This window comes from Rodentibacter mrazii, from assembly GCF_001998825.1.
Lineage (GTDB): Bacteria > Pseudomonadota > Gammaproteobacteria > Enterobacterales > Pasteurellaceae > Rodentibacter > Rodentibacter mrazii.
The window spans coordinates 1-53237 of sequence record NZ_MLHG01000035.1 but is presented as its reverse complement, the minus strand read 5'-3'; the positions used below and the strand labels follow the sequence as shown (position 1 = coordinate 53237).

General features: G+C 39.2%; 48 protein-coding genes. 39 read left to right on the top strand and 9 right to left on the bottom strand.

Translation table 11 applies throughout. The annotated features are described in order from the left end of the window. Positions 1-214: 214 nt before the first annotated feature. Positions 215-799, bottom strand: a complete 585-nt coding sequence (gene grpE / locus BKK47_RS06275; protein ID WP_077494041.1) for a nucleotide exchange factor GrpE — start codon at positions 797-799, stop codon at positions 215-217. 118 nt (positions 800-917) lie between these two features. On the opposite strand from grpE, the gene BKK47_RS06270 reads away from it, so the two are divergent. The 9 genes from BKK47_RS06270 to miaB all read left to right on the top strand — a co-directional run bounded on the left by BKK47_RS06270 (position 918) and on the right by miaB (position 12010). After that, entirely contained in the window at positions 918-1808 is an 891-nt protein-coding gene (locus BKK47_RS06270) for an NAD(+) kinase (protein WP_077494040.1), read from the top strand. A gap of 79 nt (positions 1809-1887) precedes the next feature. Next, positions 1888-3564 (top strand): DNA repair protein RecN, encoded by a 1677-nt coding sequence (recN, locus tag BKK47_RS06265; RefSeq protein WP_077494039.1) that lies wholly within the window; start codon positions 1888-1890, stop codon positions 3562-3564. Between the two features lie 81 nt (positions 3565-3645). Continuing rightward, positions 3646-4095, top strand: a complete 450-nt coding sequence (locus BKK47_RS06260) for a DUF441 domain-containing protein (RefSeq protein WP_077494038.1) — start codon at positions 3646-3648, stop codon at positions 4093-4095. Between the two features lie 3 nt (positions 4096-4098). Then, the gene (locus BKK47_RS06255; RefSeq protein ID WP_077494037.1) at positions 4099-4473 is read left to right on the top strand and encodes a DUF423 domain-containing protein; all 375 of its coding nucleotides are present in this window, start codon (positions 4099-4101) and stop codon (positions 4471-4473) included. Beyond that, positions 4470-8381, top strand: coding sequence for an ATP-dependent RNA helicase HrpA (gene hrpA, locus BKK47_RS06250; protein WP_077494036.1), 3912 nt, complete (start codon positions 4470-4472; stop codon positions 8379-8381). The genes BKK47_RS06255 and hrpA overlap by 4 nt, the downstream gene beginning before the upstream one ends. Before the next feature lie 32 nt (positions 8382-8413). Continuing rightward, entirely contained in the window at positions 8414-8815 is a 402-nt protein-coding gene (locus BKK47_RS06245) for a lysozyme inhibitor LprI family protein (RefSeq protein ID WP_077494035.1), read from the top strand. Positions 8816-8977: 162 nt separating this feature from the next. Further along, entirely contained in the window at positions 8978-9604 is a 627-nt protein-coding gene (gene nudF, locus BKK47_RS06240; RefSeq protein WP_077494034.1) for an ADP-ribose diphosphatase, read from the top strand. Positions 9605-9619: 15 nt separating this feature from the next. Then, positions 9620-10444: a 3',5'-cyclic-AMP phosphodiesterase gene (cpdA, locus tag BKK47_RS06235; RefSeq protein ID WP_077494033.1), complete on the top strand. Its 825-nt coding sequence runs from the start codon at positions 9620-9622 to the stop codon at positions 10442-10444. A 141-nt stretch (positions 10445-10585) separates the two neighbouring features. Further along, a complete protein-coding gene (gene miaB / locus BKK47_RS06230; RefSeq protein WP_077494032.1) occupies positions 10586-12010 on the top strand; it encodes a tRNA (N6-isopentenyl adenosine(37)-C2)-methylthiotransferase MiaB in 1425 nt (474 codons plus the stop codon). A gap of 26 nt (positions 12011-12036) precedes the next feature. On the opposite strand, the gene BKK47_RS06225 is transcribed toward miaB, so the two are convergent. Next, the gene (locus BKK47_RS06225; RefSeq protein ID WP_077494031.1) at positions 12037-12858 is read right to left on the bottom strand and encodes a DNA ligase; all 822 of its coding nucleotides are present in this window, start codon (positions 12856-12858) and stop codon (positions 12037-12039) included. A gap of 208 nt (positions 12859-13066) precedes the next feature. Here BKK47_RS06225 and lpcA point away from each other — a divergent pair, with 208 nt between their 5' ends. From lpcA to artM, 5 genes are all read left to right on the top strand, one after another. Beyond that, a complete protein-coding gene (gene lpcA / locus BKK47_RS06220) occupies positions 13067-13651 on the top strand; it encodes a D-sedoheptulose 7-phosphate isomerase (RefSeq protein ID WP_077494030.1) in 585 nt (194 codons plus the stop codon). Positions 13652-13780: 129 nt separating this feature from the next. Further along, positions 13781-14512: an arginine ABC transporter ATP-binding protein ArtP gene (artP, locus tag BKK47_RS06215; protein WP_077494029.1), complete on the top strand. Its 732-nt coding sequence runs from the start codon at positions 13781-13783 to the stop codon at positions 14510-14512. Positions 14513-14529: 17 nt separating this feature from the next. Next, entirely contained in the window at positions 14530-15249 is a 720-nt protein-coding gene (locus BKK47_RS06210; RefSeq protein WP_077494028.1) for a lysine/arginine/ornithine ABC transporter substrate-binding protein, read from the top strand. Positions 15250-15252: 3 nt separating this feature from the next. Next, complete coding sequence (gene artQ / locus BKK47_RS06205; protein WP_077494027.1) at positions 15253-15918, top strand: arginine ABC transporter permease ArtQ; 666 nt, start codon at positions 15253-15255, stop codon at positions 15916-15918. After that, a complete protein-coding gene (gene artM, locus BKK47_RS06200; RefSeq protein WP_077494026.1) occupies positions 15918-16601 on the top strand; it encodes an arginine ABC transporter permease ArtM in 684 nt (227 codons plus the stop codon). Before artQ ends, artM begins: the two co-directional genes overlap by 1 nt. A 52-nt stretch (positions 16602-16653) precedes the next feature. Here artM and BKK47_RS06195 read toward each other — a convergent pair whose 3' ends face one another. Beyond that, a complete protein-coding gene (locus BKK47_RS06195) occupies positions 16654-16887 on the bottom strand; it encodes a hypothetical protein (RefSeq protein WP_077494025.1) in 234 nt (77 codons plus the stop codon). 188 nt (positions 16888-17075) lie between these two features. Between BKK47_RS06195 and BKK47_RS06190 the strand changes: the two genes are divergently transcribed. The 19 genes from BKK47_RS06190 to BKK47_RS06100 all read left to right on the top strand — a co-directional run bounded on the left by BKK47_RS06190 (position 17076) and on the right by BKK47_RS06100 (position 40097). Beyond that, positions 17076-18671, top strand: coding sequence for a carbon starvation CstA family protein (locus tag BKK47_RS06190; protein ID WP_077494024.1), 1596 nt, complete (start codon positions 17076-17078; stop codon positions 18669-18671). 196 nt (positions 18672-18867) lie between these two features. Next, entirely contained in the window at positions 18868-19326 is a 459-nt protein-coding gene (gene mraZ, locus BKK47_RS06185; protein WP_077494023.1) for a division/cell wall cluster transcriptional repressor MraZ, read from the top strand. Between the two features lie 86 nt (positions 19327-19412). Then, on the top strand, positions 19413-20381 hold the full coding sequence (gene rsmH / locus BKK47_RS06180; RefSeq protein ID WP_077494022.1) for a 16S rRNA (cytosine(1402)-N(4))-methyltransferase RsmH: 969 nt from the start codon (positions 19413-19415) through the stop codon (positions 20379-20381). 8 nt (positions 20382-20389) lie between these two features. Next, positions 20390-20710 (top strand): cell division protein FtsL, encoded by a 321-nt coding sequence (gene ftsL / locus BKK47_RS06175; RefSeq protein WP_077494021.1) that lies wholly within the window; start codon positions 20390-20392, stop codon positions 20708-20710. 21 nt (positions 20711-20731) lie between these two features. Beyond that, on the top strand, positions 20732-22573 hold the full coding sequence (ftsI, locus tag BKK47_RS06170) for a peptidoglycan glycosyltransferase FtsI (protein ID WP_077494020.1): 1842 nt from the start codon (positions 20732-20734) through the stop codon (positions 22571-22573). A 9-nt stretch (positions 22574-22582) separates the two neighbouring features. Continuing rightward, positions 22583-24052, top strand: coding sequence for a UDP-N-acetylmuramoyl-L-alanyl-D-glutamate--2,6-diaminopimelate ligase (gene murE / locus BKK47_RS06165; RefSeq protein ID WP_077494019.1), 1470 nt, complete (start codon positions 22583-22585; stop codon positions 24050-24052). A gap of 17 nt (positions 24053-24069) precedes the next feature. Next, positions 24070-25443, top strand: a complete 1374-nt coding sequence (murF, locus tag BKK47_RS06160; RefSeq protein WP_077494018.1) for a UDP-N-acetylmuramoyl-tripeptide--D-alanyl-D-alanine ligase — start codon at positions 24070-24072, stop codon at positions 25441-25443. Next, positions 25437-26519: a phospho-N-acetylmuramoyl-pentapeptide-transferase gene (gene mraY, locus BKK47_RS06155; RefSeq protein WP_077433106.1), complete on the top strand. Its 1083-nt coding sequence runs from the start codon at positions 25437-25439 to the stop codon at positions 26517-26519. Before murF ends, mraY begins: the two co-directional genes overlap by 7 nt. Before the next feature lie 200 nt (positions 26520-26719). Next, positions 26720-28030, top strand: coding sequence for a UDP-N-acetylmuramoyl-L-alanine--D-glutamate ligase (gene murD, locus BKK47_RS06150; protein WP_077494017.1), 1311 nt, complete (start codon positions 26720-26722; stop codon positions 28028-28030). A gap of 11 nt (positions 28031-28041) precedes the next feature. After that, positions 28042-29226: a putative lipid II flippase FtsW gene (gene ftsW, locus BKK47_RS06145; RefSeq protein WP_059367140.1), complete on the top strand. Its 1185-nt coding sequence runs from the start codon at positions 28042-28044 to the stop codon at positions 29224-29226. A gap of 8 nt (positions 29227-29234) precedes the next feature. Next, on the top strand, positions 29235-30293 hold the full coding sequence (gene murG / locus BKK47_RS06140; RefSeq protein WP_077494016.1) for an undecaprenyldiphospho-muramoylpentapeptide beta-N-acetylglucosaminyltransferase: 1059 nt from the start codon (positions 29235-29237) through the stop codon (positions 30291-30293). 76 nt (positions 30294-30369) lie between these two features. After that, complete coding sequence (gene murC, locus BKK47_RS06135) at positions 30370-31797, top strand: UDP-N-acetylmuramate--L-alanine ligase (protein ID WP_077494015.1); 1428 nt, start codon at positions 30370-30372, stop codon at positions 31795-31797. 63 nt (positions 31798-31860) lie between these two features. Next, complete coding sequence (locus BKK47_RS06130; RefSeq protein WP_077494014.1) at positions 31861-32781, top strand: D-alanine--D-alanine ligase; 921 nt, start codon at positions 31861-31863, stop codon at positions 32779-32781. Beyond that, complete coding sequence (locus BKK47_RS06125; protein WP_077494013.1) at positions 32781-33545, top strand: cell division protein FtsQ/DivIB; 765 nt, start codon at positions 32781-32783, stop codon at positions 33543-33545. The genes BKK47_RS06130 and BKK47_RS06125 overlap by 1 nt, the downstream gene beginning before the upstream one ends. Positions 33546-33567: 22 nt before the next feature. Further along, positions 33568-34845, top strand: coding sequence for a cell division protein FtsA (ftsA, locus tag BKK47_RS06120; protein ID WP_077494012.1), 1278 nt, complete (start codon positions 33568-33570; stop codon positions 34843-34845). A gap of 83 nt (positions 34846-34928) precedes the next feature. Next, entirely contained in the window at positions 34929-36227 is a 1299-nt protein-coding gene (ftsZ, locus tag BKK47_RS06115) for a cell division protein FtsZ (protein WP_077494011.1), read from the top strand. Positions 36228-36266: 39 nt separating this feature from the next. Next, positions 36267-37184 (top strand): UDP-3-O-acyl-N-acetylglucosamine deacetylase, encoded by a 918-nt coding sequence (lpxC, locus tag BKK47_RS06110; protein WP_077494010.1) that lies wholly within the window; start codon positions 36267-36269, stop codon positions 37182-37184. A 97-nt stretch (positions 37185-37281) separates the two neighbouring features. Further along, the gene (ushA, locus tag BKK47_RS06105) at positions 37282-38931 is read left to right on the top strand and encodes a bifunctional UDP-sugar hydrolase/5'-nucleotidase UshA (protein WP_077494009.1); all 1650 of its coding nucleotides are present in this window, start codon (positions 37282-37284) and stop codon (positions 38929-38931) included. Between the two features lie 8 nt (positions 38932-38939). After that, positions 38940-40097: a chorismate mutase gene (locus BKK47_RS06100; RefSeq protein ID WP_077494008.1), complete on the top strand. Its 1158-nt coding sequence runs from the start codon at positions 38940-38942 to the stop codon at positions 40095-40097. Positions 40098-40302: 205 nt separating this feature from the next. On the opposite strand, the gene uxuA is transcribed toward BKK47_RS06100, so the two are convergent. Both uxuA and BKK47_RS06090 read right to left on the bottom strand, forming a co-directional pair. Next, on the bottom strand, positions 40303-41487 hold the full coding sequence (gene uxuA, locus BKK47_RS06095) for a mannonate dehydratase (RefSeq protein WP_077494007.1): 1185 nt from the start codon (positions 41485-41487) through the stop codon (positions 40303-40305). A 21-nt stretch (positions 41488-41508) separates the two neighbouring features. Beyond that, entirely contained in the window at positions 41509-42264 is a 756-nt protein-coding gene (locus BKK47_RS06090; protein ID WP_077494006.1) for an FCD domain-containing protein, read from the bottom strand. A 322-nt stretch (positions 42265-42586) separates the two neighbouring features. On the opposite strand from BKK47_RS06090, the gene BKK47_RS06085 reads away from it, so the two are divergent. The 6 genes from BKK47_RS06085 to BKK47_RS06060 are packed head-to-tail and all read left to right on the top strand — an operon-like array spanning position 42587 to position 49585. Further along, positions 42587-43432 carry an SDR family oxidoreductase gene (locus BKK47_RS06085; RefSeq protein WP_077494005.1) on the top strand — a complete coding sequence of 282 codons (846 nt, stop codon included), beginning with the start codon at positions 42587-42589 and terminating at the stop codon, positions 43430-43432. Between the two features lie 20 nt (positions 43433-43452). After that, complete coding sequence (locus BKK47_RS06080; RefSeq protein WP_077494004.1) at positions 43453-44274, top strand: HAD family hydrolase; 822 nt, start codon at positions 43453-43455, stop codon at positions 44272-44274. A gap of 28 nt (positions 44275-44302) precedes the next feature. After that, positions 44303-46063, top strand: coding sequence for a glycoside hydrolase family 3 protein (locus tag BKK47_RS06075; RefSeq protein ID WP_077494003.1), 1761 nt, complete (start codon positions 44303-44305; stop codon positions 46061-46063). 19 nt (positions 46064-46082) lie between these two features. After that, complete coding sequence (locus BKK47_RS06070) at positions 46083-47492, top strand: MFS transporter (protein WP_077494002.1); 1410 nt, start codon at positions 46083-46085, stop codon at positions 47490-47492. A gap of 41 nt (positions 47493-47533) precedes the next feature. Next, positions 47534-48937 (top strand): glucuronate isomerase, encoded by a 1404-nt coding sequence (uxaC, locus tag BKK47_RS06065; RefSeq protein ID WP_077494001.1) that lies wholly within the window; start codon positions 47534-47536, stop codon positions 48935-48937. Positions 48938-48946: 9 nt separating this feature from the next. Continuing rightward, positions 48947-49585, top strand: a complete 639-nt coding sequence (locus tag BKK47_RS06060; RefSeq protein WP_077494000.1) for a bifunctional 4-hydroxy-2-oxoglutarate aldolase/2-dehydro-3-deoxy-phosphogluconate aldolase — start codon at positions 48947-48949, stop codon at positions 49583-49585. 64 nt (positions 49586-49649) lie between these two features. On the opposite strand, the gene BKK47_RS06055 is transcribed toward BKK47_RS06060, so the two are convergent. The 4 genes from BKK47_RS06055 to BKK47_RS06040 form a co-directional block, all read right to left on the bottom strand. Further along, positions 49650-49976 carry a zinc ribbon domain-containing protein YjdM gene (locus tag BKK47_RS06055; protein WP_077493999.1) on the bottom strand — a complete coding sequence of 109 codons (327 nt, stop codon included), beginning with the start codon at positions 49974-49976 and terminating at the stop codon, positions 49650-49652. Between the two features lie 265 nt (positions 49977-50241). Then, positions 50242-50943, bottom strand: coding sequence for a LutC/YkgG family protein (locus BKK47_RS06050; protein WP_077493998.1), 702 nt, complete (start codon positions 50941-50943; stop codon positions 50242-50244). Between the two features lie 23 nt (positions 50944-50966). Continuing rightward, positions 50967-52376, bottom strand: a complete 1410-nt coding sequence (locus tag BKK47_RS06045; protein ID WP_077493997.1) for a LutB/LldF family L-lactate oxidation iron-sulfur protein — start codon at positions 52374-52376, stop codon at positions 50967-50969. 1 nt (position 52377) lies between these two features. Beyond that, positions 52378-53112 (bottom strand): (Fe-S)-binding protein, encoded by a 735-nt coding sequence (locus tag BKK47_RS06040; RefSeq protein WP_077493996.1) that lies wholly within the window; start codon positions 53110-53112, stop codon positions 52378-52380. Between the last annotated feature and the right edge of the window lie 125 nt (positions 53113-53237).

Genomic DNA, 53237 nt, shown 5'->3' with positions numbered 1-53237 from the left:
AATCAACACACAATATGTGGTGTTTTATTGGGTTTTATAAATGAAAATCGGAATAGAGTATTGATTTCAAAGGGGAGAATGAGGCGCTTATGTATGAGAATTCATCTCAAATAAATGTTATTTTTGTGATCTTGATCAATATTTTATAAAGGAAGGGGAAAGAAACAAAAAAACGGTCGAAAATCGACCGCACTTTTATTCTAAATTTTTAAAGTTATGCGGCAACCATTACCATTGCCGGGCGAATAACACGACCATTTAGCGTATAGCCTTTTTGTAATACAGCCGTAATTTGGTTAGATTCAAATCCTTCAGCCGGTTGCATTGAAATGGCTTGATGTAAATCCGGGTTGAAAGTTTCTCCCACGACACCTACTGCTTCTACGCCAAAACGACCGACAGTAGAAATGAGTTCTTTTAAAGTAAGCTCTACACCGTCAAATAAAGCCTTTATACTTTCATCTTCGGTATTGGCCGGCGTAGCAAGTGCGCGTTCTAAATTATCAATCGTATTTAAAATGTCTTTTGAGAATTTTTCTAAAGCAAATTTATGTGCTTTTTCTACATCTTGTTCGGTACGGCGGCGAATATTGTCAATTTCTGCTCGGGTACGGAGTAAAAGATCCTGTTCTTTTTTGGAAGCCTCTTCTACCTGTGTTTTTAGTTGTTCCTCGAGTTCTTGAACTCGTGCAATGGCTTCCTCTAAAGGATCATCAGATTGTACCTGTTCAACTTCTTCCTTTTGAATTTCTTCAATAGGCTCTTCAGTAGTATTAATTTTTTGTTCTTGTTCAGACATTTTGTTCTCCATTAATTCAAAAATTGGCAGTATTTTAGCAAAATTAAAGTGCTATGTAATATAATGGCAAAAATTTTGAATTCAAGGGCGGTTAATATTCCGCTTAAATTGATTAAACATGAACGAACTACATAATTCTTTTAAAATTATTGGCTTAGCAGGAAAACCTCGTAATGACGTGAATCTGCAAATGCACAAAAATGTCTATCATTGGCTGACCGAACGTGGTTATCGGGTGCTGGTGGAAAAAGAGGTGGCAGAAAAACTTGAATTGCCTGAACACGCCTTGGCGACATTAGAGAAAATCGGACAATCGGCGCAACTTGTGATCGTTATTGGGGGCGACGGTAATATGCTTGGGCGTGCGCGTATCCTCGCAAAATATAATATACCTCTTATCGGGATTAACCGCGGAAATCTTGGTTTTTTGACGGATATTGATCCTAAAAATGCTTATGCTCAATTAGAAGCCTGCTTGGAACGAGGCGAATTTTTTGTGGAAGAACGTTTTCTTTTAGAAGCCCAAATTGAGCGAAATGGTGAAATTGTTGCAAAAGGAAATGCCATCAATGAAGCGGTGATTCACCCGGCAAAAATTGCGCACATGATTGATTTCCATGTATATATTAATGATAAATTTGCTTTTTCTCAGCGTTCTGACGGATTAATTGTTTCTACCCCGACTGGTTCGACAGCCTATTCTCTTTCTGCGGGCGGACCGATCTTGACACCAAATTTAAATGCGATTGCTTTGGTGCCGATGTTTCCTCATACCCTCTCATCACGTCCGCTCGTGATTGATGGCGACAGTAAAATTTCTATCCGCTTTGCGGAACATAATACTTCCCAATTGGAAGTGGGGTGTGATAGCCAGATTGCATTGGATTTTTCGCCGGATGATGTGGTTCATATTGAAAAAAGCGAACATAAATTACGTTTGCTTCATCTAAAAAATTATAATTATTACAATGTATTAAGTACCAAATTAGGTTGGTTAAAAAATTTCTAAATAAAATCTTAAAAAATGCTTTACTGTATATTAATTCAGTATTAATATGATAAATATACAGTGAATAAGGGATTTTATTATGCTTACCCAACTTACCATTAATAATTTTGCGATTGTTCGTCAGTTAGATATTGAATTAGCCAAAGGCATGTCTGTGATTACCGGTGAAACAGGGGCGGGTAAATCCATTGCTATTGATGCTTTGGGTTTATGCTTAGGGCAACGTGTCGAAAGTGCGATGGTAAGAGAGGGGCAAGAACGTGCGGAAATTTGTGCGAGCTTTCATCTTGAACCGCATAATCCTGCTTACCATTGGTTACAGGAACAGGAATTACAAGATGCCGAAAATCCCTCAGAATGTATTTTACGCAGAGTAATAAACACTGACGGTCGTTCCAAAGCATTTATCAATAGCACACCTGTTTCTGCGGCTCAACTTAAAGAAATTGGGCAATATTTAATTCATATTAACGGTCAACACGCCTCTCAACTTTTACTCAAAAATGACTACCAACTTCAATTAGTCGATAGCTTTGCACAGCATACTGATTTGCTCAACCAAATGCGTGATGATTATCGGACATGGAAAAATTTGCAAACTCAAGTTAAGACATTTCAGCAAAAAATAGCGGAGAATGAATCAAGAAAACAGCTGTTGCAATATCAAGTTGAAGAGCTGGATGAATTTAATCTTCGCCCGAATGAATATCTTGAGTTGGAAGAAGAACAGCGCCGCTTATCAAGTAGTGAACAGCTTACTCAACTCTCACAATCGGCTTTGCAGATTTTAAGCGAAAATGAAACGATAAGTATTGATTCGATGCTATATCGTACGATTCGGTATATTGATGACCTCGTAGAATTGGATCAACGTTATGCGGAGGCGCAAAATCTATTGAATGAAGCCTTGATTCAAGTACAAGAAGCCACGAGTGAGATTCAACATTTATCATCAAATATTGAGCAAGATCCCATGTTGCTGCAAGAAATCGAACAGCGTATGGGGCAAGCATTACAGTTGGCAAGAAAACATAATATTAAGCCTGAAGAATTAGTGGAATGGCATAAAAAACTAAAAGCGGAATTGACCGCACTTTTAGATTTTTCTGAAAGTGAAGAATTGCTCATTGCACAAGAAAAAGCAGCGCTCTCCAAAATGCAGGCAACAGCAACGGCATTAACAGCAAATCGTCAAAAATCAGCTAATGCTTTGGCAAAACAAGTGACCACTTCCATTAAACAGCTTGCAATGGAAAATGCGGAATTTTATGTCGAAGTCAAAACCGATGATGAAAAAATCACAACTAATGGGGCGGATCAGGTTATTTTTACTTTACGCAGTAACCTAGGACAACAGCCTCAATCGTTGGCAAAAGTCGCATCGGGTGGTGAGCTTTCTCGAATTTCATTAGCGATTCAAGTGTTAACTTCAGATCAATCTGCGATTCCAACGCTCATTTTTGATGAAGTTGATGTGGGAATTAGTGGTTCAACCGCGAGTGTTGTGGGGAAATTATTGCGTCAGTTGGGAAATAAGTGTCAAGTGCTTTGTGTAACTCATTTACCGCAAGTCGCTTGTTGTGGACATCATCAATTTAATGTCGAAAAATTCACGGTAGGGGGAAAAACAGAAACCAAAATGACCGCACTTTCCCAAGATGAACGCATTCCGGCGTTGGCCCGTTTATTAGGGGGAAGCCAAGTGACAGAGCTTGCCTTGGCAAATGCGAAAGAAATGTTAGATTCAGTGGCGTAGTAAAAATCGTGGAGAATAAAAGACACAGTAAATTAAGAAATTGTTATAATTCACTGTTTTTTATAATCAGTTAGGAGGGGTATGTCATTACAATTCAATATGATCGCCTTATTATTGGTGATCCTCATTATTCTCGGTATTGTAAGCCATAACAGTGCCATCACCGTTTCCGCCGCCGTGTTGTTGATTATGCAACAAACTTTTTTATCTGAATATATCCTGTTCTTGGAAAAATACGGTTTAAAAATCGGTATCATCATTCTCACTGTCGGCGTATTAAGTCCGCTCGTTTCAGGGAAAATCAACCTCCCGAACTTGGCGGATTTTCTAAGCTGGAGAATGGTTCTTTCAATTGTTGTTGGCGTATTCGTTGCGTGGCTGGCAGGAAAAGGTGTCTCGTTGATGGGGGAACAGCCTGTGTTGGTTACAGGGCTATTAATTGGCACTGTTGCCGGTGTTGCCTTACTTGGCGGGATTCCGGTTGGACCACTTATCGCCGCTGGCATATTGGCACTATTACTAGGAAAATGATAAATGAAAAACAAATGGCTATTTATCGCTGCATTAAGCGGTTTTTTCAGCGTGGCTTTGGGAGCATTTTCGGCACATGGTTTGACTCATATTTTGGATCACAAAGCACTGACATGGATTGATACCGGACTAAAATACCAACTATTTCATACTTTAGCGATTTTAGCTGTTGGGTTGTCGGTGTGGCGAAATGATAAATTTGCAAACTTGGCTGCCACGGCATGGACTGTGGGAATGGTGTTTTTCAGTGGCAGTTTATATACCCTTGCCTTTGGTGTAAGCAAGATAGTTGTTTGGATTACGCCAATTGGCGGTACTTTATTTTTAATTGGCTGGTTTAGCCTAGCCTACGGCAGTTTCAAAAGTAAATCAGAATGAAGAAAAGAACGATAAAATCCGAATTTAATCCTTTACAACAATCTCTTTTTTCTCAACTTGATAACCTAATGCTTGTGGAAAAGCGTCGGTCATTTTCGCGTATTCAGGGTATCGCTAAAGTTAAACATCAAGAGGCTCAACAAGCGGTAGCATCGGAAATTGAACAACAAATTCAACAGGCAAAATTGCGTGTAGCACAGCGTAAAAGTACGGTCAAAAATCCAATTGTTTTTCCTGAAGATCTCCCGGTTAGCCAACACAGAACGGAAATAGAAAGATTGCTATCGGCACATCAGGTTATTGTCGTGGCTGGGGAAACGGGATCGGGCAAAACCACACAATTGCCAAAAATGTGCTTGGAGTTGGGATTAGGGCATTTAGGTATGATTGGGCATACCCAGCCCCGCCGCATTGCCGCCCGTTCCGTTGCGACACGCATAGCGGAGGAATTACAAACGGAGTTGGGCGATTTAGTAGGATATAAAGTCCGCTTTAATGACCAAATCAGTGAGAATACCCAAATTAAACTCATGACCGATGGGATTTTGCTGGCGGAAATTCAAACAGATCGTTTTCTTAATCAATATTCCTGTCTGATTATTGATGAAGCCCACGAACGCAGTTTAAATAACGATTTTATCCTCGGTTATCTCAAACAGCTTCTACCACGTCGTCCCGATTTAAAAATTATCATTACTTCCGCAACCATTGATGTGGAGCGTTTTTCTAAGCATTTCAACCATGCACCGATCATTGAAGTATCCGGTAGAACCTATCCTGTGGAGGTACGTTATCGCCCCATTGTTGATGAAGAAGAGCAAGATCAGCTACAAGGCATTTTAAATGCAGTAGATGAGCTTCAGGCGGAAGGTCGAGGCGATATTTTAATTTTTATGAATGGCGAACGGGAAATTCGTGATACGGCAGAAGCGTTACAAAAACAAAATTTAAAACATACGGAAATTCTACCGCTCTTTGCCCGTCTTTCCGTACAGGAACAAAATAGAATTTTCCATCCCCGCGGATTAAATCGCATTGTCCTCGCGACGAATGTAGCAGAAACCTCGCTTACCGTACCGGGCATTAAATATGTTATCGACCCCGGCACCGCACGGATTTCCCGTTATAGCTATCGAACAAAAGTTCAACGTTTACCGATTGAGCCGATTTCACAGGCTTCAGCTAATCAGCGTAAAGGGCGTTGTGGTCGTGTGAGTGAAGGCATTTGTATTCGCCTTTATTCCGAAGAAGATTTTAATTCTCGCCCGGAATTTACCGATCCGGAAATTCTACGTACGAATCTGGCTTCCGTTATTTTACAAATGACAGCATTAGGTTTGGACGATATTGAGGCATTTCCCTTTGTCGATGCGCCGGACAGACGGCATATCCAAGACGGCGTGAAATTGTTGGAAGAATTGGGCGCATTTGAAACGATTAAAACTAAATTTGGCGACAAATGCCGATTGACTCAAACCGGTCGCCAACTCGCCCAACTTCCTGTTGATCCCCGTCTGGCAAAAATGTTGCTAAGTGCGGTCAATTTTGCGAGTGTTTATGAAGTGATGGTGATTATTTCTGCGTTGTCCATTCAAGATCCTCGTGAACGCCCAATCGAAAAACAGCAAGCGGCAGATGAAAAACATCGTCGCTTTGCGGATAAAAAATCTGATTTCTTGGCATTCTTAAATCTTTGGCATTATATTCAAGAGCAACAAAAAACATTGAGCAAAAATCAATTTCGCCACCAGTGTCAAAAAGATTTCTTAAATTATTTACGCATCCGAGAATGGCAGGATATTTATCATCAAATTCGTCTATCGGTGCGTGAAATGGGCTTACCGATTAATTCTGAAAAAGCAGAATATCAGCAAATTCATACCGCACTTTTAAGTGGTTTATTGTCCCACATCGGACTGAAAGAAGTCGAAAAACAACAGTATCTTGGCGCGCGTAATACCCATTTTGCAATTTTCCCTAACTCCGTACTTTTCAAAAAACAGCCGAAATGGGTGATGGCAGCGGAATTGGTGGAAACCTCAAAACTTTGGGGACGTATGGTGGCAGAGATTGAACCGGAATGGATTGAACCTCTTGCTGCGCATTTAGTGAAAAAATCTTATGCCGAGCCTCGGTGGTCAAAATCTCGAGGGGCTGTGATTGCGGATGAAAAAGTGAGTTTATACGGTGTGCCGATTGTTGTGGCAAGACCGGTAAATTATGGTGCTATTGATCCTGTGGTCAGCCGAGAGATTTTTATTCAATCTGCTTTAGTGGAAGGAAATTGGCATACTAAACATCATTTCTTCAAACAAAATCAACGGTTGATCAATGAAATAGAAGAACTGGAACACAAAAGTCGTCGTCGGGACATCTTGGTTGATGAGCGAACCCTTTTTGAATTTTACGATCAACGTATCGGTACAGAAGTGGTATCGCAAAAACATTTTGATACTTGGTGGAAAAAAGTCGAAAAACAGGATGCGGAATTACTGAATTTTGAACGTGCGTTTCTAATTAATGAAGGGGCGGAGAAAGTAAGTCAACTGGATTTCCCAAATTTCTGGCATCAGGGGGATCTGAAGTTCAAGCTCACTTATCAATTTGAGCCGGGGATAGAGGCGGATGGGGTAACGGTACATATCCCGTTGCCATTGCTGAATCAAGTAGAGATGACTGGATTTGACTGGCAAATTCCCGGGTTACGTGAGGAATTAGTGATTGCGTTGATTAAGTCACTGCCAAAATCATACCGACGTAATTTTGTTCCGGCTCCAAATTATGCTCAAGCTTTTTTAGGCCGTGCGGTTCCTTTAGAAAAACCGTTATTGGATACGCTTATCTATGAATTGCGGCGGATGACGGGCGTCACCGTAGATGCAGAGCATTGGAATTGGGTACAAATTCCAAGCCATTTAAAAATGACTTTCCGTGTTGTTGATGAAAAAGGGAAGAAAATTGCCGAATCTATGGATTTGGATGCGCTCAAATTTGATCTCAAAGAGCGTGTACAAGAAAGCATTTCTGCTGTAGCGGATGATGCCATTGAACAGACGGGTGTACATATTTGGAACTTTGCTGATTTACCGCAATTTTACGAACAAAAAAAGCAAGGCTTCAGTGTGAAGGCGTTTCCAGCCCTAGTGGATGAGAAAGAATCAGTGGGGATCAAACTTTTTGAAACGGAGTTTGAGCAAAAGGTGGCAATGCAGCAAGGGTTACGCCGATTATTGCTACTTAATGTCCCTTCACCGATTAAATATCTACACGAAAAATTACCCAATAAATCCAAACTTGGTCTTTATTTCACGCCTTTTGGACGGGTATTAGATTTAATTGATGATTGCATTGCTTGTGCAGTGGATAGACTTATCATGGATTTTGGCGGTTTTGTTTGGACTGAAGAGGGCTTTGAAAGACTACGGGATTTCGTGCGTGAAAATCTGAATGATGTGACCGTTGATATCGCACAAAAAGTAGAGCAAATTCTCACTTTTAATCATGCATCAAACCAACGTTTAAAAGGCAAAATGGATTTTACTATGGCGTTCGCTCTTTCGGACATTAAATCACAATTGAGCGGGTTGGTGTATCAAGGCTTTGTGCAAAAAAGCGGCTATCATCGTTTGCCGGATTTATTGCGTTATTTACAAGCTATTGACAAACGCATTGACAAACTGACTCAAGATGTGAATCGTGATCGTGCGGCAATGCTGCGTGTGGAACAAGTGCAACAAGCCTATCAGCAACTATTGGCAAAATTACCAAAATCGAAACCGATTTCTGATGAAGTGGCGGACATTCGCTATATGATCGAAGAATTGCGGGTGAGCTTATTTGCTCAGCAGTTGGGCACGAAATATCAAGTGTCGGATAAGCGGATTTTGAATTTGATTTCTGAATTTTAGTTATGTTTATAAATTAATTATAAGAGAATATTATGAAAAAATTAGCGCTAATCCTTTTAATGTTAGTGTTAAGCCAGACAGTTATTTCAAAAGAAATGCTCGATGAGCAAAGTTGTTCAGGTACGAACAATGCTTATGACAGTACATTTTGTTGGGCAAAATTGTTAGTTAATTCCGATAATGAACTTAATCGATCTTATAAATTGCTCCGCAATCTGTTGTCTCCAGCCGAACAAGAGAGCTTAAAATCGGCTCAATTTTCTTGGCTTGATTATCGGGATAAAAATTGTTCTGGAAAAAGTGGTAACAAAGGGACGATAGATCTTTTTTGTGCAACCAATCTGAATTTAGAGCGGGTGAAATTGTTCAAACTTTATCTGAAAAATTGCGGAAATAGGGATTGCAATAAAGAGATGTTATTTCAGCATTTTTAAGATAGTCGTATTACGTCTAAGCCTATGGCTATGGCTACAAATTGGTCACAGGTTTTTATTTTTTGTGAACCACGTCAAAGTTTCAACAAAAAGTATAAACCTTTTATTTGTTTTATCGTCTTTTGAGCGTATGATTTTTTACTGCAGTATTTGGAGAAAAAGATGTCTGAAATTCAACAGTTTAATCAGCGTGATATTGAAATTCTTAATGAGGATGTCGTGTATGACGGATTTTTCACGCTCAAGAAAATTCAATTTAAACACAAGCTTTTTGCCGGTGGTGAAAGTGGGATTGTCACACGTGAATTGCTTATCAAAGGGGCTGCTGCCGCTGTCATTGCTTATGATCCGAAAAAAGATGCGGTGGTGCTGGTCGAGCAGGTTCGTATTGGGGCGGCTTATCATCCTGAGCCGAATCGTTCCCCTTGGTTGTTGGAGTTGATTGCCGGTATGGTGGAACAAGGTGAACGACCGGAAGATGTTGCCTTACGTGAAAGTGAAGAAGAAGCCGGGGTGAGTGTGAAGAATCTTATTCATTGCTTAAGTGTGTGGGACAGTCCCGGTGGTGTCGTTGAAAGGATTCATTTGTTTGCAGGGGAAGTGGATAGTACACAAGCAAAAGGGATTCACGGTTTGGCTTGCGAAAATGAAGACATTCGAGTACAAGTTGTGAAACGTGAACAAGCGTATCAGTGGATGTGCGAGGGGAAAATTGATAATGGCATTGCAGTGATGGGTTTGCAATGGCTTCAATTAAATTATGCTCAGTTGCAACAACGTTGGCAATGAAGTTAGGAGTCATCTATGAAAAATACGTTTGTCTATCGGACTGAAAAGCCGATGGTGAAATTATTACAAATTACCGATCCACACTTATTTAAAGATGAAAAAAATGAATTATTAGGTGTGAATACGCAGGCGAGTTTTGCACAGGTTTTGAAAGAAATTCAACAAGAAAATACTGAATTTGATGCCATATTGGCGACCGGTGATTTAGTGCAAGATAGTAGTGATGAGGGATATCAGCGTTTTGTGAACATGGTAAAACCTTTTGGATTGCCCGTATTTTGGATACCCGGTAATCATGATTTTCAACCTAAAATGGTCGAAAATCTAAATCAACCTCCTATGGAAAAGGCAAAACATATTTTGTTGGGAGAGTATTGGCAGGTTTTATTACTGGATAGTCAAGTTTACGGTGTGCCTCATGGTGAATTGAGTCAATACCAATTGGATTTGTTAAAAACAACATTAGAAAAATATCCCGAACATCATACTTTAATTGTATTCCATCATCATGTATTGCCGACAAATTCAGCTTGGCTTGACCAGCATAATTTACGCAATTCTCATGATTTATTTGATGTGCTTTCACCGTTCAAAAACGTGAAAGGGATTTTATACGGGCATATTCATCAACAGGTGGATAGTAGCTGGCAGGGTTATCAAGTGATGGCGACACCTTCAACTTGTATTCAATTTAAAGCGGATAGTCAGCATTTTGCCTTAGATGAAGTTCAGCCCGGTTGGCGGGAAATTGAATTGCATTCGGATAGTACGATTGTGACAACTGTGAAACGAATCCGACAGGCAAGATTCTTGCCGAATATGCAGGAAGAAGGGTATTAAAGATAATAAAAGTGCGGTTAAAAATGACCGCACTTTTTTAGTTTTCAATCATAGCAGAAGTAAATTTTGACTGGTAAGAATGAGTACAAATTTGTACAATAGCCGACTGTTTTTATTGGATTGACTCACAATTGTAGAAAGATGACGCAAAAATTACATATTAAAACTTGGGGCTGCCAAATGAATGAGTATGATTCGTCAAAAATGGCGGATTTGTTATTAAGCACCCATGGACTTGAATTGACAGAGATTCCTGAAGAGGCGGATGTATTGTTATTAAATACCTGTTCTATCCGTGAAAAAGCGCAAGAAAAAGTATTTCATCAGTTAGGACGTTGGAAAGAATTAAAAAAGAATAATCCAAATTTAGTGATAGGGGTAGGCGGTTGTGTTGCCTCACAAGAGGGGGAACATATTCGTCATCGGGCGCCTTATGTAGATATTATTTTCGGGCCGCAAACATTGCACCGCCTACCTGAAATGATTAACCAAATTCGTGAAGGTAAAAGCTCGGTGGTGGATGTCAGTTTCCCTGAAATTGAAAAATTTGACCGTTTACCTGAACCTCGTGCGGAAGGTCCGACGGCATTTGTTTCTATTATGGAAGGATGCAACAAATATTGTACTTTCTGTGTGGTGCCCTATACTCGGGGAGAAGAAGTCAGCCGTCCGGTGGATGATGTATTATTTGAAATTGCTCAACTGGCGGAACAAGGTGTACGTGAAGTCAATTTACTGGGGCAAAATGTGAATGCTTATCGTGGACCGACTCATGATGGTCAGATTTGTAGTTTTGCCGAATTGCTTCGTTTAGTGGCATCAATTGACGGAATTGACCGTTTACGTTTCACTACAAGTCACCCGATTGAATTTACCGATGATATTATTGATGTCTATCGTGATACGCCGGAATTAGTGAGTTTCTTGCATTTGCCGGTTCAGTCCGGTTCTGATCGTGTGCTTACTATGATGAAACGTAGCCATACTGCATTGGAATATAAATCCATTATTCGTAAGTTACGTGCAGTCCGCCCTGATATTCAAATTAGCTCTGATTTTATTGTGGGTTTCCCGGGTGAAACCGCAGAAGATTTTGAGCAAACCATGAATCTCATCGCTCAAGTGAATTTTGATATGAGCTTCAGCTTTGTTTATTCCGCCCGTCCGGGCACACCGGCTGCAGATATGCCAGATGATGTGACGGAAGAGGAGAAGAAACAACGCTTATATGTCTTGCAAGAGCGTATTAATCAGCAGGCAGCACAATTTAGCCGTCGTATGTTGGGAACGGAGCAACGGGTGCTGGTTGAAGGTCCATCAAAAAAAGACATTATGGAACTTACCGGAAGAACGGAAACGAACCGTATTGTGAATTTCCAAGGTTCGCCCGAGATGATCGGAAAATTTGTTGATGTGAAAATCACTGATGTCTATACCAATTCTCTACGAGGTGAAGTAGTTCGTACTGAGGAAGAAATGGGATTGCGTATTGCGCAATCACCACAAGAAGTGATGAACCGAACACGAAAAGAAGATGAGCTAGGCGTAGGGCGTTACCACGGATAGTTTTAGTAGGCTGGGTTTACCAGCCTTTATTTTGTTTGATGACTTTCCCTTACCCGCCAATAAGTGGCAAATCGAGGTTTACCGGAATTTGTTAATCCTCGGTATTTATAGGTGATAACCGAGCCTATTGCAGGTGGATTTTCGCGTTCTCCTAAATTAAATCCTGAGCCAATTTTAAATTCGCCCCGATGATTTTTACAGGTTAATGATCCCATCACATTTTCAAATTGTCCCTTGCCTTTATGATGTGCAATCACGGTACATTCTTCATCGTGAGCCGTTTTTAATTTGAGTATTTGCGCACTGCGTTTTCTTTCATAGGGCGCATTGGGGTTTCTGACTACCACGCCTTCTCCTTGTTGGTTTTCGACTTCTTTTAGAAATTCATACAAATGGGCTTTGTCTTGCACTGGGATTTGTTCGATGATTTGAATATAGGGCGTAGGGTGTGATGAAAGATAAGTTTTTAGTATATTCAGCCGTTCAAATAAATTTCCTTCTGCATTCGGCACATCAAATACATATAGCTTGAGTTTTTCCCAATGCTCACCTTTAAAGGATCTAGTGATGGAGGATATTTCCTCAAAGCGGTTGCGTTCGCTAAACAATTCGCCGTCAATGGCAAAAGGCGGAAAATCTTTGATAAAGTAGGCTGGCGGAGAAAGCCGTTGTCCTTGCCGTGTTAATAGCTGTGTCCCATCCCAATAGCCCCGAACTCCATCAAGTTTTTCGGACATTACCCAGCCTTCCACATTTTGCTCTTCATAGCTTTTTAAAAGCATTACATCAGTATTGGCATAAGCGGTTATGCTAAAAAATAATATGAAGATGGGACGGAGTAAGCTCATAAGATTCCTTTTTATTCTAGGTTAAAATTGGTTAAAGACTAAAAAAGTGCGGTTGCTTTTAAAAGTGTTTTGAGTTTGTTTTGCGATCTTGTTCGAAAAAATAATGTTTAATGAACCAAAAATGTTGAATGTGTATTTCAGTCTAGATAAAAGGCATTATCTACTATACAATGTTACGAAAATTTCTCATTTTCTAAAAGGAGCAAAAATGTACTTGGACCAAATCAAAGCAGAACTTGTGGAAGCACAGGATGTATTAAATAAATTTATTTCAGATGAAAATAACATTAAATTAATTCAGCAGGCGGCACTGTTAATTTCTGACAGTTTCAAACAAGGTGGCAAAGTTTTATCTTGTGGTAATGGCGGTTCACATTGTGATGCAATGCATTTTGCGGAAGAACTCACGGGTCGCTATCGTGAAAATCGTCCGGGGTATCCGGCAATTGCAATTTCCGATGTGAGCCATTTAAGTTGCGTCAGCAACGATTTTGGCTACGATTATGTATTTTCACGCTATGTCGAGGCAGTGGGGCAAAAAGGTGATGTGTTATTTGGTTTATCCACATCCGGCAATTCTAAAAATGTACTCAATGCCATTGAGGTCGCAAAAGCTAAAGGAATGAAAGTGATAGCTATGACGGGTAAAGACGGTGGAAAAATGGCTGGACTTGCTGATGTGGAAATTCGCGTACCGCATTTCCGTTATGCGGATCGTATTCAAGAAATTCATATTAAAGTAATTCATATTTTGATGATGTTAATTGAGTTTGAAATGGCAAAAGATGCCTAAAGTGCGGTCATTTCTGACGCTGTTTTGTGAAATCCCAAAATATTTTTGGGATTTTTTTATTTTAAAGTATTGCATAAATATGCATAAAAACGTAATATTTGTTCATCTTGTAAAGTTGAGAGAATTGAAATGGCTATCCGTGTTAAAAATTTAAACTTTTTCTATGGGGCTTCCCAAGCATTATTTGATATTAACTTGGAAGCGGAAGAAGGAGATACCGTGGTATTACTTGGTCCGAGTGGTGCGGGGAAAAGTACGTTAATCCGAACGTTGAATTTATTAGAAGTGCCGACCTCGGGGCAATTAAGTATTGCTAGTAACGAGTTTGATTTATCGAAAGCAACGACTAATCCGAAAGCAATTCGTCAGTTACGTCAGGATGTGGGAATGGTGTTTCAACAGTACAATCTTTGGCCGCATTTAACTGTGATTGAAAATTTAATTGAAGCGCCGATGAAAGTGTTAGGCATAGATGAACCAACAGCAAAAACAGAAGCAATGGAATTATTAAAGCGTTTACGCTTGGAAGAATATACTGATCGTTTCCCGCTACATTTATCGGGAGGACAACAACAACGGGTAGCAATCGCTCGGGCGTTGATGATGAAACCTCAAGTGCTATTATTTGATGAACCAACAGCAGCATTAGATCCGGAAATTACGGCTCAAGTGGTGGACATTATTAAGGAATTACAACAAACCGGCATTACACAGGTGGTGGTTACTCACGAGGTGAATGTCGCACAAAAAGTGGCGACAAAAGTGGTATATATGGAACAAGGTAAGATTGTAGAAATGGGATCGGCAGATTGTTTTGAACATCCGCAAACCGAGCAATTTAAACAATATCTTTCACACTAAAAAAATAAGGAGACATTATGAAAAAATTACTTTTAAGCGCAGTATTGTTGGGCACAACGGCAATGGCAAATGCACAAGATATTACTTTCGCTATGGAACCAAGTTATCCGCCATTTGAATTCACAAATGAAAAAGGTGAGATTATTGGCTTTGATGTTGATGTAGCAAATGCAATCTGTAAAGAAATTCAAGCTACCTGTAAATTTAAAGGCGAATCGTTTGATGCGTTAATCTCAAATTTAAAAGCAAAACGTTTTGATGCGGCAATTTCTGCTATGGATATTACCGAAGCGCGGTCAAAACAAGTGCTATTTTCCGATGCCTACTACGATAGTACGGCAAGCTATGTGGCATTAAAAGGTAAGGCAACCTTAGATTCGGCAAAAAATATTGGCGTGCAAAATGGTACCACTTTCCAACAATATACGGTAGCCGAAACGAAACAATATTCGCCAAAGGCTTATACAAGCTTACAAGATGCGATTTTGGATTTAAAAAACGGACGTATAGATATTATTTTCGGTGATACTGCCGTGCTTGCGGATATGATTAATAAAGAGCCCGAGATTCAGTTTGTCGGTGAGAAGGTGACCAATAAAAAATATTTTGGTAATGGTTTAGGCATTGCAATGAATAAATCAAACAAAGCACTTGCTGAAAGTTTGAACAAAGGTTTGGCAACAATTAAGGCAAATGGTGAATACCAAAAAATCTATGATAAATGGATGACAAAATAATCTATGTTTGCTGATTTTCTTTCTTTAATGTTTACCGCATCTCTAATGACATTAGGGCTTGCGGTTTGTTCCTTAGCGTTTGGTTTGGTATTGAGCGTCGTATTCGCTGTATTGGAAGCAAACCGATTTGTAGGAAAACCGGTGGCAGTTTTTGTTGCATTATTACGGGGATTACCGGAAATCCTCGTCGTTTTACTTGTGTATTTTGGTTCAACTGAAATTGTGGAAATGTTGACCGGCGAATACATTGAGTTTGGTGCATTTGGCTGTGGTGTATTTGCCTTATCCCTTATTTTTGCAGCGTACGCTTCGCAGACCCTACGCGGTGCGATTCAGGCTATCCCTAAAGGTCAGTGGGAATCAGGCGCTGCATTAGGGTTGAGCAAAGGTTATACCTTTATTTATATTGTTATGCCGCAAGTTTGGCGTCACGCTTTGCCGGGGTTAAGTAACCAATGGTTGGTATTATTGAAAGATACCGCATTGATTTCCCTTATCGGTGTTGATGATTTAATGCGTCAGGCACAGTTAATTAATACTAATACCCACCAACCGTTCACTTGGTATGGCATTGCTGCGTTAATTTATTTGCTTGTGACATTAATAAGTCAGGTCGGTATTCATCGTCTAGAACGACGTTTTACCCGTTTTGAAAGAGGAGTAAAATAATGTTTCGAGAATATTTATCGGTGATTGCACAGGGAATTCCAACGAGTTTATTACTCACCTTCGTTTCATTATTTATTGCATTTTTTTTAGCGTTATTCCTCACATTTTTGCTTTCTATGGAAAACAGATGGGTAAAAAGTGCGGTCAATTTATACCTGACTTTGTTTACCGGTACACCATTGCTTGTGCAATTCTTTTTGATTTATGCCGGTCCGGGGCAGTTTGAATGGATCGTGAAGAGTCCTTTTTGGCATCTATTATCGAATGCTTGGTTTTGTGCCGCTTTGGCGTTGGCATTAAACAGTGCTGCTTATTCAACACAATTGTTTCATGGTGCAGTAAAAGCCATTCCAAAGGGACAATGGGAAGGTTGTGCGGCATTAGGTTTAAGCCGTGTACAAACATTGAAAATTTTGATTCCTTACGCATTAAAGCGGGCATTGCCTTCTTATAGTAATGAAATTATTTTAGTGTTTAAGGGAACGGCGTTGGCTTCAACAATTACGATTATGGATATTATGGGTTATGCACGTCAGCTTTACGGTACGGAATATGATGCCCTCACGATTTATGGTATTGCAGGTGGTATTTACTTGGTTATTACGGGGATCGCAACATTGTTGTTGCGTAAACTCGAAAACAAAGTCCTTGCCTTTGAACGTCTGGATGTGAAAAAAGCATAAAGTGCGGTTAATATTTTAAGAGAATGGATGGGTTGCAATAGCAACCCATTTTTTATGATTGGGTAATGAAACTTGCAATGACGATAAACAACGTAAAGATGCAAAACCAAATTAAGTGTAATTTTATACTTTTTCGGTTAATTTCCGCATTTTGCGAACGTTTTTCTTCTAACTTTTGTTTATAGATTTCCAAATTCTCTTGCTTAAAAGAAAAACCGTAATTTGGGCAAGTTTCAGCGTATTCACTGATTTTTTTGCGACATTCAGGGCAGCGTGTGAGAGCCATTTTTTAGTCCTTATTAGGTATTATTTATAAGATATAGTTAAAATTAAGTAATGGTTAATGTGATATTTGTCACAATTTTATGGGAATTTCGTAAATTAAATTTTTTGTTTAATAGAATTTAGCATAAAATACCCCGGCTTGTTTAGAGCGTTTTAAACAACAGTATGACTATTTCTTGAGGTGCTTTTATGTTGTGGTTTTTCTTCTGTGTAGCCATTTTGATTCTTGGCTATCTTATTTATGGCAAAATTATTGAAAAAATTTTTGTCATTAATCCTAAGCGTCAAACGCCAGCCTATCAACTCAATGATGGCGTGGATTATATGCCAATGTCTAAAACCAAAATTTGGTTGATTCAATTATTAAATATTGCCGGTACAGGACCTATTTTCGGACCGATTCTTGGTGCATTATACGGTCCTGTTGCTATGCTTTGGATTGTTATCGGGTGTATTTTTGCCGGCGCGGTACATGACTATTTTTGTGGTATGTTAAGTATTCGCCACGGTGGTGCAACAATGCCTTACTTGGCGGGTAAATTTTTGGGTCGCCCGGTAAAAGTGTTTATCAATATTCTCGCATTAGTGTTGTTATTATTGGTTGGTGTAGTATTTGTTGCAAGCCCTGCGCAATTACTGGGTACAATTACCATAGATGTATTAGGGGTTTCTCAAGGTGCATTACAATTAGGTGATGCTGAAGCCGTTCATCAGGCGGTAGAAGCCGGTGGCGTGAAAGTATGGGGAATGGATAAAGCGACGGTGGTTGCCGTGTGGACAGTGATTATTTTTGCTTATTATATTCTCGCTACTTTATTACCTATTGATAAAATTATTGGTCGAATTTACCCGCTCTTTGGTGCCTTATTGCTCTTTATGTCAGTGGGAATGGTATATGGTTTAGTCTCAGCGCACCTCACGGTAGTAGATCCAATTGAATTTTTCCGTACCGTTAATGCAGATGGGCAAGGCTTAACATGGGAAAAATTCACACAAAACTTTCAAGTGAAAGGTGATGTGCCGATTTGGCCGTTGTTATTCTTAACGATTTCTTGTGGTGCATTATCCGGTTTCCACGCAACACAAACTCCACTAATGGCACGTTGTGCAGAAAATGAGAGCGAAGGTCGTTTCATTTTCTATGGTGCAATGATTACAGAAGGAATTATCGCATTAGTATGGTGTATGGTGGGGCTTGCGTTCTATGAAAACCCACAAGCATTACAAGATGCGATTTCAGCAGGTTCTCCGTCTAAGGTCGTATATGACAGTTCATTGCACTTCCTAGGATTTATTGGTGGTATCTTTGCTGTGTTAGGTGTTGTAGTGCTTCCGATTACATCCGGTGATACGGCATTCCGTGCAGCACGTTTACAATTGGCGGAAATCTTCAATATTGATCAACGTTCTCTTTCCAAACGTTTACTAATTGCAATTCCACTATTCATATTAGGATATTTTGTTTCAACGATTGACTTCAGTATCTTGTGGCGTTACTTCACTTGGGCAAACCAAATGACCGCAATGGTGATGTTGTGGACTGCAGCTGCGTATTTATATCGCTATCATAAATTCCATTGGGTTGCATCTATCCCTGCTTGGTTTATCACTACTGTATGTGCTACTTACTTGTATTACAATAAAATTGGTTTCAATCTAGATTATCAATTATCCGTGTATCTTGGCTTGGCAACAACGGTTGTGTGTATCGTATTATTCTTCACTTTGTTAAAACCATTGGGTGAACGTGATGAAGAAGCTTATGTAAATACGACAAACGCCTAATTTTTCAAAGTCTTACAAAGTCAAACCGTTCAAGTGAATGCTTGAGCGGTTTTTTCTTGTCTAAAATTTATCGTATTTTATCTATTGGAATTGCTTGCAACTTCTCTTTATAACCGATAGACTTACATTTTAGTGGTGAAAAGTGGTTTTTTGTGGCGGATTTTACCAAAATTTTAATTTTAAAGGTTAAGTATAAATGTTTCGTGGTGCGGCAGCGGTAAATTTAGATTCGAAGGGACGAATTGCGATCCCGACTCGTTATCGCGCAGAAATCATTGAAAAAAATCAAGGGCAAATGGTTTGCACAGTAGATATTCGTCAACCTTGCCTGTTACTTTATCCTTTAGATGAATGGGAAAAAATTGAGCAAAAATTACTCTCATTATCTAACTTTGATCCTAACCAACGCCGTTTACAGCGGGTGATGTTGGGTTATGCCACTGAATGTGAAATGGATGCGCAAGGGCGTATTCTACTTAGCGGACCATTACGTCAACACGCAAAATTAGAAAAAGGCTTAATGTTGGTTGGTCAATTAAACAAATTTGAAATTTGGAGCGATACTGAATGGATCGCACAAATTGATGAAGACATTGCTGTGGCGGGAACCGCCGAATTTGCAATGGATACGAATTTAAATATGCTGTCACTCTAATTAATTAGAAAAAGAACAGCAGCACTAGCAAGATAAGCGGTGCTTGCACCGCATTATCTTTTTTCAAACTTATTTTATTAACGTTTATGAATATGCAGAATTCCTTTTCTTCGACTGAACATATTACGGTTTTACTCCATGAGGCAGTAGATGGTTTGGCATTGAAAGAAAATGGAATTTATATTGATGGCACTTTTGGGCGGGGCGGACATTCTCGCTTAATTCTTTCAAAACTCTCTCAAAATAGTCGTTTGATTGGGATTGATCGTGATCTTTATGCCGTGGAAGAAGCAAAAAAAATTCAAGATCAACGATTTCAAATTGAACACAATAGTTTCTCCCAAATTCCTGAAATTTGTGAAAAATTAGGTTTGGTCGGTAGAGTTGATGGTATTTTGCTTGATCTTGGCGTGTCATCTCCTCAGTTAGATGAGGCTGATCGTGGTTTCAGTTTTATGAAAGATGGCCCTCTTGATATGCGCATGAATACAAAACAAGGTTTATCTGCGGCTGAATGGTTAAAAAAGGTTTCGGTAGATGATTTAACTTGGGTTCTGAAAACTTTCGGCGAAGAACGTTTCGCTAAACGTATTGCGACAGCAATTGTGGAATACAACAAAAGTGCGGTCAAAAATGGCGCAGAAGGTTTATCGCGAACAGTGCAACTTGCGGAACTTATTTCACAGACTGTACCTTTTAAAGATAAACATAAACATCCGGCAACCCGTAGTTTTCAAGCAATTCGAATTTTCATTAATTCAGAATTGGATGAGTTGGAAAGTATATTGCATTCAGCATTAGACGTGTTAGCACCTGAAGGGCGCTTATCGATTATTAGTTTCCATTCTTTAGAAGATCGAATGGTTAAGCATTTTATAAAAAAACAAAGCAAAGGAGAGCCGATTCCAAAAGGTTTGCCATTGCGAGAAGATCAAATTCAACGTAAACAAAAGCTAAAAACTATAGGTAAAGCAATTCAGCCGTCAGAAACTGAAATTCAGGCGAATCCACGCTCAAGAAGTGCAATATTACGCATTGCGGAGAAAATTGGTTAGGGTAAAAAATGTTAGAAAATAATGAACGTTATCCTTTACAAAATCTTTTAGTGGAAGATTTATTTTCAGCGAATAAATTGGTTGCGTTGTTGCTGTTATTAATTTTGATTTCTGCGATGGCGACAATTTGGTTAACCCACCAAACCCGTGGGCTAATTTCAGAGAATGGTCAGCTGGTTTTGCAACATCAAGCATTACAAGATGAATATCGCAATTTGCAGTTACAAGAGGCTACTGAGGGCGATAGCACAAGGGTGGAATTTATTGCCATTGGTACATTAAAAATGAAAAGAATTGATAGCGACCAAGAAGTTGTTATTTTGGAATAAAAGTAAGTTAGGGTTGAGCAAATGGTTAGATTTAATTCATCAAAAAAATCAAATAAATCTAAGAAAACAATTAGAAAACTCGTCGTACCTACAACAACGGCTATTAAACTCAACAAACCTAAAATGGTGTTTGAAAGATGTTTTATACGCTGGCGTTATTTTATTGCTACAGGTCTTATTTTCCTTGGATTAGGTGCGCTAGTTGCACGAGCTGCTTATATCCAAGCAATCAACTCGGATATTCTTTCAGGTGAAGCGGATAAACGCTCTTTACGTAAAGACGAAATTCTTTCGGTCCGCGGTTCTATTTTGGATCGTAATGGTCAGTTGTTGTCTGTAAGTGTGCCAATGAGTGCAGTGATCGCTGAACCTAAACGTATTCTTAAGGAAGGCTCGCTAGATGATAAAGAAAGAATCAAAGCCCTCGCAGATGTATTAGGTTTAAGCTATAACGAGCTAGTGAAAAAAATTGAGAAAAATCCAAAATCAGGTTTTTTATATTTAGCGCGTCAAGTTGAAGCAGGCAAAGCACAGTATGTCAAAGAACTGAAAATTAAAGGGATTAGTTTGGAAAGCGAACCGCGCCGTTTCTATCCAAGAGTAGAAGAAACAGCCCATTTGCTTGGTTATACCGATATTGATGGAAATGGCATTGAGGGAATTGAGAAAAGTTTCAATACGCTACTGGTAGGGAAAGATGGCTCACGTCTAGTTCGAAAAGATAAACGAGGAAACGTGGTTGAACATATTGCTGATCAGAAAAAATACGATGCGCAAGATGTAACTCTCAGCATTGATGAAAAATTACAATCAATGGTATATCGTGAAATCAAAAAAGCAGTAACGGAGAACAAGGCGGAATCCGGTACTGCGGTACTTGTTGATGTACGTACCGGTGAAGTGCTGGCAATGGCAAATGCTCCTTCTTATAACCCGAATAATCGTGTCGGCGTAAAAGCGGAACTTATGCGAAACCGTGCGATTACCGATGTTTTCGAACCCGGCTCAACAGTAAAACCTTTTGTTGTTTTGACCGCACTTCAGCGTGGAGCTGCACAACGTAATGAAGTGATCAATACGGGAGCTTTCACGGTGAGCGGTAAAGAAATTATGGATGTTGCGCCTCGTGCCCAACAAACGTTAGATGAAATTTTAATTAACTCCAGTAACCGTGGGGTCAGCCGTCTTGCATTACGTATGCCGCCAAGTGCGCTGATGGATACTTATCAAGCGGCAGGATTGGGAAAAGCAACGGATTTAGGCTTGATTGGTGAACAAGCCGGCGTGTTAAATGCAAATCGCAAACGTTGGGCGGATATTGATCGTGCAACGGTAGCTTATGGTTATGGTATCACCGCAACACCACTACAAATGGCGAGAGCTTATGCGACCTTAGGAAGTTTTGGTATTTATCGTCCGCTTTCTATCACAAAAGTCGATCCTCCCGTAATTGGTCAACGCGTTTTTTCTGAGAAAACCACAAAAGAAATTGTGAATATGTTAGAAAAAGTGGCGATCAAAAATAAACGTGCGATGGTCGAAGGATACCGTGTTGGAGTGAAAACCGGTACTGCACGTAAAATTGAAAATGGACGCTATGTGAATAAATATGTGGCATTTACCGCAGGGATCGCGCCAATTAGTGATCCGCGTTATGCGCTTATTATTTTGATTAATGATCCGAAGGCGGGTCAATATTACGGTGGCGCTGTGTCAGCACCTGTGTTCTCTAGCATTATGGGCTATGCTTTACGCACCAATGGTATTGCACCGGATGCCGAATCTACGGATAAAACGGCAAAACGTACAGTTCGTCTTACTTCACGTAAAACAGAACAAAATAATGTGAAACAGGCAAATTAAGGAAAAATAATGAAAAAATTAACCGCACTTTTTAATTTGCCCTCACTTCCTGCGGATATTGAAATCAATGAATTAGTTTTAGACAGTCGGAAAGTAAAATCCGGCGATCTATTTGTCGCGGTAAAAGGGCATCAAATTGATGCAACGAATTTTATTGAACAGGCAATTTTAGCCGGTGCGAGTGCAGTTATTGCTGAAACCGATGTCGTTGATATGCATTTAAGCATAGAATATCGGCAGCAAAAACCGGTAATTTATTACTATAATTTGTCAGCCAAGTTATCGGAAATTGCAGATAAGTTTTATGATTCACCTTCTAAAAAACTCACTCTTGTTGGTGTTACCGGCACAAATGGGAAAACCACAGTATCTCAATTATTGGCACAATGGGTTCAGCATTTAGGCAGAAAACCGGCTGTAATGGGAACAATTGGAAATGGTTTATTAGGGCAAGTTGTTGAGGCGAAAAATACTACGGGCTCAGCCATTGAAATTCAATCTTCTCTCGCTTCTTTCGTTAGTCAAGGTGCAGATTTTGCTGCAATTGAAGTTTCTTCTCATGGTTTAGTTCAACATCGTGTAGAAGCATTAGATTTTAATGCCGCAATTTTTACAAATTTAAGTCGTGACCATTTAGATTATCACGGTACGATGGAAGCCTATGGGCAAGCGAAAAAACGTTTTTTCTTTGAATTATCTTCCGATTTGAAGATCTTAAATGTAGATGATCCGATTGCTGTAGAATGGCTAGAAGCATTACCAAATGGCATTGCGGTGAGCTGCAAGGCAAATTTTCAAACCAATTCCAAACAATGGCTCAAAGCAACTTCAGTACATTTCAGTGATGAAGGCACGATCATAGATTTTTCATCCAGTTGGGGAAATGGCACGTTAAACAGCCCATTAATCGGTGTATTTAATGTGAGTAATTTATTGTTAGTCATGGCGACATTGCTCGCACTAGGTTATTCATTAGAGGAGCTAACCAATAGCGTTTCAACTTTGCAAGGTGTTTGTGGAAGAATGGAAATGATCAAAGTAGAGGGCAAACCTGCTATTATCGTTGATTATGCTCATACGCCGGATGCTTTGGAAAAATCGCTTGTTGCTGCTCGTGAACATTGTAATGGCAAATTATGGTGCATTTTTGGTTGCGGTGGCGATCGTGACAGAGGTAAACGCCCATTAATGGCAAAAGTTGCCGAGAAACTTTCCGATATGGTCATTGTAACAACAGATAATCCGCGTACAGAGGATCCTGATAAAATTGAAGCGGATATCGTTGTCGGTTTTAGCAATATGGATAAAGTCGGGTTAATTTCTGATCGTGCGCAAGCGATTGAGTTTACTATTCAAAGTGCGCAGAACAATGATCTCATTTTGATTGCAGGAAAAGGTCACGAGGATTATCAAATTGTAGGAAATGAAGTCTTATATTTTTCTGATCAAGAAACAGCCGAGTTTTATCTAAACCAATAAATTTATTCAATTAACGCATGATTAATTTAACGACGCAACAACTTGCCCAAATTCTTAGTGCAAAATTAGTCGGGAGTGAGCAGGTTGTAATTGAAAATATCAACACGGATACACGCCATCCCGTTCCCAACCATTTATTTTTTGCTTTAAAAGGCGGAACATTTGATGCCCATCAATATCTCCATCAAGCTATCGAACAAGGTGCGGTAGCTTTAGTTGTTCAACAAGCAGATCCTCATATTTCTATCCCTCAAATTGTAGTAGAAAATACGCGTTTAGCTTTAGGTCGATTAGCCAAGTGGTTAAGAGAAAAAATTAATCCTAAAGTTGTGGCGATGACGGGCTCTTCCGGCAAAACCACCGTAAAAGAAATGACGGCAAGTATTTTGCAGCAAACGACAGGAAATCCGGATGCGGTGCTTTTTACACAGGGCAATTTTAATAATGATGTTGGTGTTCCGCTTACATTATTGCGTTTGACAGAAAAACATCGTTTTGCCGTGATTGAGCTTGGGGCAAACCACCAAGGGGAAATTGATTACACAACTCACCTTGCTCAACCGAATGTAGCGCTCGTCAATAATGTTGCCGCGGCACATTTAGAGGGGTTTGGTTCGTTAGAGGGCGTAGCACTGGCTAAGGGCGAGATTTATCGCGGTTTAACTTCCAATGGTGTGGCGATTATCAATGCTGAACATAATTATTTTGATCTTTGGCAAAAAGAAATCGGCGATCATGCTGTTCAATATTTCAATGGCAAAGATTATACCGCTAAAAATATTCGGTATAATGAGCAAGGTTCAATCTTTACATTAGTTTCCCCACAAGGTGAAATTGAAATTCATCTGCCGTATTTAGGGGAACATAATGTAAAAAATGCCTTGGCGGCGACCGCACTTTCCATGAATGTCGGTGCGACGTTGGTAGATGTAAAAAATGGATTGGAACGGCGTTCTCAAGTCAAAGGGCGTTTATTCCCGATTCAAGTCAATGAAAATTTATTATTATTAGACGATACCTACAATGCCAATCAAGATTCTCTTTGTGCGGCTATTGATGTGTTGAAATCCTATAAAGCCTTTCGCATTTTATGCGTGGGGGACATGAAAGAGTTAGGGGAAAATTCCCTCGAAATTCATCGTCAAGTTGGGCAATATGCAAAGACGGCTCAGCTTGATTTAGTCTGCTCTTTTGGTTGTGAAAGTGCGGTCATTTCTGAAGCGGTTTTAGGAAAACATTTTACCGACAAAGCGGAAATGGTGGATTTTTTGGTTCCTTTTATTAAGGCGCAATTAAAACAAAATCAACATATTGTTGTGCTTGGCAAAGGCTCTCGCTCAATGAAAATGGAAGATGTGATTTATTCATTAAAGGATAAAATTAAATGTTAGTTTGGCTTGCTGAATTCCTTGTTCGTTATGAAACCGCATTTAATGCAATTTCATACATTACTGTGCGTGCAATTCTTGCGTTATTGACCGCACTTTTTATTTCTCTTTGGATTGGTCCAAAAGTGATTAAACGTTTGCAAATATTGAAATTTGGTCAAGAAGTGCGTAATGATGGACCGGAAAGCCATTTTGCAAAAAAAGGTACGCCGACTATGGGGGGCGTGATGATTCTTTTTGCGATTGGGATCAGTACATTGTTATGGGCAAATTTAGCTAATCCTTATATATGGATTTGTTTATTTGTACTATTTGGTTACGGCGCAATCGGTTTTGTTGATGATTACCGCAAAATTACACGTAAAAACACAGACGGTTTAATTGCGCGTTGGAAATATTTTTGGATGTCCGTTGTCGCACTCGTGGCGATTATTTGGTTATATTGGCTTGGGCATGATACGGATGCAACCCGATTGGTTGTGCCGTTTTTCAAAGATATTATGCCGCAGTTGGGTTTATTTTATATTGTGCTGTCTTATTTTGTCATTGTGGGAACGGGTAATGCGGTTAATTTAACGGACGGATTAGACGGGCTAGCCATTATGCCGACCGCATTGGTTGCCGGTGCTTTTGCTTTGATTGCATGGGCAACGGGTAACATTAATTTTGCTGAATATTTGCATATCCCTTACATCAAACACAGTTCTGAAGTTGTCGTATTTTGTACAGCGATTGTAGGCGCAGGCTTGGGTTTCCTATGGTTCAACACTTATCCGGCGCAAGTATTTATGGGGGATGTCGGTTCATTAGCGTTGGGCGGTGCACTCGGTGTCGTTGCCATTTTGGTGAGACAGGAATTTCTACTTGTCATTATGGGAGGGGTATTCGTGGTCGAAGCGCTCTCGGTAATTTTACAGGTTGGTTCTTACAAATTACGCAAACAACGAATTTTCCGAATGGCACCGATTCATCACCATTTTGAGTTAAAGGGATGGCCGGAGCCGAGAGTGATTATTCGATTTTGGATTATTTCTTTAATGTTGGTGCTAATGGGGTTAGTGACACTTAAATTGAGATAGTCGGTTTCGCTCTTTCTTTTGAAAGAGCGAGTTCATTTTTTGTACCCAAATAAAACAATGCCAAAAAGCGATTTTTAGTTAAATATTATTTAAAAAGTGCGGTCAAATTTGGCAGATTTTTATCTAAGTAAGAAAGTAGATTTTTTTGCTAAACGAAAGCTGATATAGAAAACAGAATTAAACATTAGAAGTAAAGCAAAATGAACAATTATCAAAATAAAACCGTTACGATTATTGGATTGGGTAAAACAGGTTTGTCCTGTGTTGATTATCTTAACGCTCAACAGGCAAATATCCGTGTAATTGATACGCGAGCAAACCCAGTCGGTGCGGATCAACTTCCGAAAGATATTCCACTTCATACCGGAAACTTAAATCAACACTGGTTGAATGAAAGCGATATGATCGTCATCAGTCCGGGGCTTGCGGTAAAAACACCGGAAATTCAGACCGCACTTTCATTAGGTGTAGAAGTCGTTGGGGATATTGAATTATTTTGTCGTGCAGCCACAAAACCTATTGTGGCGATAACGGGTTCAAATGGAAAAAGTACCGTGACTACGCTCGTTTACGAGATGGCGAAAGCAGCGGGGCTGAAAGTAGGAATGGGGGGGAATATTGGTATTCCGGCACTTTCTTTACTGAATCAGGATTATGATCTTTACGTATTGGAATTATCCAGCTTTCAATTGGAAACAACATACAGTTTAAAAGCGACGGCGGCAACCATATTGAATGTGACGGAAGATCATATGGATCGTTACGTGGATTTAGAGGATTATCGTCAGGCTAAATTGCGTATTTATCATCAGGCTGAAACCGCAGTAGTGAATAACGAAGACAAATTGACTTTTGCTGAGGGTAAAAATCAAGGGAAGAAGGTTATTTCTTTTGCCGAACACAATGCGGATTATTTTATTAAAACCGAAAATGGTAAAGCGTATTTAATGGCAAAAAATGAGGTGATTTTACCTTGTGATGAAATGATGCTTGTTGGTCGTCATAATTATATGAATGCCCTTGCAGCATCAGCATTAGCACAGGCCGTTGGGGTAAATTTAGCGACAATTCGTACCGCACTTCGACAATTTAGAGGACTAGATCACCGTTTTCAATTAGCCTATCAGGCAAATGGTGTACGTTGGATTAATGATTCTAAGGCAACCAATGTGGGAAGCACCGTTGCCGCACTGACAGGTTTATTGGTCGAAGGTAAATTACATTTGTTATTAGGTGGTGATGGAAAAGGCGCTGATTTTTCCGAATTAGCCGATCTGATTAATCAACCTCATATTATTTGTTATTGTTTTGGTCGTGACGGTGAGGAACTTGCAAAGCTTTCTTCGCAAAGCTATTTATTTGAAACTATGGTACAAGCGATTGACTTTTTACGACCAACGTTACAAGTAGGCGATATGGTACTATTATCACCGGCTTGTGCCAGTCTTGATCAATTCGCTTCTTTTGAAAAGCGCGGTGAAGAATTTACGCGTTTAGCACAATTAAATTAATTAATAGCGCAATGGAATTTATTCAAAAAATTAAACAGAACCTTGATAGTTGGACTAGAATTACGCCACAGGGATTATTATATGATCGGGCGTTGTTTTGGCTTTTTGTAATTTTATTGCTCATTGGTTTGATTGCGGTAACTTCAGCCTCTATTCCGTATAGCTCAAGATTATTTAATGATGCATTTTATTTTGCCAAACGTGATGCATTTTATGTGTTTCTCTCGCTTTTAACCTGTTATTTCAGTATGCAAATTTCGACCCAACAATGGGAAAAATGGCATGTCAAAATTTTTTTCTTAGCCATTGCATTGCTATTTGCTGTGCTCGTTATCGGTTCTTCCGTCAATGGTGCAAAACGTTGGATTTCTCTTGGCGTACTTAATTTTCAGCCGGCAGAATTTGCTAAATTGGCCCTTGCTTGTTTCTTAGCCAGTTATTTTACTCGCCGTTATGATGAAGTGCGATCAAATAAATTGAGTGCTTTTAAACCCTTCATTGTTATGGGAATAATGGGCGGATTTTTATTGGCTCAACCGGATTTGGGGAGTACGGTCGTATTATTTGTCATTACCTTTGGGATGCTTTTTATTGTCGGGGCAAACTTCTGGCAATTTGTCGGTTTAGTCGTGACCGGCATATTATTGTTTGTATGGTTAGTGCTTTCCGCCTCTTATCGTTTAAAACGTTTTACCGGTTTCCTTGAACCGTTTAAAGATCCTTATGGTACGGGATTTCAGCTGACTAACTCACTTATGGCATTCGGACGGGGTGAAATAACAGGGGAAGGTTTAGGCAATTCTATTCAAAAATTAGATTATTTACCGGAAGCGCATACCGACTTCATTATGGCGATTATTGGTGAAGAATTCGGATTTATCGGTATTTTTGTGGTCGTTATTTTATTAGGATTGTTGGTTTTCCGCGCATTAAAAATTGGGCGTGAATCACTACAATTAGAACAACGTTTCCGTGGCTTTTTTGCTTTCGGTATCAGCTTTTGGATTTTCTTTCAAGGTTTTGTGAATTTAGGGATGGCACTGGGTATGTTGCCAACAAAAGGTTTAACTTTCCCGTTAGTGAGCTACGGTGGTTCAAGTATTATTATTATGTCGGCAACGATTGGTATTTTATTGCGTATTGACCATGAAAACCGTTTACAGCGGGGCGGGCAAGCGCGTTTGCGTGATGATTAGGAATAAAAATGAATAAATCCAAAAAATTATTAGTCATGGCGGGAGGAACGGGCGGACATGTTTTCCCGGCTATCGCAGTTGCTCAAACCTTACAACAACAAGGATGGGAAATTTGCTGGCTTGGTACAAAAGATCGTATGGAAGCCAAACTTGTACCAGAGCACGGTATTCCGATTCGTTTTATTCAAATTTCTGGTTTGCGGGGAAAGGGCATTAAAGCCTTATTAAGTGCGCCTTTTGCTATTTTACGTGCAATATTTCAAGCGAAAAAAATTATCCGAGAAGAAAACCCAAATGCTGTGTTAGGGATGGGCGGCTATGTTTCCGGGCCCGGTGGTGTAGCGGCAAAACTGTGCGGTGTACCGATTATTCTGCACGAGCAAAATGCCGTTGCAGGATTAACTAATAAATGGCTAGCAAAAATTGCAACCCGTGTATTACAAGCTTTTCCAAATGCGTTTCCGAATGCGGAAGTTGTCGGGAATCCCGTACGCCAAACTTTATTCCAAATGCCATCACCGGAGGAACGTTTTTCCCATCATGGTGAAAAATTGCGCGTACTTGTGGTCGGCGGGAGCCAAGGGGCTCGCGTGTTGAATCAAACGCTGCCAAAAGTTGTCTCACAACTTGTAGATAGATTAGACGTTTGTCATCAAGTAGGGAAAGGCGCGGTAGAAAATGTGGCCGCACTTTATGGCGAAAACGCCTCGAAAGTCAAAATTACCGAATTTATTGATGATATGGCAGAAGCCTATGCGTGGGCGGATGTGGTGATTTGTCGTTCAGGTGCATTGACGGTATGTGAGCTTGCTGCCGTCGGTACGCCAGCAATTTTTGTTCCGTTCCAACATCAAGATCGGCAACAATATCTTAATGCAAAATATTTAGCCGATGTCGGGGCGGCCAAAATTGTAGAACAAAGAGATCTAACGCCGGACATTTTGGTTAATTATTTGCGGAATTTTACGCGTGATGAACTTTTACAAATGGCGATCAAAGCAAAATCTATGTCTGCACCATTGGCGGCTCAGCATGTCGCTAATGTAATTATTGAAAACGCAAAATAATAATATAAAAATCTTTGGGATTTTGACCGCACTTTTTGAATGGTCAAATGTTTTCCGAAAGAGAGAAGGAAATAAGATGAAACATTCTCACGAAGAAATTAGAAAAATTATCCCTGAAATGCGCCGGGTTCAGCAAATTCATTTTATTGGTATCGGAGGTGCCGGTATGAGTGGGATTGCTGAAATTCTTTTGAATGAAGGCTATCGAATTTCAGGTTCGGATATCGCAGATGGCCTAGTTACTCAGCGTCTTGCTCAGGCGGGAGCAAGTGTCTTTATTGGTCATAAAGCTGAAAATATTGATGGTGCGAGTGTTGTTGTCGTATCAAGTGCGATTCACGAAGATAATCCGGAATTGGTTGCAGCAAAACAAAATCGTATTCCGGTGATTCAGCGTGCACAAATGTTGGCGGAAATTATGCGTTTTCGTCACGGTATTGCAGTGGCGGGAACACACGGTAAAACAACCACAACAGCAATGCTGTCGATGATTTATACGCAAGCAAAATTAGATCCTACCTTTGTGAATGGTGGATTAGTGAAATCTGCCGGAAAAAATGCCCATCTTGGTGTGAGCCGTTATTTAATTGCGGAAGCGGATGAAAGCGATGCGTCTTTCTTACACTTACAACCTATGGTTTCTGTGGTAACAAATATTGAGCCGGATCATATGGATACTTATGAAGGCGATTTTGAGAAAATGAAAGCCACTTATGTGAAATTCCTTCACAATCTTCCTTTTTACGGTTTAGCGATGATGTGCGCGGATGACCCTGTTTTAATGGAGCTGGTTCCGGGAGTGGGGCGTCAGGTTATTACTTACGGTTTCAGTGAACAGGCGGATTATCGTATTGAAGACTACGAGCAAATCGGTTTTCAGGGGCATTATAGAGTGGTTTGCCCGAATGGGGAATGTCTTAATGTACTGCTAAATGTGCCGGGCAAACATAATGCATTAAATGCTACTGCGGCATTGGCAGTTGCTAAAGAAGAAGGGATTAATAATGAAGCGATCTTAGAAGCACTTGCAGATTTCCAAGGTGCTGGACGTCGTTTCGATCAACTTGGTGAGTTTATTCGCCCAAATGGAAAAGTACGTTTAGTGGATGATTATGGGCATCACCCTACCGAAGTAGATGTGACGATTAAAGCCGCACGTGAGGGCTGGCGAGATAAGCGTATTGTGATGATTTTCCAACCGCATCGTTATTCACGTACTCGTGATTTATTTGATGATTTTGTTCAAGTGCTTTCACAAGTGGATGCACTTATTATGCTGGATGTTTATGCTGCCGGTGAAACGCCAATTGTAGGCGCTGACAGTAAAGCTCTTTGTCGTTCAATCCGTAATTTGGGGAAAGTCGATCCTATTTTGGTATCGGATACGATGCAATTAGGGGAAGTGCTGGATCAAATTATTCAAGACGGTGATTTAATTTTGGCACAAGGGGCGGGCAGTGTGAGCAAAATTTCTCGTAGTTTGGCCGAGGCTTGGAAAAATTAGTGTAGAGTACGAAAGTGTAACCTACACTCATATGAAAGTTAATCATGGTGAAGAGGATATAAGATGAATTTAAAACAAGAAAAAATTGCGGTATTGTTAGGTGGTACATCCGCAGAACGTGAAGTTTCTTTAGATTCCGGTAAGGCGGTTTTAGAAGCGCTTGTTAGCCAAGGTTATAATGCCCATGCTATTGATCCGAAAGAATATGATGTGATCAACCTTAAAAAAGACGGTTTTGATCGTGTATTTAATATTTTACATGGTCGTGGTGGTGAAGACGGAACCATGCAAGGCTTATTAGAGCAAATCGGCTTACCTTATACCGGTTGTGGCGTAATGGCGTCGGCTTTGACGATGGACAAAATGCGTACCAAAATGCTGTGGAAAGCTTTTGGCTTACCTGTTGCTGAGATGGAAGTCGTCACGCGTGATAATTTTGCGCAATTAGATCCGCAATTAGTTGTAAAAAAATTGGGGCTACCGTTAATGGTTAAACCTTCTTTAGAGGGGTCTAGTGTAGGTTTAACAAAAGTTAAAAGCGTAGAAAATTTAAAAAGTGCGGTCGAATTTGCGCTTAAATTTGATAACACCATTTTAATTGAAGAGTGGCTTGCCGGTGATGAATTAACGGTGCCTGTGTTAGATGGTCGGGTATTGCCAGCAGTTCGCATCGTACCGGAAGGCGAGTTTTATGATTATGAGGCTAAATATATTTCTGATAATACGAAATATTTTTGTCCGGCAGGGCTAACCGCAGAACGTGAGCAAGCGTTGGCAACATTAGTTAAGCAGGCTTATGATGCTGTGGGATGCCGTGGTTGGAGTCGTATTGATGTGATGTGTGATGCGAAAGGGGATTTCCGTTTGGTAGAAGTTAATACCAATCCGGGAATGACCAGCCATAGTTTGTTCCCAAAATCGGCTGCAACAGCAGGCATTTCTTTTGAGCAACTTGTTGTGAACATTTTGGAGTTGAGCGCGTAATGAATGTGCTGAAACGTAAAAGCACACCAAATACTCGGTATGGTGAACCGAAATTTAGATATTTTCTACAACTTCGTTTATTAATCGCCATATTATGTATCGGATTTGGGTATTTTGTTTATTCAAATTGGCAAAATTGGTTAGAGGGTCTTGATTCTAAGTCGATTAGTGCTTATGCGATTGTCGGTAAAACTGAATTTACCGATTATGCGGATGTTCAGGATGTTTTGCTTAAAATGGGAACATTAAAAGGTTTCTGGGGACAAGATGTTAAAGTTATTCAAGAACAAATCGAAACCTTACCTTGGATAAAAGGCGCGGTTGTTCGTAAAGTTTGGCCAAATCGTTTAAGTATTTGGTTAACTGAATATACTCCTGTTGCAATTTGGAATAAAACTGAATTTGTTACAAAAGATGGTGTTGTTTTCCAATTACCGATGGAGCGCTTAAAAAATAAAGTGCTGCCTTATTTAGGCGGTCCTGATTATCAGAGCCCAAAAGTGCTTGAGGCGTGGAATCAGATTTATGCTGATTTTAAAGCAAAAAATTTAAATGTAAAAGGTGTGACGATTGATGCGCGCGGTGCGTGGCAAGTTACACTTGATAATGATATAGTGTTGAAATTAGGACGTGGGGAATGGAAATCAAAACTTGAACGTTTTGTGACAATTTATCCACAAATTGAAGTAGAAGAAGGCAAACGAATTGACTATGTCGATTTACGATATACATCGGGTGCAGCAGTCGGAATGACGGATGAATAAGATTCAATGGGTATAGTAAAATATGGCAAAAGTGATTGAAACAAAAGCAATTGTTGGACTTGAAGTTGGTACGTCAAAAGTCGTCGCAGTCGTTGGGGAAGTATTACCGGACGGCGTGGTGAATGTATTGGGTGTAGGTAGTTGCCCTTCAAAGGGGATTGATAGCGGAAGTATTACCGATTTAGATGCGGTTGTAAATTCTATTCAACGTGCTATTGAATCCGCCGAGTCAATGGCGGATTGTCAGATTATGAGTGTCACTTTAGCAATTACCGGCGAACATATTCAAAGCTTAAATGAAAGTGGATTTGTTCCCATTGGTGAGAGTGAAGTGACGCAAGAGGAAATTGATTCTGCCCTACACAATGCAAGCACGATTAAATTGCCGGAAGGTGTCTCTTTATTACATGTTATTCCACAAGAATATGCAGTGGATCGCCAATTAAATATTAAAAACCCTCTTGGATTACAAGGTGTTCGTTTGAATGCTCACGTACATTTAATCGCTTGTCACCAAGATTGGCAGAATAATTTAAAAAAAGCAGTAGAACGTTGTGGTTTGCAAGTAGATAAAGTTGTGTTCTCAGGTTTTGCTGCAACCCATTCGGTTTTAACTGAAGATGAAAAAGATCTTGGTGTCTGCTTGATTGATTTCGGTGCAGGTACAATGAATGTGATGGTTTTCACGAATGGCGCTTTACGTTTTAGTAAAGTGATTCCTTACGCCGGTAACATTGTAACCAATGATATTGCCCACGCCTGCACTATTTCTCGTGCAGAAGCAGAGCGTGTTAAGGTGAACTATGCAAGTGCGGTATATCCTGCACGTTTACACGGTGATAAAAAGATTGAAGTAGCCAGTATTGGCGGTCGTGCTCCCCGTTCTTTAACGACAAGTGATTTATCTTTAATCACTTCCGCACGTTATACGGAACTTCTCGGCGTTGTGAAGGACGAATTAGATAAGCTAAAAGCGAATTTAGAAAGTAACCATATTAAATTTGAATTAATTGCCGGTGTTGTTATTACCGGTGGTGGTGCGCAGATTAAAGATTTAAAAGAGTGTGCGATGGATGTATTTGGGTGCCAAGTGCGAATAGGCAGTCCGTTAAACATTACAGGGTTAACTGATTATGTAAATCGCCCACAATATTCAACAGTAATTGGATTGTTACAGTATAGCCATAGTAATAGTGATGATGATCTAATTGGCAGTGATAATTATTCAGAAGGAAATATTTTCGGTACAATTTGGTCCGGAATTAAAAAAATCGCAAATAAAGTGCGGTCAGAATTTTGATTATTTTGAATTTTCATCTACAATACGAAACAATTTAACTTTATTAATATGCTAGCAGAGTATTAGCAGAACGGAGAACGCAAATGTTATACCCAGATTATGGTGATTTTGAAGAGCAGTCAGGTGCACTGATTAAGGTAGTCGGTGTTGGTGGCGGTGGCGGTAATGCTGTAAACCATATGGTTGCCAATATGATTAAACAAGACATTGGCGGTACTTTTCTTGGTGAGAATACTCTTGATAGCGAAGAACATGGAAAAATTATTTTTTATGCGGTGAATACTGATGCACAAGCGTTACGGAAAAGCCAAGTTCAGCAAACAGTACAAATTGGTGGCGCGACAACAAAAGGTCTCGGAGCCGGGGCGAATCCTAATGTAGGTCGTAAAGCGGCGGAAGATGATCAGGAAGAAATCCGTAAAATGCTTGAAGGTGCCGATATGGTCTTTATTGCTGCCGGTATGGGGGGCGGTACCGGTACAGGTGCGGCACCTATTGTAGCTAAAGTAGCAAAAGAATTGGGTATTTTAACTGTTGCGGTTGTTACGAAGCCATTTGCTTTTGAAGGCAAAAAACGTATGCAGTTTGCAGAGCTGGGTATTAAGGATCTTGCTCAATATGTTGATTCAATGATCATTATTCCTAATCAGCAAATTCAAAAAGTTCTCCCTAAAAATGCAACATTAATTGATGCATTTGCTGCTGCGAATGATGTGTTACGTAACTCAGTGATGGGTATTTCAGATATGATTACCTCGCCTGGCATGATTAACGTTGATTTTGCGGACGTGAGAACTGTTATGTCAGAGATGGGACAAGCAATGATTGGCTTTGGTTCTGCACATGGTGCGCCGGGTGAAGGTCGTGCAGAGGAAGCGGCAAGAATTGCGGTGCGCAACGATTTATTAGAAAAAGTTGATTTAACCAATGCTAAGGGTATTTTGATTAATATCACAGGCGGTTTTGATATTGCGTTTGATGAATTTAATGTCGTAGGTGATACGATTCATAGTTTTGCTTCAGAAGATGCGACAATTGTTGTTGGAACAACGTTAATACCGGAAATGAGCGATGAAATTCGCGTAACTATTGTTGCAACAGGTTTAGGTGAAATTACGCCAAATGAGACCATTCAGGTACAAAAAACGACTCAACCGTTATCACCGCTTCACCAACCGGTAGATGGAAATTCGCAGGCGATTCCGTTAAGAACGCAAGAGCAACAACCTATTACAACATTTAGACAGCCTGAGCCGATACGTTCTCCGGAGCGAAATCTGCAACAAACAGATTATCGTAGTGGGTTGGAAAGACCAATCACTGAGCGTTTATCCTCTTTTAAAAAGTTTGATCCAAACGAAATAGATCAAAATGATAAATAACAAATAAAATCTTGTTGTGAAACAATAAGGTAGAAAATGATGATTAAACAAAGAACATTAAAACAGAGTGTTAAAGTAACCGGTATCGGTTTGCATAGTGGCAAAAAGGTGACTCTAACATTACGTCCTGCAATGCCGAATACCGGTGTAATTTATTGTCGTACTGATTTAAATCCGCCGGTAACTTTTCCTGCAAATGCAGATTCTGTGCGTGATACGATGCTTTGTACCGCTCTTGTCAATGAGCAGGGCGTTCGTGTTTCAACAGTTGAACACTTGAATGCTGCATTGGCAGGTCTTGGCATTGATAACATTATTATTGAAGTCGATGCGCCTGAGATTCCGATTATGGATGGTAGCTCAAGTCCATTTATCTACTTATTGCTCGATGCCGGTATTGAAGAGCAAAATGCAGCGAAAAAATTTATTCGTATCAAACAAAAAGTGCGGGTAGAAGATGGTGATAAATGGGCTGAATTTGCTCCTTATAATGGTTTCCGTTTAGATTTCACCATTGATTTTGAACATCCTGCCATTGGTAAAAACGTGCGTAACTACGTGATGGATTTTTCCGCCCAAGCATTTGTTCATCAAATCAGCCGAGCAAGAACTTTTGGTTTTATGAAGGATATAGAGTACCTTCAATCCCAAGGTTTGGCACTTGGCGGTAGTTTAGATAATGCAATCGTATTGGATGATTACCGTATTTTGAACGAAGAAGGATTACGTTTTAAAGATGAGTTGGTTCGTCATAAAATGTTGGATGCTATTGGGGATCTTTATATGGCGGGCTATAACATTATCGGTGATTTTAAGGCTTATAAATCAGGACATGGTCTAAATAATAAATTGCTTAGAGCGGTAATTGCAAATCAGGAAGCGTGGGAATTTGTTACCTTTGAGGATAAAGAACAAGCACCACATGGATATGTGACACCAGCCCAAGTGTTGATTTAATTATTTTCGGCTAAAAAGCTATATTTCCTTAAAAGAATATAGCTTTTTTATTTTTGTTTGCTCTATAAAGAGCGGTTAATTTAGGATGAGTTTTTTCATGAAAAAATTATTCACAGTTTTACCTTTAGTTTTAACAACATCTGCTGTAATGGCATATGAGCAGGATAAAACTTATCACTTCACACTTCTTCACACTAATGATACCCATGGGCATTTTTGGCCTAATAATAAAGGTGAATATGGTTTCCCGGCACAAAAAACAATTATTAACCGAGTGAAAGCCGAAGTAGAGAAAAAGGGGGGCTCGGTTATTTTATTAAATGCGGGGGATTTCAATACCGGTGTGCCTGAATCTGATATGCAAAATGCCGAGCCGGATATCCAAGCGATGAATGCGATGGGCTATGAGGCGACAGTATTAGGAAATCACGAGTTTGATAATCCTCTACAAATGCTTGCTATGCAAGAGTCTTGGGCTAATTTTCCATTTTTATCGGCTAATGTACTAAACAAGAAAACGAATCAACCTCTTGTTAAACCTTATATTGTTTTAGATAAACAGGGACTAAAAATTGCTGTTGTCGGTTTAACGACAGAAGATACGGCAAAACTTGGTAATCCTGAATATACAGGCAATGTGGTATTTAAAGATCCAACGGAATCCGCAAAAGAAACGTTAAAAGCGTTAAACGAAAAAGAAAGACCGGATGTAAAAATTGCATTAACACATATGGGATATTATTACGATGCACAGTATGGCTCTAATGCGCCGGGTGATGTATCGCTTGCACGGAATTTAGATAAGGGCGCATTTGATATGATTGTTGGCGGGCATAGCCATGATCCCGTTTGTGTGGATGAAAAAGGTGTATGGATTAAAGATTATAAACCAACACAAGCTTGCAAGCCGGATTATCAAAACGGAACTTGGATTATGCAAGCTTACGAGTGGGGTAAATATGTCGGACGTGTGGATTTTGAGTTTAAAAATGGCGAATTGAAGCTTGTAAGCTATGAATTAATTCCGGTGAATTTGAAGAAGAAAATAACAAAAGAAGATGGAAAAACCGAATATGTTAATTATGGTGAAATCATTCCTCAAGATCCGGAAATGGAAAAACTGTTAAAAACCTATCAAAATAAAGGCGATGAATTGTTAGGACGTGAACTCGGAGAATTAAAAGGCAAATTGGAAGGTGATCGTAATGTTATTCGTTTTAAACAAACCAATCTTGGTCATTTAATTGCAGAAGCACAGCGTGAACGTGCCGGTGCAGATATTGGTATTATGAATTCAGGCGGTATTCGTGATTCTATTCAACCGGGTAAAGTCACTTATCGCGATATTTTAAAAGTGCATCCATTTGGTAACATTGTGAGCTATGTGGATTTAACAGGTAAAGAATTACTTGATTATTTGAATGTTGTTGCATTAAAAGAAGTTGATTCAGGAGCTTATGCTCAATATTCCGGTATTTCTATGGTGGTAAATAAAGCTGCTCAAAAAGTAGAAAATGTGAAAATTCAAGGTAAACCGTTAGATTTGACGAAAACTTATCGTGTTTCTTTACCAAGTTATAATGCCGCGGGTGGTGATGGTTACCCTGTTGTAACGAAAAATCCTACGTTCTTAAATACGGGCTTTATTGATGCTGAAGTGCTCGCTAAATATATTTGGAAACATTCACAGAAAGCACCGCTTGATGCCTCAAAATACGATCCCAAAGATGCGGTAACTTTTAAATAGGGATGATTATGGCTTTAGAATTATCTGAAATACGACAGCAAATTACACAACTAGATCGAAATCTTTTGAAGTTGCTTTCTGAACGTCATCGGTTAGCTTTTGATGTGGCGCGAAGTAAAGAAATTACACAGAAAGCCCTGAGAGATACAGAACGTGAGCAACAAATTTTAAAAGAACTTATACAATTTGCTGAAAATGAAAATTATCAGCTTGAACCGCAGTATATTACCTCAATTTTTCAAAAAATTATTGAGGATTCCGTATTAATTCAGCAAGTATATTTACAAAATAGATTGAATGAACAACGCAGTCAAAATTTGCATATCGCTTTTTTGGGGAAACGGGGCTCTTATTCTAATTTAGCTGCACGTAATTATGTGGCACGTTATCAAAAACAGTTTATAGAACTCGGTTGCCAATCATTTGAGCAAGTGTTTGAAAAAGTGAAAAATGCTGAAGCGGATGTTGGTATTCTTCCTTTAGAAAATACGACATCAGGAGCTATTAATGAGGTTTATGATTTGCTTCAGCATACGGATCTATCTCTCGTTGGCGAGCTTGCGTACCCGATTAAACATTGTGTTTTAGTGAACGATGCGACAAATTTGAGTGAAATTGATACTTTATATAGCCATCCACAAGTGATTCAGCAATGTAGCCAGTTTATTCATAGCTTGGATCGCGTTCATATTGAATATTGCGAGAGCAGTTCACATGCGATGCAGTTGGTATCAAGTTTGAATAAACCAAATATTGCTGCATTAGGTAATGAAGACGGTGGAAAGCTATATGGTCTAAGTGTGTTAAAAACGAATATTGCGAATCAAGAAAATAATATTACCCGCTTTATTGTCGTATCAAGGGAAGCGCACGAAGTTTCCCCACAAATTCACACTAAAACCTTATTGTTGATGACTACTCCACAACAAGCCGGCTCTTTGGCTGATGCACTTTTTATATTTAAAAAATATCAAATTAATATGACGAAGCTTGAATCTCGTCCTATTTACGGTAAACCTTGGGAAGAAATGTTTTATTTGGAAATTGAAGCGAATATCCATCATCCCAATACTCAAGACGCATTGGAAGAGCTGAAAAATCATAGTAATTACTTAAAAATTTTAGGCTGTTATCCAAGCGAAATCGTAAAACCCGTGAATATTTAGGAAAAAGAGCGGTCATAGAAATCAGTATTTTTATGACCGCTCTTTTTTAATAAGTTTTTCTTTTAAAGAAGTATAAATACCCTGGGAAGTCAATAAATATACTTTTGATATTTTCCCTTCTAATAGCTTTTAAAAAAACGTCAGGGTATTTTTTAGCGAATGGATTTATTAAGGGAAATGGAAACCCCCCTCTCCCTTTGATGAATTATTTATTAAAATAAACTTTCTTTAACGCCATCTCTAGTCCACGAAATTCGGCTAACCCCTTTAATCGACCAATTGCAGAATAGCCTGGGTTGGTTTTTTTATGTAAATCATCAAGCATTTGATGACCGTGATCCGGGCGCATTGGAATTAAGCGGGTTTCACCTTTTCCTAATCGACGATATTCTTCGCTTAACAAAGCTTTCACTACATTAAACATATCCACGTCCCCTTCTAGGTGAGCGGCCTCATGGAAACTGAGCGGATTATCCTCACGTTGAGTCGAGCGTAAATGAGCAAAATAAATTCTATCGGCAAATTGTTCTGTCATTTTCACTAAATCATTATCAGAACGTACGCCATAGGATCCGGTACACATCGTGAAACCATTGGCAGGTAAAGGTTGGGTTTCTACAAACCATTGCATATCTTCAATAGTTGATACGATTCGTGGTAAGCCTAAAATCGGGCGGGGCGGATCATCCGGATGAATCGCCATTTTAATGTCAACTTCTTGCGCAACCGGCACGATCTCATTTAAAAAATAAGCCAAGTGGGTGCGGAATTTTTCAGGAGAAATATCTTTATAATGATCTAACTGGCTTTGAAATTCATCCAATGTGTAGCCTTCTTCCGCACCAGGAAGCCCTGCGATAATATTTCGGGTAAGCTGCTGAATTTCTGCATCTGTCATTTGAGCGTAGTAGGCTTTTGCTGCGGTGATTTCTTCTTGGTTATAAATACTTTCAGCCCCTGGGCGTTTTAGAATATGAAGTTCAAATGCGGCAAAAGCAATGTGATCAAAACGTAAGGCTTTTGAACCATCCGGCAATTCATAAGCCAAATCTGTTCTTGTCCAATCCAAAACCGGCATAAAATTGTAACAAACCGTATCAATGCCACATTGTGATAAATTACGTAAAGTCTGTTTATAATTATCAATCCATTGTTGATAGTTTCCGGTTTGGGTTTTGATTTCTTCATGAACCGGTACACTCTCCACAACAGACCAAGTTAAGCCTGCATTTTCTATTTCAGACTTACGTTTTTCAATTTCTTCAATGCTCCAAACTTCACCATTAGGAATGTGATGAAGTGCGGTCACAATACCGGTTGCTCCGGCTTGTCGAATATCAGATAAAGAAACCGGATCTTTTGGGCCATACCAACGCCATGTTTGTTCCATTTTTAAACTCCTCTCATATTTTTAACGATCGACAACAATAGGACTCATATTAAACAAATAACCGTCAAAATTCGGATCATCTACATCTGATAATTCAAAAAGTTTTTGTTTAACATTTTCTAAATGTTGCCACATTGCTTTTTTTGCCATTGCAGGATCTTTTCTCTGCAAAGCCGTAATAATATTCTCATGATCTTGCAACCAGAGATGGCGATAGCTTTGATTTGGAATGTGAAGATGAAGTCCTTTCCACATTTGGCTATCAACACGAAGATCCCATAAAGCTTTCTGCATTTGTATGATCACTTCATTTTGCGTAATTTCCGCAATAGTGCGATGGAAATCTTCATCAGCAATATAATCTTCATCACCATGTTCCAAGGTTGCACGTTCTGTTGCTAAAATTTCTTTGAGCTTTGTTATATCGGCTCTTGTGACCTGCAAGGCTGCAAATTCGGCGATACTACTTTCTAATAACTGACGGGCTTGCAACAACTCGAAAGGGCCTACATCAACTTTATCTAAAAAGTCATCATTGCTTGCAATATGATGAGGCAATGCAATCACATATATACCGGAACCTTTACGCACCTCAATGAGGTTCTCAATCTCAAGCATGATTAACGCTTCCCGAATAACAGTACGACTTACGTTAAACTGTTCAGCTAAATCTCGCTCGGCAGGCAATTTATCACCCACTTGATACTGACGATTAATCAGTTGCTCTTTTAATTCATTTCCTATTTTTTTATAGGATCGTAGATCACCATTCATCATTTTTTTGCTCCCATTATTTGATTCTTATTGAATTTGGTCTACCAATCATACGATAAATATTCTTTATTCAAAATAGCCGGGAGTCTATATTGGCAAATTTTAGCCAAAATTAATGAATTTACACACACATGACTTAAATTAAAATTTATAAACCTCACTCAGGTGAACCAATTATCAACTTTTTTATCATATACACAAGAATAATTTATTAAAAATGTGATCTAAATCACACAATTAAAACAAATTGGTTTACCAAATTAAGTTTGTTGTGTACCATTTATTCACCTATTAATTAGGAAATCAAATTAAGGAGAAAGTTATAATGTCTATTGCTGAAAAACATGATTTAAGAAACAAACTTATTGTAATTACTGGAGCTGGAGGTGTATTGTGCGCTTTTTTAGCTAAACAATTAGCACGTACACAAGCGAATATTGCGCTATTGGATATAAATTTCGATGCTGCTAATTCTGTAGCGGAAGAGATCACTCAACAAGGTGGGCAAGCAAAAGCCTATAAAACGAATGTACTTGATCTTGAAAGTATAAAAGCGGTTCGTAATCAAATTGCTGTTGATTTCGGCACTTGTGATATTTTAATCAATGGAGCAGGTGGAAATAATCCTAAAGCGACCACTGATAACGAATATCACCAATTTGATCTAGGTAATAATACCAAAACGTTCTTTGACTTAGATAAATCAGGTATTGAATTTGTTTTTAATCTCAATTATTTAGGTACGCTACTACCTACTCAAGTATTTGCTCAAGATATGCTTGATAAACCAGGGGCAAATATCCTTAATGTATCAAGTATGAATGCCTTTACACCTCTTACCAAAATTCCTGCTTATTCAGGAGCAAAAGCTGCGATCAGTAATTTTACTCAATGGCTTGCCGTCTATTTCTCAAAAGTCGGCATCCGTTGTAATGCGATTGCTCCAGGATTTTTAGTTAGCAATCAAAATCGTGCATTGCTTTTTGATGAACAAGGTAATCCAACTGCGAGAGCAAATAAGATTCTCACTAATACACCGATGGGACGTTTTGGTGAACCGGAAGAGTTGCTTGGTGGCGTGCTGTTTTTAATTGATGATACTTATGCCAGTTTTGTTAACGGTGTGGTATTACCGATTGATGGTGGTTTTTCTGCCTATAGCGGTGTGTAATTAAGCTAATAGGTGAACAAATGAAAAATTTTAATAAGCAAAAAGAAGTCATCATCTGCATAGATTCTGATGGTTGTGTGATGGATACGATGAACATTAAGCACGAAAAATGTTTTGGTCCGGATGCAGTACAAATTTTTCAGATTGAGGAGAGAGAGCGTTTTCTTTCGCTTTGGAATGAGATTAATCTCTTTTCTGAAACCCGCGGCTGTAACCGTTTTAAAGGGTTGGTTTTGACGCTCGAACGATACGGCTATCAAGGCGACATAAACCAATTAAAAACGTGGGTGAATAATACGAAAGAGCTTTCTAACCGAGCTTTAAAGCAAGTTCTTGAGCAATCTTCATCAGCAGATTTAATCCTCGCATTACAATGGTCTGAACAGGTAAACCAAAATATTAGTGCTATTAAGGAAAAATTTAAAGCTTTCCCAAATATAAAGGAAAATCTTGCTTTCATTAAACGATTTGCCGATGTAGCTGTGGTTAGTGCCGCAAATAATGAAGCTATCATTGACGAATGGGGAAAAAACAATTTATTGGAAAACGTAGATATTGTTTTTGGGCAAGATCAAGGAAGTAAAGCTCATAGTTTAAATACACTGAAAAGTTATGGCTATCTACCGGAAAATATTTTGATGGTAGGGGATTCTCCGGGTGATCTTAATTCGGCTATCGAAGCTGGCGTACGTTTCTTCCCAATTTTATGTAATGCCGAAAACGAATCTTGGCAACTGTTGGTTTTAGAAGCTTTAGGAAAATTGATTTACGGAAAATTTAGTAATAGTGACCAACAGTGCTTAATTGAGCAATTCCAGCATAATTTAAGCAAAGTGAAATAATCACATCATCAAATAAGAGGAATGAAACATGTCAGTAGATTTAAGCAAAAAACCGTTTTATCTCAACCCAGAACAAATTGCCTGGGTGGAAAATACTATCGCCAATATGAGTTTGGAAGAAAAAATTGGGCAACTATTTGTAAATATGGGATCAAGTCGCTCGGAAGAATATTTAACCGAAATGGTCAGTAAATATCACATTGGTGCAGTGCGCTACAATCCGGGTAAGGCAGAAGAAGTTTATGAACAAAACCGCATTTTACAAACAAAAAGCAAAATTCCTCTTTTGATTGCAGCCAATACTGAAGCAGGCGGGAATGGTGCTTGTACAGACGGTACGGAAATAGGGCTACAAGTTAAGATTGGTGCGACTCAAAATGCCCGCTATGCCTATGAAATGGGGCGTGTAGCCGGAATTGAAGCGGCGGCAATTGGTTGTAATTGGAGTTTTGCACCGATAGTGGATATTAACTATAACTGGCGTAATCCGATAATCTCTAATCGCGTGTTTGGTTCAAATCCTGAGCAAGTGTTGGAAATGTCGCTTGCTTATATGAAAGGGATCCAAGAGAGCGGTATTCAACCGGCTGCGAAACACTTCCCGGGTGATGGTGTTGATGAGCGTGATCAACATTTATCATTTAGTATTAATAGTTTCTCCTGTGATGAATGGGATCAAACCTTCGGCAAAGTTTATCAAAGTTTAATTGATGCAGGATTGCCATCCATTATGGCTGGACATATTCATCTTCCAAGTTATGAAAAATATTTTGATCCGAGTTTAACGGACGAAGATTGTTTGCCGGCCACGCTATCAAAACCACTTTTAACCGATTTATTGCGCGGTAAATTAGGGTTTAATGGTGTTATTGTTACTGATGCAAGCCATATGGTAGCGATGACGTCCAGTATGAAACGAAGTGAACTTGTTCCTCAAGCGATTGCGGCAGGTTGTGATTTATTCCTGTTCTTTAATGATCCTGATGAAGATTTTGGTTATATGCTAGATGGTTACCGCAACGGTGTCATTTCAAAAGAGCGTTTGCATGAGGCACTTAGTCGCATACTTGGTTTAAAAGCGAAAATCAACTTGCACAACACTCCAAAAGAGAAAATCTTACCCGAAAAAGAGGAGGCAATGGCGAAAATTGGACTACCGGAGCATAAAGCAATATTCCGTGAAGTAGCAGATCAAGCTATTACTCTAGTTAAACATAAACAGGATATTTTTCCTATCACGACTAAAAAATATCCGCGTGTATTGTTAGTTAATATTAAAGGCACTGAAGGTGGATTTGGCAAAATGGTGGCAGGTAGTGCGAAAAGTGCGGTTGAAATTTTGCAAGAATTACTGAGTGAAAAAGGCTTTACTGTTTCTGTTTATCGTTCACCAATGGATAACATTTTAGATTTGCCTGATGAGGAACAAGTTCAAGCCATTCGTAACGAATATTCACAAAAACGCCCAATTGCCGATTTAGTCAATCAATATGATTTGGTTATCAACATTGCGAATGTGCATATGAGTACAGTGCAACGTATTGTATGGCAAGCTACCAAAGGTACACCAGATATTCCGTTCTATGTACACGAAATTCCTACTATTTTTGTTTCGGTACAATGTCCATTCCATTTAGCCGATGTCCCGCAAGTGAAAACTTATATTAATGCCTATGATGGTAAACAAGCCACAATGGAAATGTTAGTAGAAAAATTGATGGGGCATTCTGCATTTAAAGGTGTTAGTCCAGTTGATGCCTATTGCGGATTTAAAGACACTTATATTTAATTCTTAAAAGGACGATCTTATGAGCACTCCAACCCCGCTAAGACCTTTTGGTCTAAAAGATAAAATTGCTTATATGACAGGTGATATTGCCAACGATATGAGCTTTATGATGTCTGCTTTCTTCCTTATGTTGTTTTATACCAACGTATTAGAAATTCCTGGCTACGTTGTGGGAATATTATTTTTAGCATCACGCATATTGGATGCCTTTACTGATGTAGGGATGGGGCGTTTAGTCGATACAATGAAGCCATTTAAAGAGGGGCGGTTTAGAGGCATTATTCGCCGTGTTGCACCATTTGTCTGTTTGTCCGGTTTTTTAATGTTTCTTTATGTTGTGAAAGACTGGTCATATTCCGCTAAATTGACCTATGTAGCAATTACTTACATCATTTGGGGGAGTTTTTGTTATACAGCAGTCAATATTCCTTATGGTTCAATGGCAAGTGTGATTAGCAGTAAACCTGAAGATCGCGCTTCACTTTCTGTATTTCGTTCAATGGGAGCAAATGTAGCCCTTTTAGCCATTTCCTTTATTGTGCCTTTATTGATTTATAAAGAAGTGGAAGGAAAACAAATGATCGTACCTGAAATGTTTACTATCATTATGGGAATATTGATGGTAGTGGCATTTGGTTTGTACCAATTCTGTTGGAGAAACTCGATTGAACGGGTGCAGTTACCAGAAAAAGAGGGACGCAGACACGATAAAAATGAATGTTTTGACGATGTAAAAGCGATTTTTACCAGCTTGCTCACAAATAAACCGCTGTTAATCTTTATTTTTGTGGCGATAATCTTATTACTCTCTACTTTATTAATCGGCACAATGAATCCTTATCTTTATGTGGATTATTTTAACAGTAAAATAGGTTTCTCTGTGGGTGGATTATTACCTGTAATTGCATCGTTTGTTGTTGCTCCATTTGCAAAAACGATTGTGAAAAAATTTGGTAAAAAGGAATCAGCTTCTATTGCATTATTATTCACCGGTATTGGTTATTTGACCTTGTTTATGCTTAAAGTAACCAATGTTTGGCTTTATTTGGCGATTGCTCTTATATCTTTACTAGGAACAAACTATTTTATGGTAATTATATGGGCATTTATTACTGATATTATCGACCATCAATACTTAAAAACCAATTATCGTGAGGATGGTACAATTTATGCTGTCTATTCCTTTGCGCGTAAAATTGGACAGGCATTAGCCGGTGGATTGAGCGGTGTAGCCTTAAGTCTTGTAGGTTATACCCCAAATATATTAAACCAATCTGCGGAGACCTTAAACTCAATTTACAATGTGGCAACCCTTGTTCCCGCTGTTTCCAGTATTGCGATTTTCCTTATCCTTACCTTCTGGTACCCACTTTCAAAAGAAGTGGTTGATAATAATTCACGTGAATTGGAAAAACGAAGCCAACAATAAAACATCCTCCTTTGAGAGATCATTACTTTACAGGTAACATTATGAAACAATTTATGGACGAAGATTTTTTGCTTTCAACGAATACGGCAAAAACACTCTATCATGACTATGCCAAACATCAGCCTATTTTTGATTATCACTGCCATCTAAACCCAAAAGAAGTCGCTGAGAATCGTCAATTTAAAGATTTAGCTGAAATTTGGTTAGAGGGGGATCATTATAAATGGCGTGCATTGCGCACCGCCGGTGTTCCTGAAGAATTGATTACAGGAAAAGCAGATAATTACCAAAAATATTTGGCTTGGGCAAAAACCGTTCCGCTTTGCATTGGTAACCCAATTTACCATTGGACGCATTTAGAATTACGCCGTCCTTTTGGTATCACTAATACTTTATTCAATCCGCAAAATGCAGATAAAATTTGGTATCAATGTAATGAAATGTTACAGCAACCGGAATTTTCCGCACGTGGTATCATGCAGCAAATGAATGTGACCTTGGTGGGTACGACAGACGATCCGATTGATTCTTTGCAATATCATCAAGCGGTTAAAAACGATGAAAGTTTTGATATTGATATGGTACCAAGCTGGCGACCGGATAAAGTATTCAAAATTGAATTACCACAATTTAACGACTATATCGCTCAATTAAGCGAGGTTTCGGATGTGGAAATTCGTACCTTTGCAGATTTACAAAAAGCATTGTTAAAACGTCTTGAATATTTTGATGTTCATGGCTGTAAATCGGCGGATCACGGTATGGAAATTGTACGCTTTGCCCCTATTCCTGATGAATCCGTCCTTAATGCTATTCTTCAAAAACGCTTGCAAAATCAACCGCTCTTGGAAGATGAAATTGCCCGGTTTAGTACCGCTGTTTTAGTGTGGTTGGCCGCTGAATATTGTAAACGTCAGTGGGTAATGCAAATGCATATCGGCGCAATCCGTAACAATAACAGCAGAATGTTTGCTTTACTTGGTGCAGATAGCGGATTTGATTCTATTGGTGACCGCACTTATGCAGAGCCGCTTTCCCATTTATTGGATACAATGGATCGCCAAAATCAGTTACCTAAAACCATTTTATATTGCTTAAATTCGCGTGATAACGAAATGATTGCCAGCATGATTGGTAATTTTCAAACCGGCGGAATTGCAGGCAAAATCCAATTTGGTTCGGGGTGGTGGTTCAATGATCAAAAAGATGGGATGGAACGTCAGTTACAGCAACTCTCACAATTAGGTTTATTAAGCCAATTTGTCGGTATGCTAACTGACTCTCGGAGTTTCTTGTCTTATACCCGCCACGAGTATTTCCGACGTATTCTATGTGAAATGGTTGGGAAATGGGTCGAGAACGGTGAAGCACCAAATGATATGCCTCTGTTAAGCAAAATGATTGAAAATATCTGCTTTAACAATGCTAAACATTATTTTAAATAGGGAAAAACTATGTCATACACAACCAATCAAATCATCGAAAAACTCCGTCAGTTTAAAGTTGTTCCGGTGATTGCATTAGACAATGCAGAAGATATTTTACCGTTAGCAGATAGCTTGGCTAAAAATGGTTTACCTGTGGCGGAAATTACTTTCCGTTCTGATGCGGCGGCGGAGGCAATTCGTCTATTACGCACGAATAAACCGGATTTTTTAATCGCAGCAGGGACAGTTTTAACCACTGAGCAGGTGGTTTTAGCTAAAAACAGTGGTGCTGATTTTGTCGTTACACCGGGGTTTAATCCAAAAATTGTGAAATTATGTCAAGACCTCGATTTCCCAATTACACCGGGGGTGAATAATCCGATGTCAATTGAGGCTGCGCTAGAATTGGGAATTTCTGCAGTGAAGTTTTTTCCGGCAGAAGCTTCGGGCGGTATTAAAATGATCAAAGCCTTACTTGGACCTTATGGACAATTACAAATTATGCCGACCGGCGGTATCGGATTACATAATATTAAAGATTATCTTGCTATTCCTAATGTGGTGGCTTGTGGTGGTTCTTGGTTTGTAGAGAAACAATTGATCCGGTCAAAAAACTGGGATGAGATAGAGCATTTAGTCAAAGAAGTGGTTGATTTAACGAGATAAAATGAGAGACTAAAGGAAAAAGTGCGGTCATAAAAATTATTGTTTTTTGACCGCACTTTTGTCACTATGCCTTTTTTAAAAACTCAGACTTTAACATGATTTTGCCACAATCGACATTGTGATCGCCCTTGGCTAAACGGATATTTTTGAATTTTGTGCCTTTTTTCAAGACTTCTGATGAACCTTTCAATTTTAGATCCTTAATTAAAAGTACATCATCCCCATCTGCAAGTAGGTTGCCATTACTGTCCTTCACAATAAGTTGATCTTCATCTGATTCAACTGGCTCAGTACCGTTCCATTCGTAAGCACAGTCTGGACAAACGAAGTTTACAGAATCGTGATAGACATATTCCCCCTGGCATTTTGGGCAAGTAGGTATTTGTTCCATAGGTTATTCCTTTTTATTCAATTATAATGAGCGCATGAGTATAGCAAAAAATGAGGCATTCACCAAAAGTGCGGTTACTTTTGGGTAGTTTTTCAGGGGAAACGGGGAATCGCTTTTCTTTGTTTATAAGAATATTAAATAATTCTATGTTTATGATCTGAAAGACTACATTTCTAGGTCGGTTTAAGTTATGACAACGTGGGTTGAGTCTATACTGATAAATATAAAACCAGCTATTAAGCTGGTTTTATTGATTTAGAGGGGATTAGTTTAAATCGTCAATGAGAACATAAATTTGAGAAACGGGGCCGTGGACACCGACGACTTTAATTAGCTCAATATCTGCGGTAGCACTTGGGCCGGAAATAATATTAATGCAGGATGGCATACGTTCCCCGATTAGGGCTTTTTCATGAAGAATTTGAGCTAATTGAGCAACACGCGGAAGTACCGCACTTTTACGAATGACGATAATTGATTTTTCAGGTAATAAACTTGTTGAGCGACCATTTCCTTTAGAGGAAAATAAAACAGCTCCGCCTGATTCCGCAAGCCCATATTCGCCATGTACAATACCAATATTCGCTTTGGCCGATTTTATGATGTTTTCGTCACCATTATCGTAGTCCCACACGTAACTGTCGAATGTGTTTTTTACCGCATCAATAATACCAAGATCTTCGAGGCGGGAATCATGATTAAGTACGATACTACCACCACCATATTTTTCACAGACATCTATAATCGCTTTTGCGACATTCTCTTCTTTCGCTTCAACAATATCTACTAATAGAATTTTCGCGAAATTTATAAATTCATCACAAAGTTCGCTTTGAGATAAATGTATCAAGCGAGTCAGAGGATAGTTATTTAATGGCTCTTCCATGGGCGTTGGCACTAATTGGCGTGCTCTACCCATTTTATTTGCAAGTTTATTTAAGAAATTTTCTCTGTTTTCTAAATTCATTGTTATTAATTCCTCTATCTGAATTATTTCCGCTTCGCAAACCATTCACGGAAACTTTCTCCATCGCTGATCGGTAAATCTCGGGCTTTTGTCCATTCGCCTAATGCCCCTATTTTAATAGCAGGTTTCCCATTTTTGATAAATTTACTTATCGCTTTTGCCCCTACTTTAACTCCCATATTCCAAAGAGTAGGGTGGGAATTAGCAAATGTGAAACCTTTAATTTCTAACTGTTCGATTTTTGGGGTAACACCTTGCTCTACCATTTTTTCACGATGTTTAAGAATGAGTTGGGCTAGCGGAATTTTAACAGGGCAAACGCTGTTACATGCGTTACAAAGTGAACAAGCATAAGGTAATTCCTTAAATTCCTTGTAACCGCCTAGAAGAGGCGATATGACAGCGCCGATTGGTCCGGGGTAGATTGAACCATAGCCGTGTCCACCAATTTGTCGATAAGCTGGGCAGGTGTTTAGACATGCACCACAGCGAATACAACGTAAAACTTCCTTGAATTCGCTTTCTAAAATCGCTGAACGTCCATTATCGACAATTACTAAATGGAAATCTTCCGGACCGTCAGCTTCATTTTCTAGACGTGGGCCTGTGAGCCAAGTATTGTAGGCGGTTAATTTTGCGCCTACAGCACTGCGACAAAGCATTGTAATTAGTACATCGACTTCTTTAAAGGTTGGTGCAATGCGTTCCATCCCCATTACAGCAATATGTGTTTTCGGTACGGTTGTGGCTAAACGTAAGTTTCCTTCATTGGTCACTAAACAAACCGAACCTGTTTCTGGTACGGCAAAATTGCAACCTGAAATTCCAATATCCGCCTTTAAAAAATCTTCTCGTAAAACCTTACGGATAAATGCATTCATTTCTTCCGGTTGTTCGCTGCCTTCATAGCCCAATACTTCATGTAACTCTTTATGAATACGGTGGCGATCTTTATGGATGGCTGGTACAACAATATGTGACGGCTTATCGCCAACAATTTGAAGTAAATATTCACCTAGATCCGTTTCAACGACTTTTATTCCTTCGGTTTCCAAAACTGAATTTAAACCGATCTCTTCCGTTACCATTGATTTTGATTTAACAATAGTTTTAGCCTTTTTCTCTAGGGCGACTTTACGGATATAATCACTTGCTTCTTCAGCCGTTTCGGCAAAAAAAACATGTCCCCCATTTTGGGTGACTTTTTCACTTAATTGATATAAGTAGGCATCTAAATTAGCTAAAACATGATTACGGAATTGTTTAGAAAGATCACGCCATTCTTCCCAATGTCCTAATTCATCAACCATTTTTTGGCGGTTGGCTCCAATGGTTTCCTGAGCCTTGATTACCGCTTTACGCATGATTTCATTGTGAATTTGCTGTTCGACGCGTTCTTTAAAAGGAAGGCTGCTAGTTTGTAAATGGGACATATTAAACTTCTCCTTGCTGCATTAGAACTTCTGCAATATGCATAACTTTTACTTTTTTACCTTCACGTTGTAAACGTCCGCTGATATTAATTAAACAGCTTACATCTGCACCAATTAAATAATCCGGTTCAACTTCGGTAATATTTTTTACTTTCTCTGTAACCATTTCTCCGGAAATTTCTGCCATTTTAACTGAAAATGTTCCGCCAAAACCGCAACAAGTTTGTTGATTGTGAATTGGAAGAAGTTCTAAACCTTTTACATTGCGAAGCAAAGCGAGAGGCTCATCGACGATACCTAGTTTACGGCTTAAACTACAAGAAGGGTGATAAACAGCTTTGCCCGTTAATGTGGCTCCGATATTGGTTTTTCCGAGAACATTGACGATAAAATCCGTAAGATCATAAAAGCGTTTTGATATATTTTCTGCTCGTTTTGCCCATTCGGTTTCACCAAATCGATTAAAATATTCAGGATAGTATTTAATCGCAGAGACGCATGACCCGGCTGGTGCAACAATAGGGTGATCATTGACTTCAAAGGTTTCAACCAAATTTTTCATTCCCGCCAGCGCCTGTTTAGTATAGCCACTGTTTATAGCCGGTTGCCCACAACAACCTTGTTTTTCAAGGAAAATGACATTGCATCCCAATTTCTCGAGTAAGAGAACGGTGTTTTTAGCAACACCGGCTTTTACGACATCTGCAATGCAGGTTACATAAAAATTTACATTCATTTGATATGCCTATTAAAATTAAGAATAAGAAAAAATCGTATTTATAATACTGTTATAGCACAAAAGGAAGTATAAATACTTCCTTCTAGATTTAGTAAAAGATTTAATAAATTGTAGTGTACTTC

Bases quoted from the DNA above. Each gene is read 5' to 3' on its own strand.
- grpE (WP_077494041.1), bottom strand. From the start codon at position 799: ATGTCTGAACAAGAACAAAAAATTAATACTACTGAAGAGCCTATTGAA.
- BKK47_RS06270 (WP_077494040.1), top strand. From the start codon at position 918: ATGAACGAACTACATAATTCTTTTAAAATTATTGGCTTAGCAGGAAAA.
- recN (WP_077494039.1), top strand. From the start codon at position 1,888: ATGCTTACCCAACTTACCATTAATAATTTTGCGATTGTTCGTCAGTTA.
- BKK47_RS06260 (WP_077494038.1), top strand. From the start codon at position 3,646: ATGTCATTACAATTCAATATGATCGCCTTATTATTGGTGATCCTCATT.
- BKK47_RS06255 (WP_077494037.1), top strand. From the start codon at position 4,099: ATGAAAAACAAATGGCTATTTATCGCTGCATTAAGCGGTTTTTTCAGC.
- hrpA (WP_077494036.1), top strand. From the start codon at position 4,470: ATGAAGAAAAGAACGATAAAATCCGAATTTAATCCTTTACAACAATCT.
- BKK47_RS06245 (WP_077494035.1), top strand. From the start codon at position 8,414: ATGAAAAAATTAGCGCTAATCCTTTTAATGTTAGTGTTAAGCCAGACA.
- nudF (WP_077494034.1), top strand. From the start codon at position 8,978: ATGTCTGAAATTCAACAGTTTAATCAGCGTGATATTGAAATTCTTAAT.
- cpdA (WP_077494033.1), top strand. From the start codon at position 9,620: ATGAAAAATACGTTTGTCTATCGGACTGAAAAGCCGATGGTGAAATTA.
- miaB (WP_077494032.1), top strand. From the start codon at position 10,586: ATGACGCAAAAATTACATATTAAAACTTGGGGCTGCCAAATGAATGAG.
- BKK47_RS06225 (WP_077494031.1), bottom strand. From the start codon at position 12,858: ATGAGCTTACTCCGTCCCATCTTCATATTATTTTTTAGCATAACCGCT.
- lpcA (WP_077494030.1), top strand. From the start codon at position 13,067: ATGTACTTGGACCAAATCAAAGCAGAACTTGTGGAAGCACAGGATGTA.
- artP (WP_077494029.1), top strand. From the start codon at position 13,781: ATGGCTATCCGTGTTAAAAATTTAAACTTTTTCTATGGGGCTTCCCAA.
- BKK47_RS06210 (WP_077494028.1), top strand. From the start codon at position 14,530: ATGAAAAAATTACTTTTAAGCGCAGTATTGTTGGGCACAACGGCAATG.
- artQ (WP_077494027.1), top strand. From the start codon at position 15,253: ATGTTTGCTGATTTTCTTTCTTTAATGTTTACCGCATCTCTAATGACA.
- artM (WP_077494026.1), top strand. From the start codon at position 15,918: ATGTTTCGAGAATATTTATCGGTGATTGCACAGGGAATTCCAACGAGT.
- BKK47_RS06195 (WP_077494025.1), bottom strand. From the start codon at position 16,887: ATGGCTCTCACACGCTGCCCTGAATGTCGCAAAAAAATCAGTGAATAC.
- BKK47_RS06190 (WP_077494024.1), top strand. From the start codon at position 17,076: ATGTTGTGGTTTTTCTTCTGTGTAGCCATTTTGATTCTTGGCTATCTT.
- mraZ (WP_077494023.1), top strand. From the start codon at position 18,868: ATGTTTCGTGGTGCGGCAGCGGTAAATTTAGATTCGAAGGGACGAATT.
- rsmH (WP_077494022.1), top strand. From the start codon at position 19,413: ATGAATATGCAGAATTCCTTTTCTTCGACTGAACATATTACGGTTTTA.
- ftsL (WP_077494021.1), top strand. From the start codon at position 20,390: ATGTTAGAAAATAATGAACGTTATCCTTTACAAAATCTTTTAGTGGAA.
- ftsI (WP_077494020.1), top strand. From the start codon at position 20,732: ATGGTTAGATTTAATTCATCAAAAAAATCAAATAAATCTAAGAAAACA.
- murE (WP_077494019.1), top strand. From the start codon at position 22,583: ATGAAAAAATTAACCGCACTTTTTAATTTGCCCTCACTTCCTGCGGAT.
- murF (WP_077494018.1), top strand. From the start codon at position 24,070: ATGATTAATTTAACGACGCAACAACTTGCCCAAATTCTTAGTGCAAAA.
- mraY (WP_077433106.1), top strand. From the start codon at position 25,437: ATGTTAGTTTGGCTTGCTGAATTCCTTGTTCGTTATGAAACCGCATTT.
- murD (WP_077494017.1), top strand. From the start codon at position 26,720: ATGAACAATTATCAAAATAAAACCGTTACGATTATTGGATTGGGTAAA.
- ftsW (WP_059367140.1), top strand. From the start codon at position 28,042: ATGGAATTTATTCAAAAAATTAAACAGAACCTTGATAGTTGGACTAGA.
- murG (WP_077494016.1), top strand. From the start codon at position 29,235: ATGAATAAATCCAAAAAATTATTAGTCATGGCGGGAGGAACGGGCGGA.
- murC (WP_077494015.1), top strand. From the start codon at position 30,370: ATGAAACATTCTCACGAAGAAATTAGAAAAATTATCCCTGAAATGCGC.
- BKK47_RS06130 (WP_077494014.1), top strand. From the start codon at position 31,861: ATGAATTTAAAACAAGAAAAAATTGCGGTATTGTTAGGTGGTACATCC.
- BKK47_RS06125 (WP_077494013.1), top strand. From the start codon at position 32,781: ATGAATGTGCTGAAACGTAAAAGCACACCAAATACTCGGTATGGTGAA.
- ftsA (WP_077494012.1), top strand. From the start codon at position 33,568: ATGGCAAAAGTGATTGAAACAAAAGCAATTGTTGGACTTGAAGTTGGT.
- ftsZ (WP_077494011.1), top strand. From the start codon at position 34,929: ATGTTATACCCAGATTATGGTGATTTTGAAGAGCAGTCAGGTGCACTG.
- lpxC (WP_077494010.1), top strand. From the start codon at position 36,267: ATGATTAAACAAAGAACATTAAAACAGAGTGTTAAAGTAACCGGTATC.
- ushA (WP_077494009.1), top strand. From the start codon at position 37,282: ATGAAAAAATTATTCACAGTTTTACCTTTAGTTTTAACAACATCTGCT.
- BKK47_RS06100 (WP_077494008.1), top strand. From the start codon at position 38,940: ATGGCTTTAGAATTATCTGAAATACGACAGCAAATTACACAACTAGAT.
- uxuA (WP_077494007.1), bottom strand. From the start codon at position 41,487: ATGGAACAAACATGGCGTTGGTATGGCCCAAAAGATCCGGTTTCTTTA.
- BKK47_RS06090 (WP_077494006.1), bottom strand. From the start codon at position 42,264: ATGATGAATGGTGATCTACGATCCTATAAAAAAATAGGAAATGAATTA.
- BKK47_RS06085 (WP_077494005.1), top strand. From the start codon at position 42,587: ATGTCTATTGCTGAAAAACATGATTTAAGAAACAAACTTATTGTAATT.
- BKK47_RS06080 (WP_077494004.1), top strand. From the start codon at position 43,453: ATGAAAAATTTTAATAAGCAAAAAGAAGTCATCATCTGCATAGATTCT.
- BKK47_RS06075 (WP_077494003.1), top strand. From the start codon at position 44,303: ATGTCAGTAGATTTAAGCAAAAAACCGTTTTATCTCAACCCAGAACAA.
- BKK47_RS06070 (WP_077494002.1), top strand. From the start codon at position 46,083: ATGAGCACTCCAACCCCGCTAAGACCTTTTGGTCTAAAAGATAAAATT.
- uxaC (WP_077494001.1), top strand. From the start codon at position 47,534: ATGAAACAATTTATGGACGAAGATTTTTTGCTTTCAACGAATACGGCA.
- BKK47_RS06060 (WP_077494000.1), top strand. From the start codon at position 48,947: ATGTCATACACAACCAATCAAATCATCGAAAAACTCCGTCAGTTTAAA.
- BKK47_RS06055 (WP_077493999.1), bottom strand. From the start codon at position 49,976: ATGGAACAAATACCTACTTGCCCAAAATGCCAGGGGGAATATGTCTAT.
- BKK47_RS06050 (WP_077493998.1), bottom strand. From the start codon at position 50,943: ATGAATTTAGAAAACAGAGAAAATTTCTTAAATAAACTTGCAAATAAA.
- BKK47_RS06045 (WP_077493997.1), bottom strand. From the start codon at position 52,376: ATGTCCCATTTACAAACTAGCAGCCTTCCTTTTAAAGAACGCGTCGAA.
- BKK47_RS06040 (WP_077493996.1), bottom strand. From the start codon at position 53,112: ATGAATGTAAATTTTTATGTAACCTGCATTGCAGATGTCGTAAAAGCC.